The sequence below is a fragment of the Actinacidiphila sp. DG2A-62 genome, from assembly GCF_035825295.1.
GTDB lineage: Bacteria > Actinomycetota > Actinomycetes > Streptomycetales > Streptomycetaceae > Actinacidiphila.
The window spans coordinates 4,822,501-4,879,451 of record NZ_JAYMGI010000002.1; the positions used below are offsets into that span (position 1 = coordinate 4,822,501).

51 protein-coding genes, 2 rRNA genes and 4 pseudogenes (1 of these 57 running past the window's edge) are annotated in these 56,951 nt (G+C 72.9%); 26 read left to right on the forward strand and 31 right to left on the reverse strand.

The annotated features are described in order from the left end of the window. The 3 genes from VSR01_RS21550 to VSR01_RS21560 all read left to right on the forward strand — a co-directional run. A 23S ribosomal RNA gene (locus tag VSR01_RS21550) occupies positions 1 to 1,758 on the forward strand; it begins 1,369 nt to the left of the window's first position. Positions 1,759 to 1,839: 81 nt separating this feature from the next. Further along, positions 1,840 to 1,956: ribosomal RNA gene (rrf, locus tag VSR01_RS21555) — 5S ribosomal RNA — on the forward strand. 70 nt (positions 1,957 to 2,026) lie between these two features. Continuing rightward, entirely contained in the window at positions 2,027 to 2,527 is a 501-nt protein-coding gene (locus VSR01_RS21560) for a GNAT family N-acetyltransferase (RefSeq protein WP_326450815.1), read from the forward strand. 28 nt (positions 2,528 to 2,555) lie between these two features. Here the strand turns inward: VSR01_RS21560 and VSR01_RS21565 are convergent, their stop codons facing one another. From VSR01_RS21565 to VSR01_RS21600, 8 genes and pseudogenes are all read right to left on the reverse strand, one after another. Next, entirely contained in the window at positions 2,556 to 3,395 is an 840-nt protein-coding gene (locus tag VSR01_RS21565; RefSeq protein WP_326450816.1) for a hypothetical protein, read from the reverse strand. A 137-nt stretch (positions 3,396 to 3,532) separates the two neighbouring features. Beyond that, positions 3,533 to 4,552, reverse strand: a complete 1,020-nt coding sequence (locus VSR01_RS21570) for a hydroxyacid dehydrogenase (RefSeq protein WP_326450817.1) — start codon at positions 4,550 to 4,552, stop codon at positions 3,533 to 3,535. 163 nt (positions 4,553 to 4,715) lie between these two features. Then, on the reverse strand, positions 4,716 to 6,428 hold the full coding sequence (locus tag VSR01_RS21575; RefSeq protein ID WP_326450818.1) for a type IV secretory system conjugative DNA transfer family protein: 1,713 nt from the start codon (positions 6,426 to 6,428) through the stop codon (positions 4,716 to 4,718). A gap of 3 nt (positions 6,429 to 6,431) precedes the next feature. Next, positions 6,432 to 7,898: an ATP-binding protein gene (locus VSR01_RS21580; RefSeq protein ID WP_326453751.1), complete on the reverse strand. Its 1,467-nt coding sequence runs from the start codon at positions 7,896 to 7,898 to the stop codon at positions 6,432 to 6,434. Between the two features lie 36 nt (positions 7,899 to 7,934). Continuing rightward, positions 7,935 to 9,478 (reverse strand): annotated as a pseudogene (locus VSR01_RS21585) (SCO6880 family protein). Further along, entirely contained in the window at positions 9,475 to 10,899 is a 1,425-nt protein-coding gene (locus VSR01_RS21590) for a hypothetical protein (RefSeq protein ID WP_326450819.1), read from the reverse strand. Before VSR01_RS21590 ends, VSR01_RS21585 begins: the two are co-directional and overlap by 4 nt. Beyond that, a complete protein-coding gene (locus tag VSR01_RS21595) occupies positions 10,889 to 11,716 on the reverse strand; it encodes a hypothetical protein (protein WP_326450820.1) in 828 nt (275 codons plus the stop codon). The genes VSR01_RS21590 and VSR01_RS21595 overlap by 11 nt, the downstream gene beginning before the upstream one ends. Before the next feature lie 280 nt (positions 11,717 to 11,996). Beyond that, on the reverse strand, positions 11,997 to 12,305 hold the full coding sequence (locus VSR01_RS21600) for a hypothetical protein (protein WP_326450821.1): 309 nt from the start codon (positions 12,303 to 12,305) through the stop codon (positions 11,997 to 11,999). Between the two features lie 345 nt (positions 12,306 to 12,650). Here VSR01_RS21600 and VSR01_RS21605 point away from each other — a divergent pair, with 345 nt between their 5' ends. Further along, positions 12,651 to 13,658 (forward strand): C40 family peptidase, encoded by a 1,008-nt coding sequence (locus VSR01_RS21605; RefSeq protein ID WP_326450822.1) that lies wholly within the window; start codon positions 12,651 to 12,653, stop codon positions 13,656 to 13,658. A gap of 443 nt (positions 13,659 to 14,101) precedes the next feature. Beyond that, positions 14,102 to 14,854, forward strand: a complete 753-nt coding sequence (locus VSR01_RS21610; protein WP_326450823.1) for a phosphatase PAP2 family protein — start codon at positions 14,102 to 14,104, stop codon at positions 14,852 to 14,854. A 46-nt stretch (positions 14,855 to 14,900) separates the two neighbouring features. Here VSR01_RS21610 and VSR01_RS21615 read toward each other — a convergent pair whose 3' ends face one another. The 4 genes from VSR01_RS21615 to VSR01_RS21630 are packed head-to-tail and all read right to left on the reverse strand — an operon-like array spanning position 14,901 to position 17,786. Beyond that, entirely contained in the window at positions 14,901 to 15,536 is a 636-nt protein-coding gene (locus tag VSR01_RS21615) for a hypothetical protein (RefSeq protein WP_326450824.1), read from the reverse strand. Continuing rightward, positions 15,533 to 16,138, reverse strand: coding sequence for a hypothetical protein (locus tag VSR01_RS21620; RefSeq protein WP_326450825.1), 606 nt, complete (start codon positions 16,136 to 16,138; stop codon positions 15,533 to 15,535). Before VSR01_RS21620 ends, VSR01_RS21615 begins: the two co-directional genes overlap by 4 nt. Further along, complete coding sequence (locus VSR01_RS21625) at positions 16,135 to 17,484, reverse strand: hypothetical protein (RefSeq protein WP_326450826.1); 1,350 nt, start codon at positions 17,482 to 17,484, stop codon at positions 16,135 to 16,137. The genes VSR01_RS21620 and VSR01_RS21625 overlap by 4 nt, the downstream gene beginning before the upstream one ends. Continuing rightward, the gene (locus VSR01_RS21630) at positions 17,481 to 17,786 is read right to left on the reverse strand and encodes a hypothetical protein (protein WP_326450827.1); all 306 of its coding nucleotides are present in this window, start codon (positions 17,784 to 17,786) and stop codon (positions 17,481 to 17,483) included. The genes VSR01_RS21625 and VSR01_RS21630 overlap by 4 nt, the downstream gene beginning before the upstream one ends. Positions 17,787 to 18,134: 348 nt before the next feature. Here VSR01_RS21630 and VSR01_RS21635 point away from each other — a divergent pair, with 348 nt between their 5' ends. The 5 genes from VSR01_RS21635 to VSR01_RS21655 all read left to right on the forward strand — a co-directional run bounded on the left by VSR01_RS21635 (position 18,135) and on the right by VSR01_RS21655 (position 22,466). Then, entirely contained in the window at positions 18,135 to 18,725 is a 591-nt protein-coding gene (locus VSR01_RS21635) for a hypothetical protein (RefSeq protein WP_326450828.1), read from the forward strand. Beyond that, entirely contained in the window at positions 18,713 to 19,717 is a 1,005-nt protein-coding gene (locus tag VSR01_RS21640) for a hypothetical protein (protein WP_326450829.1), read from the forward strand. Before VSR01_RS21635 ends, VSR01_RS21640 begins: the two co-directional genes overlap by 13 nt. Before the next feature lie 220 nt (positions 19,718 to 19,937). Beyond that, positions 19,938 to 20,534: a hypothetical protein gene (locus tag VSR01_RS21645; protein WP_326450830.1), complete on the forward strand. Its 597-nt coding sequence runs from the start codon at positions 19,938 to 19,940 to the stop codon at positions 20,532 to 20,534. Positions 20,535 to 20,793: 259 nt separating this feature from the next. Continuing rightward, positions 20,794 to 21,459, forward strand: a complete 666-nt coding sequence (locus VSR01_RS21650; protein WP_326450831.1) for a hypothetical protein — start codon at positions 20,794 to 20,796, stop codon at positions 21,457 to 21,459. Then, positions 21,447 to 22,466 (forward strand): hypothetical protein, encoded by a 1,020-nt coding sequence (locus tag VSR01_RS21655; RefSeq protein ID WP_326450832.1) that lies wholly within the window; start codon positions 21,447 to 21,449, stop codon positions 22,464 to 22,466. Before VSR01_RS21650 ends, VSR01_RS21655 begins: the two co-directional genes overlap by 13 nt. A gap of 46 nt (positions 22,467 to 22,512) precedes the next feature. On the opposite strand, the gene VSR01_RS21660 is transcribed toward VSR01_RS21655, so the two are convergent. Together VSR01_RS21660 and VSR01_RS21665 are read right to left on the reverse strand one after the other, a co-directional pair. Continuing rightward, on the reverse strand, positions 22,513 to 24,078 hold the full coding sequence (locus tag VSR01_RS21660; protein WP_442785695.1) for an FAD-binding oxidoreductase: 1,566 nt from the start codon (positions 24,076 to 24,078) through the stop codon (positions 22,513 to 22,515). A 450-nt stretch (positions 24,079 to 24,528) separates the two neighbouring features. Then, the gene (locus tag VSR01_RS21665; protein WP_326454018.1) at positions 24,529 to 24,819 is read right to left on the reverse strand and encodes a hypothetical protein; all 291 of its coding nucleotides are present in this window, start codon (positions 24,817 to 24,819) and stop codon (positions 24,529 to 24,531) included. Positions 24,820 to 24,947: 128 nt separating this feature from the next. Between VSR01_RS21665 and VSR01_RS21670 the strand changes: the two genes are divergently transcribed. Continuing rightward, a complete protein-coding gene (locus tag VSR01_RS21670) occupies positions 24,948 to 26,009 on the forward strand; it encodes a hypothetical protein (protein ID WP_326450834.1) in 1,062 nt (353 codons plus the stop codon). 109 nt (positions 26,010 to 26,118) lie between these two features. Beyond that, positions 26,119 to 26,295: a hypothetical protein gene (locus VSR01_RS21675; RefSeq protein WP_326450835.1), complete on the forward strand. Its 177-nt coding sequence runs from the start codon at positions 26,119 to 26,121 to the stop codon at positions 26,293 to 26,295. An 88-nt stretch (positions 26,296 to 26,383) separates the two neighbouring features. Here VSR01_RS21675 and VSR01_RS21680 read toward each other — a convergent pair whose 3' ends face one another. Then, positions 26,384 to 26,734, reverse strand: coding sequence for a metal-sensitive transcriptional regulator (locus VSR01_RS21680; protein ID WP_326450836.1), 351 nt, complete (start codon positions 26,732 to 26,734; stop codon positions 26,384 to 26,386). Positions 26,735 to 26,923: 189 nt separating this feature from the next. Between VSR01_RS21680 and VSR01_RS21685 the strand changes: the two genes are divergently transcribed. Next, positions 26,924 to 27,544 carry a DUF47 domain-containing protein gene (locus tag VSR01_RS21685; protein WP_326450837.1) on the forward strand — a complete coding sequence of 207 codons (621 nt, stop codon included), beginning with the start codon at positions 26,924 to 26,926 and terminating at the stop codon, positions 27,542 to 27,544. Between the two features lie 5 nt (positions 27,545 to 27,549). Continuing rightward, positions 27,550 to 28,545: an inorganic phosphate transporter gene (locus VSR01_RS21690; RefSeq protein ID WP_326450838.1), complete on the forward strand. Its 996-nt coding sequence runs from the start codon at positions 27,550 to 27,552 to the stop codon at positions 28,543 to 28,545. A gap of 147 nt (positions 28,546 to 28,692) precedes the next feature. Here VSR01_RS21690 and pstB read toward each other — a convergent pair whose 3' ends face one another. The 14 genes and pseudogenes from pstB to VSR01_RS21760 all read right to left on the reverse strand — a co-directional run bounded on the left by pstB (position 28,693) and on the right by VSR01_RS21760 (position 45,524). Next, entirely contained in the window at positions 28,693 to 29,469 is a 777-nt protein-coding gene (pstB, locus tag VSR01_RS21695; protein ID WP_326450839.1) for a phosphate ABC transporter ATP-binding protein PstB, read from the reverse strand. Between the two features lie 102 nt (positions 29,470 to 29,571). Further along, entirely contained in the window at positions 29,572 to 30,648 is a 1,077-nt protein-coding gene (pstA, locus tag VSR01_RS21700) for a phosphate ABC transporter permease PstA (protein WP_326450840.1), read from the reverse strand. After that, positions 30,645 to 31,631, reverse strand: coding sequence for a phosphate ABC transporter permease subunit PstC (gene pstC, locus VSR01_RS21705; RefSeq protein WP_326450841.1), 987 nt, complete (start codon positions 31,629 to 31,631; stop codon positions 30,645 to 30,647). The genes pstA and pstC overlap by 4 nt, the downstream gene beginning before the upstream one ends. A gap of 112 nt (positions 31,632 to 31,743) precedes the next feature. Further along, positions 31,744 to 32,904, reverse strand: a complete 1,161-nt coding sequence (pstS, locus tag VSR01_RS21710; protein ID WP_326450842.1) for a phosphate ABC transporter substrate-binding protein PstS — start codon at positions 32,902 to 32,904, stop codon at positions 31,744 to 31,746. Between the two features lie 322 nt (positions 32,905 to 33,226). Then, the gene (locus VSR01_RS21715) at positions 33,227 to 33,679 is read right to left on the reverse strand and encodes an NUDIX hydrolase (RefSeq protein WP_326450843.1); all 453 of its coding nucleotides are present in this window, start codon (positions 33,677 to 33,679) and stop codon (positions 33,227 to 33,229) included. Further along, complete coding sequence (locus tag VSR01_RS21720) at positions 33,676 to 34,935, reverse strand: CHAD domain-containing protein (protein ID WP_442785696.1); 1,260 nt, start codon at positions 34,933 to 34,935, stop codon at positions 33,676 to 33,678. Before VSR01_RS21720 ends, VSR01_RS21715 begins: the two co-directional genes overlap by 4 nt. 148 nt (positions 34,936 to 35,083) lie before the next feature. Continuing rightward, positions 35,084 to 37,335 (reverse strand): annotated as a pseudogene (locus VSR01_RS21725) (RNA degradosome polyphosphate kinase). 239 nt (positions 37,336 to 37,574) lie between these two features. Continuing rightward, entirely contained in the window at positions 37,575 to 38,510 is a 936-nt protein-coding gene (gene mshD, locus VSR01_RS21730) for a mycothiol synthase (protein ID WP_326450845.1), read from the reverse strand. Next, positions 38,507 to 39,715: an MFS transporter gene (locus tag VSR01_RS21735; protein ID WP_326450846.1), complete on the reverse strand. Its 1,209-nt coding sequence runs from the start codon at positions 39,713 to 39,715 to the stop codon at positions 38,507 to 38,509. Before VSR01_RS21735 ends, mshD begins: the two co-directional genes overlap by 4 nt. 259 nt (positions 39,716 to 39,974) lie before the next feature. Then, entirely contained in the window at positions 39,975 to 41,390 is a 1,416-nt protein-coding gene (locus tag VSR01_RS21740; protein WP_326450847.1) for a sensor histidine kinase, read from the reverse strand. Then, a complete protein-coding gene (locus tag VSR01_RS21745; protein WP_326450848.1) occupies positions 41,387 to 42,130 on the reverse strand; it encodes a response regulator transcription factor in 744 nt (247 codons plus the stop codon). Before VSR01_RS21745 ends, VSR01_RS21740 begins: the two co-directional genes overlap by 4 nt. Positions 42,131 to 42,251: 121 nt before the next feature. Beyond that, positions 42,252 to 43,460: a S1C family serine protease gene (locus VSR01_RS21750; RefSeq protein ID WP_326450849.1), complete on the reverse strand. Its 1,209-nt coding sequence runs from the start codon at positions 43,458 to 43,460 to the stop codon at positions 42,252 to 42,254. A gap of 192 nt (positions 43,461 to 43,652) precedes the next feature. Further along, on the reverse strand, positions 43,653 to 44,675 hold the full coding sequence (locus VSR01_RS21755; RefSeq protein ID WP_326450850.1) for a LacI family DNA-binding transcriptional regulator: 1,023 nt from the start codon (positions 44,673 to 44,675) through the stop codon (positions 43,653 to 43,655). Positions 44,676 to 44,726: 51 nt separating this feature from the next. After that, positions 44,727 to 45,524, reverse strand: coding sequence for a response regulator transcription factor (locus VSR01_RS21760; RefSeq protein ID WP_326450851.1), 798 nt, complete (start codon positions 45,522 to 45,524; stop codon positions 44,727 to 44,729). 229 nt (positions 45,525 to 45,753) lie between these two features. Between VSR01_RS21760 and VSR01_RS21765 the strand changes: the two genes are divergently transcribed. The 8 genes and pseudogenes from VSR01_RS21765 (at position 45,754) to VSR01_RS21795 (ending at position 52,229) form a co-directional block, all read left to right on the forward strand. Continuing rightward, positions 45,754 to 46,740, forward strand: coding sequence for an alpha/beta hydrolase (locus VSR01_RS21765; RefSeq protein ID WP_442785513.1), 987 nt, complete (start codon positions 45,754 to 45,756; stop codon positions 46,738 to 46,740). Positions 46,741 to 46,901: 161 nt separating this feature from the next. Next, a pseudogene (locus tag VSR01_RS21770) lies at positions 46,902 to 47,181 on the forward strand (MoaD/ThiS family protein). 976 nt (positions 47,182 to 48,157) lie between these two features. Next, positions 48,158 to 49,018, forward strand: a complete 861-nt coding sequence (locus VSR01_RS21775) for a hypothetical protein (protein WP_326450852.1) — start codon at positions 48,158 to 48,160, stop codon at positions 49,016 to 49,018. Between the two features lie 175 nt (positions 49,019 to 49,193). Further along, positions 49,194 to 49,958 carry an LmeA family phospholipid-binding protein gene (locus VSR01_RS21780; protein WP_326450853.1) on the forward strand — a complete coding sequence of 255 codons (765 nt, stop codon included), beginning with the start codon at positions 49,194 to 49,196 and terminating at the stop codon, positions 49,956 to 49,958. 260 nt (positions 49,959 to 50,218) lie between these two features. Further along, entirely contained in the window at positions 50,219 to 50,299 is an 81-nt protein-coding gene (locus VSR01_RS37875) for a putative leader peptide (protein ID WP_442785697.1), read from the forward strand. Between the two features lie 187 nt (positions 50,300 to 50,486). Further along, complete coding sequence (locus VSR01_RS21785; protein ID WP_326450854.1) at positions 50,487 to 51,323, forward strand: sulfurtransferase; 837 nt, start codon at positions 50,487 to 50,489, stop codon at positions 51,321 to 51,323. Between the two features lie 43 nt (positions 51,324 to 51,366). Further along, complete coding sequence (locus VSR01_RS21790; RefSeq protein WP_326450855.1) at positions 51,367 to 51,657, forward strand: DUF1416 domain-containing protein; 291 nt, start codon at positions 51,367 to 51,369, stop codon at positions 51,655 to 51,657. Positions 51,658 to 51,911: 254 nt separating this feature from the next. Continuing rightward, the gene (locus tag VSR01_RS21795; protein WP_326450856.1) at positions 51,912 to 52,229 is read left to right on the forward strand and encodes a DUF3099 domain-containing protein; all 318 of its coding nucleotides are present in this window, start codon (positions 51,912 to 51,914) and stop codon (positions 52,227 to 52,229) included. A gap of 95 nt (positions 52,230 to 52,324) precedes the next feature. Here the strand turns inward: VSR01_RS21795 and VSR01_RS21800 are convergent, their stop codons facing one another. Then, positions 52,325 to 52,687, reverse strand: coding sequence for a DsrE family protein (locus tag VSR01_RS21800; protein ID WP_326450857.1), 363 nt, complete (start codon positions 52,685 to 52,687; stop codon positions 52,325 to 52,327). 249 nt (positions 52,688 to 52,936) lie between these two features. On the opposite strand from VSR01_RS21800, the gene VSR01_RS21805 reads away from it, so the two are divergent. The 3 genes from VSR01_RS21805 (at position 52,937) to ygfZ (ending at position 55,024) form a co-directional block, all read left to right on the forward strand. Then, positions 52,937 to 53,500, forward strand: coding sequence for an FABP family protein (locus VSR01_RS21805; RefSeq protein WP_326450858.1), 564 nt, complete (start codon positions 52,937 to 52,939; stop codon positions 53,498 to 53,500). A 40-nt stretch (positions 53,501 to 53,540) separates the two neighbouring features. After that, positions 53,541 to 53,978: a Fur family transcriptional regulator gene (locus VSR01_RS21810; RefSeq protein ID WP_326450859.1), complete on the forward strand. Its 438-nt coding sequence runs from the start codon at positions 53,541 to 53,543 to the stop codon at positions 53,976 to 53,978. A gap of 77 nt (positions 53,979 to 54,055) precedes the next feature. Beyond that, the gene (gene ygfZ, locus VSR01_RS21815) at positions 54,056 to 55,024 is read left to right on the forward strand and encodes a CAF17-like 4Fe-4S cluster assembly/insertion protein YgfZ (protein ID WP_326450860.1); all 969 of its coding nucleotides are present in this window, start codon (positions 54,056 to 54,058) and stop codon (positions 55,022 to 55,024) included. 97 nt (positions 55,025 to 55,121) lie between these two features. Here ygfZ and dtd read toward each other — a convergent pair whose 3' ends face one another. Next, positions 55,122 to 55,547, reverse strand: a complete 426-nt coding sequence (gene dtd, locus VSR01_RS21820; protein WP_326450861.1) for a D-aminoacyl-tRNA deacylase — start codon at positions 55,545 to 55,547, stop codon at positions 55,122 to 55,124. Between the two features lie 433 nt (positions 55,548 to 55,980). Between dtd and VSR01_RS21825 the strand changes: the two are divergent. After that, positions 55,981 to 56,591, forward strand: a pseudogene (locus VSR01_RS21825) (RsiG family protein). Positions 56,592 to 56,951 lie beyond the last annotated feature (360 nt).

Genomic DNA, 56,951 nt, shown 5'->3' on the forward strand with positions numbered 1-56,951 from the left:
GAATGCAGGCATGAGTAGCGATACACACGTGGGAAACGTGTGCGCCGATTGACCAAGGGTTCCTGGGTCAAGCTGATCTGCCCAGGGTAAGTCGGGACCTAAGGCGAGGCCGACAGGCGTAGTCGATGGACAACCGGTTGATATTCCGGTACCCGCTTTGAAGCGCCCAGTATCGAATCCTCTGATGCTAAGCCCGTGAAGCCGCCCCTGATCTCTTCGGAGTGAGGGGGAGTGGTGGAGCCGGTGACCCGAGGTGGTAGTAGGTAAGTGATGGGGTGACGCAGGAAGGTAGTCCAGCCCGGGCGGTGGTTGTCCCGGGGTAAGGGTGTAGGACGCCAGGTAGGTAAATCCGTCTGGCACGTAGTCTGAGACCTGATGCCGAGCCGATTGTGGTGAAGTGGATGATCCTATGCTGTCGAGAAAAGCCTCTAGCGAGTTTCATGGCGGCCCGTACCCTAAACCGACTCAGGTGGTCTGGTAGAGAATACCGAGGCGTTCGGGTGAACTATGGTTAAGGAACTCGGCAAAATGCCCCCGTAACTTCGGGAGAAGGGGGGCCACACCTGGTGATCACTCTTGCAGTGTGAGCTGGGGGTGGCCGCAGAGACCAGCGAGAAGCGACTGTTTACTAAAAACACAGGTCCGTGCGAAGCCGTAAGGCGATGTATACGGACTGACGCCTGCCCGGTGCTGGAACGTTAAGGGGACCGGTTAGTCCTGCTTCGGTGGGGCGAAGCTGAGAACTTAAGCGCCAGTAAACGGCGGTGGTAACTATAACCATCCTAAGGTAGCGAAATTCCTTGTCGGGTAAGTTCCGACCTGCACGAATGGCGTAACGACTTCTCGACTGTCTCAACCATAGGCCCGGTGAAATTGCACTACGAGTAAAGATGCTCGTTTCGCGCAGCAGGACGGAAAGACCCCGGGACCTTTACTATAGCTTGATATTGGTGTTCGGTTCGGCTTGTGTAGGATAGGTGGGAGACTGTGATCATCGGGCGCCAGCCTGGTGGGAGTCGTCGTTGAAATACCACTCTGGTCGTGCTGGATGTCTAACCTCGGTCCGTGATCCGGATCAGGGACAGTGTCTGGTGGGTAGTTTAACTGGGGCGGTTGCCTCCTAAAGGGTAACGGAGGCGCCCAAAGGTTCCCTCAGCCTGGTTGGCAATCAGGTGGTGAGTGTAAGTGCACAAGGGAGCTTGACTGTGAGACTGACGGGTCGAGCAGGTACGAAAGTAGGGACTAGTGATCCGGCGGTGGCTTGTGGAAGCGCCGTCGCTCAACGGATAAAAGGTACCCCGGGGATAACAGGCTGATCTTCCCCAAGAGTCCATATCGACGGGATGGTTTGGCACCTCGATGTCGGCTCGTCGCATCCTGGGGCTGGAGTCGGTCCCAAGGGTTGGGCTGTTCGCCCATTAAAGCGGTACGCGAGCTGGGTTTAGAACGTCGTGAGACAGTTCGGTCCCTATCCGCTGTGCGCGTTGGAGTCTTGAGAAGGGCTGTCCCTAGTACGAGAGGACCGGGACGGACGAACCTCTGGTGTGCCAGTTGTCCTGCCAAGGGCATGGCTGGTTGGCTACGTTCGGGAGGGATAACCGCTGAAAGCATCTAAGCGGGAAGCCTGCTTCGAGATGAGGGCTCCCACCCCCGTTGAGGGGTTAAGGCTCCCAGGAGACGACTGGGTTGATAGGCCGGATGTGGAAGCCTTGTGAGGGGTGGAGCTGACCGGTACTAATAAGCCGAGGGCTTGTCTACAAGACTGTGTGTTCGCGTCCACTGTGCGGTTCTGAAACAACCAGCCCCACCCGTTGGCGGGGTGGGTGTGTTTCATGGTGTTTCGGTGGTCATAGCGTGAGGGAAACGCCCGGTTACATTCCGAACCCGGAAGCTAAGCCTTTCAGCGCCGATGGTACTGCAGGGGGGACCCTGTGGGAGAGTAGGACACCGCCGAACAATCATTCAAAGCCCGGGTCCCCCGAGAAAGTCGGGGGACCCGGGCTTTTTTGCGTTGTACCGTCGGCTCATGCGGTACGAGATACGGCCGGTCGCGCCGGCGGAGTGGAAGCAGAGCCGGGCCCTGCGACTGGAGGCGCTGCTCGATCCCGTCGCGTCCGTGGCCTTTGCCCGGACGTACGACGAAGAGTCGGCGATGAGCGACGACCAGTGGCGGCGGCGTGCTTCCGGGGAGGGGGCGCAGCAGGTCGTCGCGGTGCGGGTCGGCGGTGACGGCGACGAGTGGGTCGGGCTGGCCGTCGTCGTGGCCGAACGGGCCGACTACTACAGCATCAACTCCGTGTATCTGAAGCCGGAGGTACGCGGGTCGGGCGTCGCCGAGAAGCTGTTCGCCGCGGCCATCGCCTGGACGTGGGACCGGGCCGACCGGGTGCACCTGTGGGTGCACGAGAAGAATCCGCGGGCGCAGGCGTTCTACCGGCGGTTGGGATTCCGGCCGACCGGGCGGACCATGGCCTCACCGCTGGACGCCGGATACACCGAGTACGAGTACGCGCTGGAGCGGGCCTGAGCGGGGCAGGGCGGACGTCACGAGGACGTCACGAGGCCAGGTTGGCCAGGACGTTGCGGGCCGCGGCGATGAGCGGCTTGCGGTAGGCGCCGGTGACGTCGGGAGGTGTGCCGGTGGTGGTCGACTCGCCGATGGTGGTGCCGTCGGCGGGACTGACCGCGATCAGCGCGCTCTCGGCGGTGCCCTCGCGGTTGACGGTGTAGGCGAGCTGGAGGACCAGGCCGCCGTGCAGGACCTTGAGGTCGATCTGGTCCGGGTCGGTGACGAGGAAGTACGCCTCGTCACCGAGGCCGGGGACCCGGATCACCCGGCTCGCGGGCACCAGCGTGGGCAGGATCAGGGCGCGTTGGTCGTCGAACTCCGCGCGGGGGTCGGTCTTCTTGTGCAGCTCCACGGTGACGGTGACCATGGAGGACTGGGGCTCGCTGGTCGTGGTGCGGTTCGCGACGGTGCCGGCGGAGCACTCCGCGCGGTCCAGGGCAGGCCCGTGAGAGAAGACCGCCGGGTTGGTGTAGGCGTGGCTCGGGGAGGTGCCCACCAGCGGGGCCAGGGAGCTGCGGGCGCAGGGGCTGCCGGCGAGTTGGTAGCCGTGCAGGTCGGGGCCGTCCGGCTGCGCGTGCTGCCAGACGGTGAGGCCGGCGGCCCACAGGGCGCAGGTGGCGGCGGTGGCGGTCAGCGCCCAGGTCCAGTGCCGGGGGAGTCTGCGGCGGGCGGGCGCCTCGGCGGGGCCCGCGCCTTCGACGAGGTCGAGGGCGGCGGCGTCTGCGGGGTCGGGATCGGTGAGGCGGGGCGCTTCCGGGCCGCGGGGCGCGGGCAGCCGTGCCGGGGCGGTCTGCGAGCCGCCGGTCATCTCGGGTTCTGATATCACGGGTGTTCTCCCCCTGCCGCGCGGTGCCGGGCCGCGCCCCCGAGCCCAGTATGCGCAGCGGGGGCGTTCGCGCCAGGGTGCGCGGCCGGGTGGTGCGGCCGGACGGTGCGGCCGGGCGGTGCGGCCGGGCGGTGCGGTCAGGCGATGCGGGCGAGGTCGTCCGCGCGTACCGCGCCGAGCAGGGGCTCGCCGAGGGTCCAGCGCTCCAGCTCGTCGACGGCGTATCCGCCCAGGCGCTGGACCTCGGTGCCCTGGCAGCCGGCGATGTGCGGGGTGAGGAGTACGTTGCGCAGGCGGTGCAGGGCGTGGTCGGGGGGCAGCGGCTCGGGGTCGGTCACGTCGAGGTAGGCGTCGAGGCGGCCGGTGGCGCATTCGGCGGTGAGGGCGGCGGTGTCGACCAGGCGGCCGCGAGCGGTGTTGATCACGGCGGCGCCGTCGGGGAGCAGGGCGAGGCGGCGGGCGTCGAGCAGGTGGTGCGTCTCGGGGAGGTCAGGGGCGTGGACGGTGACGATGTCGCTGCGCCGGCACAGCTCGTCCGGGTCGACGTGTTCGGCGCCGAGGGCTGCTGCTTCGGCCGCGGTGACGTAGGGGTCGGCGAGCAGGATGCGGAAGCCGGTGGGGGCGGCGCGCAGGCGGTCGATGACGCCGCGGCCGATGCGGGACGCGCCGATGACGCCGATGGTCGCGCCGTCGGCGCCGCGGCGGCTGCGGTAGGTGGGCAGCTCGCCTCGGGCATAGGCGGCGGAGGCGCCGAGGGCGCCGCGGGCGGCGAGCCAGACGGTGGCGAGGGTGAACTCGACGACGGGCGCGGCGTTGGCGTCCGCGGCGGAGGAGACGGCGATGCCGCGCTGCCAGACCTCGGGGCGTACATGGCCCTTGACGGTGCCGGCGGCGTGCAGCACGGCGGCCAGGCGGGGCGCGCGGTCCAGCGCCGCGGCGTCCAGCGGGGGGCAGCCCCAGCCGGTGAGCAGGACGTCGGCGGCGGCCAGCGGCGCGGCGGCGTCCGGGGCGGCCCAGTCGGTGACGGGGGCGGGGTGGACGTCGGCGAGGGCGTCGAGCCGGGCGCGTACGGGCGCCGGGAGGACCAGGTCGAGGATGTCCGGGCGCATCGCCAGCACCAGCCGGGGCCGCCGTGGCGACGGGTCCGGTTCCGCCATGTCCCGCTCCTCGTCCGCGTGTCGGGTCAGCACTTGGGCCAAGTGCGTGGAGTAAGCGCTTACATCCTTGCCGTTGGGACCCTAGGCCGGTGATCGGCGTGCGTCAACGCGCGGGCGGGGGTGAGGTGCGGGCGGCGCTCGGGGCCGGGGCCGGGGCGGGCGGTCAGCGCAGTCGGACCGCGTCCGGCACCGCGGGGTGCTCGTCGCCCAGCGCCAGGCGCAGGTCGGCGTGCTGCCACACCGGCGCTCCCCAGCGGGCCAGCGCCTGTTCGGGGGAGCGCAGGACGGCCAGGGCGGGCAGGCCGGCAGCGTGGCCCTCGGCGAGGAGGCCGGGCAGCTCGGGCAGCGGGGCGAGTGCCGCGATGTCGTCCAGGACGAAGGTCATTGGTGGGTCGAGCCGACCGGAGGATGACCCTGCGGCCATGCCCCGGCCGTGCTCGACCACGCTTGAGACGAGTGCGGTGAGCAGCGGCATCGCACCCGGGTGGGTCCTGGGTTCCTCGACCCGTTGTCCCACCACATAAAGAGTGCCCCGTTCCGCGGTGAACGATTCCAGATCCAGGCCGCCGGTCCTGCCCGGGCTGCACGCGTCGCGGATGTGGACCGAGCCGAGCGGTTCGGTGATGCGGCGGATCACCGCGTGGGCGGCGTCGCGGCGTTCGGGGTGGGCGTGCAGCACCGACTCCAGTTCGCCGCTCCACCCCGAGGCGGCGTCGACGTCGGTGCGCAGGATGCGTACGGCCTCGCCGGCCGCGGCGCCGCCCGCCGCCCAGCGCTGGATCTGCCGGAACGGCAGCCCGCCGATCGCGGCGGCGTGCAGCCAGCAGCGCAGCAGTGTCGCGGCGGTGTCGTGGACGATCGCCTCGTCGGCGCGTTCGGTGCGCAGCGGTGCGAGCAGGGCGGCGGCCCGGGTGCGGGCGGTGGCGGGGCGTTCGCAGCCGCTGTGCGGCGCCCAGCGCAGCCGTCCGGGCACGTCGAGCAGGTGGGTGGGGTCGAAGACGTGGACGGGGCCGAGCTTGGCGCGGTTGCCGGCGGTCTGGTGGTACGTCTCGGGGTCCGCGGTGGTGACCACGACCGGTCCCGCGGCGGCGAGCACGGCGGGCTGCACGATCTGCTTGCCCTTGTCGCCGCGCGGGTCGGCGAAGAGCGCGTAGGTGCGGGAGACCTCGCCGTCGGCGAGGGCGGCGGACGCCGAGGAGGCGGCGGTCAGGAAGCCCGGGGCGGCGCCGGTGCTCGCGGGGGCCGGGTCGGCGCCGGGGCCCGCGCCGCCGGCGAGGGCCGCTGCGGGCAGGTGCGCGGTCGGCGGGTCCTGGGCGTAGCCGCCGCCGGGGGCGCCCGGCACGCCGGCGGCCCCTGTGGCGGCCGGCGCGGTCGCCGCCGGCGGTGTGGCCCGCGGCACGGTTCGGAACCAGGCGTCCAGGCTCTCGTCGTCCTTGGCGACCGCGGGACCGCGGGCCCTGCGCTGGCGTGGCAGCGGCGCCGGCTGTTCCTGCTCCGGGGCGGGCGCGGGCGGGGCGTGCCGCCGCAGACCGCGGGTGCGCCAGCGGTTCAGGGCGTTGAAGAACCACACCGCGAGCACGAACAGCACCATGAACTGGGCGATGAACACGCCCCAGAACAGCCCGGAGTCGGAGAGGTCGGCGGGGTCGGTCTGCGGCCAGGCGGCCGGCATGTCGTGCGGTTCGGCGATCAGCGACCGCATGGCCTGCGGGGTGCGGGTGAAGTGCAGGCCGGACGGCCAGGAGCCGTGCGCGAGCAGCCCGGAGATGCCGGTGGCCGTCCACACCAGCAGTGTGACGCCCAGCAGCAGGGCGATGACCGAGACGACCAGGCCGTCCGGCAGTCCGCCCTGCTGCTGTTTCTTCCGCCCGGCCACGCGTCAGGCCACCGCGTCGCCGGCCATGCGTGGGGCGTGGTCGGGGCGGTCCGGATGGTCGGGGTGCTCGCCGTGCTGGGCCATGGCGACCTGGGCAGCGGCGTGCGCCTCGGCGCGGGCCTCGGCCTCCGCGTCGGCCTCCGCCTGGACGTCGGCGGCCCGATCCAGCGAGGACTCGGTCATCGCGCGGTCGGTGAAGACCAGGGGGCGTTCGGTCTCGGTGATCAGGTGCTTGACCACCTGGACGTTGCCGTTGACGTCCCACACCGCGATGCCGGGGGTGAGCGTCGGGATGATCTCCACCGCCCAGCGGGGCAGGCCGAGCACCCGGCCGGTGGCGCGGGCCTCGTCGGCCTTCTGGGCGTAGATGGTGCGGGTGGAGGCCATCTTCAGGATCGCGGCGGCCTCCTTGGCCGCGGCGCCGTCGACCACGTCGGACAGGTGGTGGACGACGGCGACGAAGGACAGGCCGAGGCGGCGGCCGAACTTCAGCAGCCGCTGGAACAGCTGCGCGACGAACGGCGAGTTGATGATGTGCCAGGCCTCTTCCACCAGGAAGATCCGCTTCTTGCGGTCCGGCCTGATCCAGGTGTGCTCCAGCCACACGCCGACGATCGCCATCAGGATGGGCATGGCGATCGAGTTGCGGTCGATGTGCGAGAGGTCGAAGACGATCAGCGGGGAGTCCAGGTCGATGCCGACGGTGGTCGGCCCGTCGAACATGCCGCGCAGGTCGCCGTCGACCAGCCGGTCCAGCACCAGGGCCACGTCGAGGCCCCAGGCGCGGACGTCGTCCACTTCGACGTTCATGCCCTCGGTGGACTCCGCCAGCGGGTGCCGCAGCCGGTCCACGATGTCGGTGAGGATCGGCTGGCGGTCCGTCACCGTCTCGGCGACGTGGGCGTGCGCGACCTTCAGGGCGAAGCCGGAGCGCTCGTCCAGGCCGTGGCCCATCGCGACCTCGATGATGGTGCGCAGCAGCGCCAGCTGTCCGGTCACGGTGATCGCCGGGTCCAGCGGGTTGAGCTTGATGCCGCCGTCCAGCGCGGCCATCGGGTCCAGCCGGATCGGGGTCAGGCCCATCGCGCGGGCGATGAGGTTCCACTCGCCGACGCCGTCCTCGCCCTGCGCGTCGAGCACCACGACCTGCCGGTCGCGGAACCGCAGCTGCCGCAGCACATACGTCTTCTCCAGCGCCGACTTGCCGTTGCCGGACTCGCCGAGCACCAGCCAGTGCGGGGCCGGCAGCTGCTGGCCGTAGAGCTGGAAGGGGTCGTAGATGTAGCCCTTGCCCGAGTAGACCTCGCGGCCGATGATCACCCCGGAGTCGCCCAGGCCGGGCGCGGCGGTCGGCAGGTAGACCGCCTGCGCCTGGCCGGTCGAGGTGCGCACCGGCAGCCGGGTGGTCTCCACGCGCCCGAACAGGAAGCTCGTGAAGGCGTCCGTGATCGCGGCGAGAGGGTCCAGCATCGGCATGGCAGCGGCCTCCTTGGGTCGGTCCGAGCGTCAGCGGCGGATGCCGGTCGCGAACGGCAGCGTGTTCACGAAAGCCCTGTGGTGTTCACGATCGCACCATTCGAGCTTCAGATACGACTTACCCGCGGAGGCGCGAATGGTTCGCTTGTCGCGCGCCAGCGCTTCGGGGAGCGCGAGGAGACGGTGATGTACCCCACCAGGTTCACCCCCGCCGCGCCGCTGGCCAGGTCCTCGCCGCGCTGGTCGATCCGGCCGTGGTGGGCGATGTCGCGGGGGTCGACCACCCGGTTCATCTTCGCGGCCCGGCTGGCCTCGGCGTCGTCGTTGGTCTTCTCGGTCAGCATCCGCTCGATCGCCACGTCCGTCGGCTCCAGGTCCATGGTGACGGCCACCGTGCGGATCACGTCCGGGGTATGCACCAGCAGCGGGGCCAGGAAGTTCACGCCGACCGGCGTCATCGGCCACTCCTTGATCCAGGCGGTGGCGTGGTTCCAGGGCGCCCGGGTCATCGACTCGCGGGTCTTGGCCTGCAGGTACGTCGGCTCGGTGGCGTCGAGTTCGGCCTGCGAGGCGTTGCGGCGGCTCATCGCCTGGATGTGGTCGATCGGGTGGTCCGGGTCGTACATCGAGTGGACCAGGGAGGCCAGCCGGGCCTGGCCGAGCGGCTGCCGGACCCGGATGTCGGCCTCGGCGAGCCGGGCGCAGATGTCGTTCAGCTCGCGGGCCATCACCGCGGCCAGGCCCGCGTCCTTGTCGACCTTCACCCCGCGGCCGGCGGTCGCGCGGGCCATCGCGTTGCCCTCGGCGGCCAGTTCGCGGGTGAAGTGCATGCAGGCCACGAGGTAGGCGCGGTGCTGCTCGGAGGAGGTGGAGACCATGGACTGCAGCTGCTCGTAGGAGTCCTTGAGCCAGCGTTCGGCGTCCGGGTCGCCGCGCTGGGCGACGTCCTTGGCGTGCGCGTCGGGGTCGGCGGGCAGCGTACGGGCCAGCATCTGCAGCCGGGTGACGAAACCGTCCCCGTTGGCGACGTGCTTGAGCAGGGTGCCGAACCGTTCCACCAGGGCTTCCTGGTCCTCGCTGTCGCGCAGTCCGACGCCCGGGCCCTCGATCTCGATGGCCGCGGTCACCGTCCGCCGGTCGACGTGCAGCAGCACGGCCATCTCGTCGGGGCCGAACGGCGCGGCCAGCCAGGTGATCCGGCCGATCCCCGGGGGCGGCCCGACCTCGACCTCGCGGCCGTCCAGCCGGGTGCCGGCCTCCTGCACGCCGGACCGGTAGACCGGCGTGGTGCGCAGGGTGCGGCGGAAGGTGCGGTTGATCTCGAACCAGCGGTAGAACGTCCGCCGCCGGTACGGCATGTACACCGCGGCCAGGGCCAGCGTCGGCCAGCCGACCAGGCCGACGATGCGCAGCAGCAGCACCGGGATCAGCAGCCCGGAGAGCATGCCGAGGCCGGCGCCGAGGACGATCAGCGCGATCTCCCCGGTCTCGCGGTTCTTGCCGACGATCGCGTTCGGCCGCGCCTTGCCGATCAGATACGTGCGCCGAGGCTGGGTGAAGGGCTGGGTCGTCACCGGCGATCACCTCCCTGTCCCGGTGTGGTGCCGTTGTTGCCCGGTCCCGGGCCGCGCCCGGGGCCGCTCCTGAACGGTGAGCCGCTCATCGGTCCGCCCGAGCCGCCGCCGCGGCCGGTGGAGCCGCTGCCGCCCGAGCTGCCCGTACGGGAGCTGTGCGCGGCCATGCCGCCGGCCATCGGGTTGGCGGGCTGGGCGCCGCCGCCCTGGGCCTGCTCCTGCGGGCCGCCGCGGGCGCTGTGGGTCTTGATGCCCTGCTTGACCAGGGCGGCGGGCGAGGAGATCACGGCGGCGGCCTGTGCGGGGCTGCCGCCGCCCGCCGCCTTGCGGCCGTTGCGCAGGTTCACCACGTCGTCGCCGAAGCCCGGGACGAAGCGGTAGATCATGAAGCTCGCGAAGATCGCCAGCAGGATGATGGCCAGGCCCGAGACGACCGCGGAGAAGGCGTCCGGCCCGTCGTCGGAGGACGACAGCGCGCCGGCCAGGCCCAGCACGATCACGATCACCGGCTTGACCAGGATCACCGCGATCATGATGCCCGCCCAGCGCCTGACGTGGTGCCACATGTTCTTGTCCACCAGGCCGGCGTACACCGCGGTGCCCAGCAGCGCGCCGACGTACAGCAGCGCGGCGCGGATCACCAGCTCCAGCCAGAGCACGCCGGCGGCGAGCACCGACACCATGGAGACCACGATCAGCATGATCGGTCCGCCGCCGATGTCGTCGCCCTTCTTCAGCGCGGCCGAGAACGACCCGAAGAACACGTCCGTGTCGGACTTGGTGCCCGAGGACACCACGGTGGTCACCGCGTCGGTGGCCGACACCACGGTGTACAGCACCAGCGGGGTGAACGCGGAGGCGAGCACGGTCAGCCACAGGAATCCGACGGCCTCGGTCAGCGCCTCGGTCAGCGGCACGCCGCGCACCGCGCGCTTGGCGACGGCGAGCAGCCACAGGATCAGCGTCAGGATCGTGGACGCGGCGAACACCACGGCGTACTGCCGCAGGAACGCGGTGTTCGTGAAGTCCACCTGCGTCGTCTTGGTCACCGCGGCGGCGAGCTTGTCGATCGTCCACGAGGCGGCTTCGGCGCAGCCCTTGCCGAGGGAGGTGAGGGGGTCGAGGGAGTCGGTGGGGTTGGTGCCCTTCGCCGGCGAGGAGGTGTCGCCCTTGGTGCAGTAGTCCTTGGCCGCGCCGATCAGTCCGTCGCACGGGTTGGACGTGACCACCGGGCCGCCGCCGACCTTGCCCGACGGGGTCGGGGTGGGGGTCGGGGTGTCGGCGAGGGCCGTGCCGGAGGCCAGCGCGACCAGCGCCCCCGCCAGCACACCGGTCAGCGCGGCGCGCAGCGGCAGACGGGACGGCGCCCGGTGCGGGACCGGGGCAGCCGCCCGTGTCGGGACACGCCTGCTACCTGGCATAGGTGAACCCTCCGTACTGCTGTACGGCACCCGAGATCTCGTCCGCCGTGGCGGCCTGGTCGTCGCCGTTGACCGGCGCGGGCCCCTGCTTCTGGGTGGAGGACTGGATCTTCCAGTCCCCCGCGGTCCACACCAGCTTCTCGCTGACGGTGAACCAGGATGACGACACCGGCTTGGTGGAGCCCTGGCCGGCCAGTCCGGACAGCGCCGTGCACCACACGTCGACGCTCACCGCGTCGGGGGCCGAGGCGGTCACCTTGGCGCCGACCGGGACCGTACGGGAGACGAACGTCAGTCCGGCGGGCGCCGTGCCGTCGGAGGTGAGGCCGAGAGCCTTCTCCGCGTCGGCGGAGTACGCCCGGTCCAGGGTGCTCTGCAGGGCGGCGCTGACGGAGGGCGCGTAGACGGTGGCCACGATCTCGTGCCGCCGCCCCGCGTTGAACATGTCCACCCCGCCCAGCGCCACCGCGTAGTTCGCCGCCGCCGACTGCGCCCCCTGGACGCTGTGCGCGAACCCCGCCGGGATGCCCGCGGTCTTCGACGTCACCGGCCGCTGCCCGGTCGGCGCGGTCGCGGAGGCCGCCGAGGAGCCCTTGGCGCCGCCGGCCTTGGTCCCTGACGTGCCGTCCGCCGCGGCGGAGCCGTCGCTCTTGCCGCCGCGGTTGGCGAACGCCAGCGCCGCGATCAGCAGCACCACCACGCCGACCACCGTCACCAGCGCGCGCCGCGGCTGCGGCTGGGTCCTGCGCCCGGTGCCGCCGGCGTGCTGCTCGGGCATCCGCGTCCTGGTGCCGGGCCCGTCCTCGCCGAGGCTCATCGCTCCTCCACTCCGCGCGCCGCGGACGCCGCGGGCACGCGGCGGGCCCCCGGCACGCCGGGCGTCCCGGGTGCCGCGGGCATGCCGGGGCCGCCGCCGGGCATGCCGGGCATGCCGGGCCGGCGCGTGGCGCGGACGGCGCCGCTGCTTGGTTGAGTGGGCATCAGCACGCAGCCTCGATCGGAGCGATGGAGCCTGGGACGGGCTCCTGGACGTGGTCGGAGGCGCTGTACGGCCGCTGCGCGGGCCGCCGTACGGGCCCCCGGGTGGGCCGGGGCGGCTACACGGCCATCCCGTACACGATGGTGAACAGCGTGCCGAGCGATCCGATGATGAACACGCCGGTCAGTCCGGCGATGATCAGGCCCTTGCCCTGCTCCGCGCTGAAGGTGTCGCGCAGCGCCGTGGCGCCGATCCGCTGTTTCGCGGCACCCCAGATCGCGATGGCCAGGCACAGCAGGATCGCGGCGGCCATGACCACCTCGATCATCACACGTGCTTCGTTGCCGAGGGAACCGAAGGGTCCCCAGTCGGGGGCGATGCCACCGATGATGGTGTTGATGTCGCCCTTCGCGGCTGCCAGGAACATGTAACTCACCACCCCGCTCGACCAGTTGGCTCCCTCGCCGGGGCGCAAGGGGCCAGGTTCCAGTTTGACGGAGGATTCCGCTGTTGCATGTCGACTGAGTGACTTTCTCGGCGGATCGTCCGTGTGATCCGGCCCGCAACCCCCAGACTGGGGTGTGGACCGGTGTTCGAAGGACAGAGACGACTACTCTGTGTATCACGAGCATCACCCCAGGGCAACGATGAGAACGTGTGAGCGGGACATCCGGAAAGTCCGGGGTCGGCGCGGCCGCGGCGGCGGCCGCGCCGTCCGGCACGGGCGGCGGCGTCGGCACGTCCGACGCGGACGGGAAGCGGGAGGGGCGTCGTGGCGCGCAAGGTCTGGCTGGCCGTCATCATCGGCGTGGGCCTGAGCTTTTCGTTCCTCGCGCTGCTCGTCGTGGGCACCTACTCCGCCGCGGCCGGGCTCGCCAAGGGCGGCGGCGGCCGGGTCACGCTCGCCAAGGGCACGGTGCCGGCCGTGTACCAGCCGCTGGTCCAGCAGTGGGGGAATCTGTGCCCCGCGCTGAACCCGGCGCTGCTGGCCGCCCAGCTGTATCAGGAGAGCGGCTGGGACGCCCGGGCGCAGAGTCCCGCGCAGGCGCAGGGGATAGCGCAGTTCATCCCCGGCACCTGGGCCACCCACGGCATCGACGCCAACGGCGACGGCAAGGCCGACGTGTGGGACCCCGAGGACGCGATCCCCTCCGCCGCCTCCTACGACTGCGAACTCGCCTCGTACGTCAAGGACGTGCCGGGGAACATCACCGACAACATGCTCGCGTCGTACAACGCCGGCGCGTACGCGGTGATCAGGGCCGGCGGGGTGCCGCCGTTCGCCGAGACGCAGAACTACGTCAAGCGCATCCGCACCCTGGCCGGCAGCTTCGCCGCGCCGGCCGGCACCGTCGCGCCCTCGCAGCAGGCGGCCGCGGCGATCTACTACGCGCAGCAGCAGCTGGGCAAGAAGTACCTGTGGGGCGGCGAGGGCACGGCCGCGCAGGGCGGCAGGTTCGACTGCTCGGGCCTGACCCAGGCGTCGTACCGCTCGGTCGGGATCACGCTGCCGCGGGTGGCGAACGACCAGTGGAACGCCGGCCCGCACCCGGCGCGCAACCAACTGCTCCCCGGGGACCTGGTCTTCTTCGCCTACGATCTGAACGACCCGCGGTCCATCCACCACGTCGGCATCTACGTCGGCGGCGGGTACATGATCGACGCGCCGCACACCGGCGCGGTGATCCGGTTCGACCCGATCGACTCGCCCGACTACATCGGCGCGACGCGGGTCACCCAGGCGGGCGCGCAGGCGCTGCCGACGGCCACGGGCGTGTGACGCCCGCGCGGTCCTGCGCCGCCCCGCTACCCGGCTACCCCGCTACTCCGTCATCCCGCCGCTGTGACGCGTGTGACGGGTGCGCACGGTGAGGTCTTGGCCTAAGCGTTGACCATCCGGGCGGATTTGTCCGTTCGGCCTGGTCACCCTTGCATAACGGCCTGGTGATCTTCTGGCGAAGACAGGAACGCTACATACCGTATCGGCCGTTGTACGGGGGAGAATGACGCGGGACGCAAGCGACGGAGGTTGCAGACGAGTCGACGCACACCGGCTGTGCCGTCCGGGGGTCGTGAACCCGCGGACGCCGCGATCCGGCGGCTCGGCCCGTACGGCCCGTCAGGCACGCACGCGGGTGCGTACGCCGTGAGCGCGGCGTGCAGGACAGGGCAGGGCACGCAAGTGCATGTAGGTCATACATGTGGGTAAGGGGCACCACCGCCATGGCAGAGGTCGCTAACGACAGCGTGAACCCCGACATCAGCCTGCTCCGCGACATCAACGGACTGGCCCGGCAGGCGCCGCACGGCGTGGACCGCGGCGTCGAGATCCTCGGCGAGTACGGCCTGGTCGCCCTGTGTCTGCTGCTGGCCGGCTGGTGCTGGTGGCGGGTGGCCCGCCGGGCGCCGCGCGCCGAGGCTCCGGTGGCCGTCGCCGGGGTGGCCTGGGCGGTGGCCGCGGGCGCGGTCGCCCTGCTGCTCGCCGTGCCGGTGCGCGCGCTGGTCCAGCGCCCCCGCCCGTACACCGAGCACGACGGCCTCGACGTGCTGATCCGTCCCGGCCACCACTTCTCGTTCGTCAGCGACCACGCGGCCCTCACCGCGGCCGTGGCGGTGGGCCTGTTCATGGTCAGCCGCGGCTGGGGCACGGTCGTTATAGTGCTCGCGCTCGCGGAGGGCTTCACCCGGGTCTACCTCGGCGTGCAGTACCCCACCGACGTGATCGGCGGGTTCGCGCTCGGCGCGGCGACGGCGCTGCTGCTCGCGCCGCTGGGGCTGGCGCTGTTCACGGCGCTCGCGCGGAGGGTCGCGGGGACGCGGGCGGCGCCCCTGGTCCACGCGGCGCGCGCGGGCGCGGGCGGCGGCGGGGGCACGGCCGCCGCGTCGGGGTCTGCGGCGTCCGCGTCGGCGTCGGCGGCGACTCCGCCGGGCGCGGCGGCGCGGCCGAGCGCGGCGGACAACGACTTGGCGGCGTGAAGCGCCCGGCGGGAGGGCGGGCTGCGGCGCGGGCGCCGGCGGCCGGTCAGCTCTTGCCGATCGTGCTGGGGATGCAACGGATGCCGTGCATGAACCGGTCGAGGTCAGGGAGTGCTTCGACGAACCGGTCGTGGTCGTTGGCCATCAGGAACGCGTGCACGTCGGTGGCGAAGGCCTCGTTGCGGAAGATGTAGTTGACCTGGTCGTAGGGGCCTTCGAGCTCGCCGTGCCAGGATGCCCGGACGCCGGTGCCCAGGTTCTCCGTGGTGATCCAGTCCGCGACGGGCGTCGTCGTCGCCGTCTTGGTGCCGCCGTACGCGTAGTACTGGATGGCCTCCTCCCAGGTGCCCATGGTTTTCCACAGGCCCACGGCGAGCAGCAGCGGAACTTTGGTGTAATCGGGGCAGTGCAGATAGAGCATGTGTCCGGCGATGTGTCCGGCGGCTTCGTGGTGGGCCCGCACCAGCCGCTCGGCGAAGGGGAGGACTTCTTTCTTGACGACCTTTTTGGTGAGCGTCCGCCCGCCGCGCAGGAAGCGGTCGCAGGCGTTTTCGTAAGCCCACTCCGCGGCGTCCGGCCATTTGATGCCCTTGAAGGCCAGCGGCATGAGAAACCACCGGTCCCGGTCGTAGTCGATCTCGGCCCAGTTGTCGGTCGTCGTGCGGTGGTCGAAGTCCGTCATGCCGTCTCCTCCTGCCTGACCCACCGGAAGGTGCCCATGATCGCGTCGAACAACGCGCACAGCAGCTTGGCCGTACGGTCGTCCGGATCGCCCTCGCCCACGGTGGAGAAGGACGAGACGAGCCAGCTGTCGGGCGTGGCCGGCACCGGGAGGATGTACTCCACCCGCCGCGACGGGTGGTCGACGTCGCGGGCCGGATCGGCGTCGTACGTCCGCTCGGTGCGCAGGCCGGAGGTGCCGTCCAGCTCCACCGGCTCGCCCGCGCCGGCGCTGGTGGCCAGGACCTCGGCGAGGACGTGCCGCGGATCGGGGGCGTCGGGCTTGCCGAACTCGGCGTACGACACGAGGAAGGAGGCCGGCAGGTTGCGTTCCGGCCGCCCGAAGGGGAGGTACAGATCCACTCCGGCGTTCTGCCGCGCCTGAGCCACGAGTGACTGCAGCCGGTTCGCCAGCTCCCGGCGGTACTGCGCGACCTGGTCACGGCTGTGCTTGGCGAAGGCCTCGTCCAGCAGGGCCGCGATCGCGCGGTCGGCGCCGCGCCGCACCGGGATCTTGCGCCATTCCCTCGGTACCACGAGCCGGTAGCCGCTCACGGGGATCATGAGCCGATCTCCCGGGTGGTCAGTTGCTTCAGCCGGCCGAAAGTGTCCCAGTGCGGGGAGGTGTCGCCCTCCAGTTGCGGGTGGCTCACACCGCCTTCGAAGTCGTTGCCGATCCAGTTGATGAGGTCGCTGCCGCCCGCCCAGTGGCCGAACTCGTCGGCGACGTTGGCGGCCCCGTTGGCGAACCGCACCGCGTGGAGCACGCTGGCGCTGCGGGCGAGGGCGTTGGGGAAGAGCCGGGTGTCGGGGAACTCCTCGGCGAGCGCGCGGAGTTTGGCGAGGTGCTCGACGACTTCCTTCTCGCCGCCGGCGAGGAACTTCTGCCCGACGGCGCGGCCGTAGTCGGAGAGGGCGGAGGCGGCGCGCTGTCCGATGGTCTGGCTGACGTCGAGCGGCAGCTCCAACCTCTCCGTCAGTGTCCTGGCGACGTCTTCACCGATGTCCTCCACCGGCGTCCGCACCGTCTTCGCGACGGACTCGGCGAACTCGGTGGAGTTCTTGAGCAGCCCCTTGGCCCAGGTCGCGGTGCCCAGGGTCGCGAGCGCGACGATGTCGAGGCCGACGTCGATCCAGGAACCGTCGCCGGCCAGGGCGAGCGAGGTGTGGCCGAGGAGGGCGGTCAGCATCAGGCCGGCGAGCAGACCGGTGGCGATGTCGAGGCCGGGGATGAAGAGGGAGGCGATCACCAGGGCGGTGACGATCCAGGTGCAGACATCGGCGAGCAGCTTGATGAGCTCGGCGTGTTCGTGGACGAAGTCCTTGAACTTGTCCCAGCGGCTGTCCTTGAGCCCGTCGTGCTCGGTGTCCTCGATCTTCTGCTTCCAGTGGCTTGCGCGTTCGTCCCGCTGTTCCTTGATGCGGGCCAACTGGTGTTTGGCGGCGTCGAGTTCGCCCTGCGCGGCGTGACGGGCGCGGTCGGCGGCGTCCTGCTGCTGCTTCTCCTCGGTGGTGAGGTGCGGTGCGGGTGAGCCGGGTGCGGGCTCGGCCTCCGGTGCGGTGGCGGTGGTCGCGACGGCCTGGGCACGGGCGAGCGCCTTGAGGGAGTCCGCCTGGCACTGGTCGAGGTCGTCGGCCCAGCTGCCGAGGTAGCCGGAGACGTGCTCGTAGCGGGCGGCGACCTTGTCCAGGCCGTCGCGCAGGTCGGTCGCGGTCTCCCGCATCGTGTCGGCGAACTTCCCGATGTTCTCGTCGCCGGCGATCGCCTTGAGCAGGGTGATCTGGTCACGGATGGTTCCGGCCATCCGGCCCAGCCGGTTCGCCTCCTCGCGTATCTCCTGCGGATCGCCCGGCACCGGGTCCGCGCTCTCGCCGAGGACGGCCCACTCCGCGTCGGACGGCCTGCTCATTCCCCGTGCCGCGCCTTCGCAGGCCGGTCGAGCCCGTCCTTCAGCTTCTTGTCGACGTCCTTGAAGGCTTCCAGGGTCTTCTCCGTCATCTCGCCCATGGCCTGGATCTTGTCCAGCAGCTTGTGCCGGTGGTAGTCCCAGTTGCTCGCGAAGTCGTGCATCGCGTGCGCCATGTCGCCGGAGCCGAGCGAGTCCTTGATGTCCGCCTGGTGGTGCTTCGTGTCGTCCAACTCGCGTTGTATGGCTTTCAGGTGGCGCGAGGACTCCTCGAGCGTTTCGTACGAGACCCTGAGATCCGTCATATGAACCAGGCTTTCAATCCTACGGAACTCGAACAAGCGCTTCCGGGGAAAGGGCGGGCAAAGAAGCAGCCGTCCCGGCCCGCCGCTCGGCGCGCACGGCGCGGCCTCCCGGCGCGCCGGCCCGTGAAGGCGTTGTGAATCGTGCTGCAAACCCGTACCGATCGTGGGACGGCACTACAGCCGCGTGCGGGCCGCCGGTACTGTCGGTGTCCAGGCGTACGGCATCGTCGGCGACGATCCGCGCGCCGACTCGACACACCGGACACTCACGGGGGACCGCAACGTGACTCGCTCTTCCCTGCCCGTCGCCGTCGCACTCGCGGCCGCGGGGGGCCTGCTGCTGACCGCTTGCGGCGGGGGCGGTTCGGACAGCTCCGACAAGATCGCGACCTCCGCCCCGCCGGCCACCTCGGCGGCACCGACGACCACCGCCCCGCCCACCCAGCCCGCCGGCCGAAGGCCCCGACGTTCGCCCTGCCGCCGGACGCCAAGGTGGAGTTCGAGGGTTTCGAAGACCCCGACGCCGCCAAGCAGTCGGTGCTGCGTGACGTGAAGAACGTGATCATGACCATGCAGGAGGCCGAGGGAGAAGGCAAGGGGAGCACGCCCAACATCAAGCGGTACTTCACCCAGCTTCAGGGTGCCAAGTTCTCCGACGACGTCATCGCCTATCGCAAGCAGGGCCTGACCATCACCGGCACCGTGAAGGACTACCGGCCGATCGTGTCATTCGACGCCAAGGACCGTGCGCAGGTCAGCTACTGCGAGGACGAGAGCAAGGCGTTCGACAAGGTGATCGCCACCGGGCAGGTGCGCCGCACCAGTCCGTCCCTCAAGGACTTCAGCCTGTGGCACATGGGTCTGTCCAAGAACGCCGCCGGGGACTGGCAGTTGGTGGATTACTCCCAGCAGAAGGGTGTGGGCAAATGCGCAGTGTGATGCGCCGTCGCGCTCCGTTCGCCGCGCTGCTGGCGGGGGTGCTGCTCGGAGTGCTGGCCGGCCCGGCGTGGGCAGACCGGGGCAGTGCGCCGACCCAACCGCCCACGCGCACGCCGGAGATACACAACGGGGAACTGTCCTCGCGAGTGTCCGTGACGGGCACCGGGACCCAGAGCGACGACAGCACGCAGCCCATCACCTCGGTGAACGCGAGCTTCACGCCGCCCGACTGCTGGTACGAGGCCCTGACCCCGGCCGAATTCGAGGCGTACCTGAACCAGCGTTACGACGACGCCGGCAACGCGATGGAAGACACCGTGTACGACTACCTGTACCAAATCAGGTCGGACATGAACGCCATCCACTACCACCAGGACGACAAGGGCGCCTGGTGGGTCCTCGCGTACAACCCTGATCTGCCCGAGTACAGTGCGGGCACCTGCACCCTCAGCAATCCGTGGGAGTGGGTCAAGGCGGGCGATCCACCGCCTCCCGCGAGCGTGACCCCCGAAATGCTTTCCAAGGTGGCCTATGGTGCGACGCATCTGCGCAAGGGAAAGGTCGAGCTGAGCCCGGCGGCAGGCAATCAGAAGGTCAACCTCGCCACGTACTTGAAGTTCGAGGCGGCCCTGCCGGAGGTGTACGTCACCGCTCAGGTGCCGAACCCGCCGGTGGCGGCGACGGTGGTCGCCGATCCGTACTCCCTGCACGTCGAAGCGGGTACGAAGTGGGCCGACCCCTCGTCCTGCGACTACAAGTTCGTGAAGAACGGCGACACCTACAACATCGACACCTCGGGTGCGGGGTGCAACATCACCTATCGCAAGTCCAGTAACGGCGGAACGTATCAACTCACGGCACAGATCACCTGGCACGTCCACTGGACGGCGACCGCCGATCCGCACGGACCGGCGGCCGGGACCATGGACGACGGTTACACGACCGCTGTCCAGAACGTCACCGTCCGCGAGATCCAGTCCGTGAACCGCTGATCGGACCTCCGAACAGAGGCGGCAGGGGAGCGGGCCACGGAGGCACGTCCTCCGCCGGTAGTGTCGATGCCGGGGCGTGACGACGCGGTCACGACCGCTGACTCGACACACCGGACACTCACGGGGGACCGCAACGTGACTCGCTCTTCCTTGCCCGTCGCCGTCGCCGTCGCCGTCGCACTCGCGGCCGCGGGGGGGGGGGGGGGTTGCTGCTGACCGCTTGCGGCGGGGGCGGTTCGGACAGCTCCGACAAGATCGCGACCTCCGCCCCGCCGGCCACCTCGGCGGCGCCGACGACCACCGCCCCGCCCACCCAGCCCGCCGGCCGAAGGCCCCGACGTTCGCCCTGCCGCCGGACATCACGACGGATTTCCGCGGATTCACCAGCAGTGATCCGAAGCAGCAGGCGATCCTGACCGACGCCCGGTACGCGGCCACCGCGGTCCTGGAGTTCGAGGCGAAGATCTACACGAAGGAAACGCCGAACTTCAAGCGGTTCTGGACCGGTGAGCACGGTGCGGAGTTCGCCGACTCGATCATCGCGCAGGGCAAGGACGGCAGCGTGATCACCGGCTCGTACCCGTACTACAACCCCGTGGTGAAGCCCTTCTCCAACGGGAACGTGTCGGTGCGGTACTGCGAGGACCAGCGGAAGGCGTACGCCAAGGACTCCAAGACCGGCACGGTGACGGTCACCACGCCCTCGCTCTCCGACTTCCGGTTGTGGACGCTGCTCATGATGAAGAGTCCTTCCGGGGATTGGACGGTTTACCACCACAGTTGGGTCCAGGGGGCGAAGCAATGCCAGGTCGCGTGAGCATACGGAGCATGACCAGAGCGGCGACGGCCGCGGCGCTTTCCACCGACGCGTCGTCGCCGGCGGCGGCGTGACTGGACGCCGGCGCGTCTGCTCCGCCGCGTCCGGGGACTGGCTGAGACCGTCTGGCCGCGGTGTGGCGCATCGCAAGCCGAGCGGGCTACGGAGGCTCGTGTTCCGCCGGTAGTGTCGATGTCGGGGCGTAGCCGTACGGCTACGCTCGCCGGCCTGATATCGGACACCCACGGGGGACTTCGACGTGACCCGCTCTTCCCTGCCCCTTGCCGTCGCTCTCGCCGCGTCGGCGGGCCTGCTGTTGTCCGCTTGCGGCGGGGGCGGTTCGGACAGCTCCGACAAGATCGCGACGTCGTCGACCGGACCGGCCGCCACGGCGGCTGCCACGACGACGGCGAGCGCCACCGCGTCGGATGAGGTCAAGCGGCCGTCCACGGCGCTGCCGAAGGATCTCACGATGACCTTCGACTGGCCGCGTACGGGTGACGCGACGAAGGACGCGGTGCTCAGGGATGGTGAGCAGTACGTCAGGGCCCTCAAGCGAGCCAGCGCCGAAGGCGACATCAAGGACCCCGCGTACCTGTTCTACTCGCGCGACGACGCCCTGTCGTACGCGCACGACCAGATCAAGGCGAACATCGATGGCGGCTGGGCCCCGACGGGGCACGATCACTACTACGCCGCCAAGGTCGGTGTCGTGAACAGCGGCTCCGCGACGCTGAGCTTCTGCCGGGACCAGAGCAAGGTGTTCAGCAAGAACGTCAAGACCGGCAAGGTCGTGCGCGGCACGCCGAACGCCGACAGTTTCATCCTCTACAACCTGCTGCTCGTTCACGACAGCGCGTCGAACGGCGTCTGGCAGTCCTCTCGGATCACGGTCATCGAGGGGGCCAAGCAGTGCCGGATCTGAGCAGGCCCCGCGCGTTGGTCTTCGCTGCGGCTGCCGGCCTCGTCGTGGCGCTCGTGCCGGCAGCCGACGCGGCGGCCAACGAGATTCCCAGCCAGGGGCACAACGCGGGCAGCCACGATCACACCCTCGACGCCTCCGCCTATGCCGTCACGTATGAGCCGGCGGAGCCGCCCGCGGGGCATCCGATCGGGGCGGTCAGCGGGTGGACGCCGCCGGCGTGTTGGGTGGCTCCGGTGGCGAAGCCGGAGGAGTTGAAGGCGGAGCGCGAGGCGGTGTGGGCCGAGGGGTCGCCGGGGCCGGACTGGGTCGCGGGGCAGAAGGACTATTACGTCAACGGGCACCCGCACAAGGACTTCGAGATCGCGAACTCCGGCAAGGGCTTCTGGTGGGACGGTCAGGTCAATCCCAACAGGCGTGGTGACCCCGCGTCGTTGACGTGCTTCAAGGAGCGCGACGACTGGGTGCCGACCGGGGACAGGCCGCCGGCCGGGCCGGTGGTCACGCCGGAGATCCTCGCGGAGTCGGCGTACGACCGGGTGCGCATCCCGGACAAGGTGGTGAACCTGTCGCCGGACGCCCTGCACACGCAGACCGTGAACGTGAACATCTGGGCCTGGCTGGACAGCGCGGACATCCCCCCGGTGTCGGTCACCGCCCGGCTGAACTCACTCGGCATCTGGGCCACCACCACGGCCACGCCGGTCGGCCTGCACCTGGACGCGGGCACGCCGTACGCCGAACGCTTCCCGGCCTCGGGCGACTGCCCGATCGCCGAGGACGGCTCGGTGGGCGAGAGGTACCAGCCGCGCGACGGCAATACGGTGCTGCCGCCATGCGGCCTGGTCTACCGCAAGTCCTCCGACGGCGGGACGTACACCCTGACGGCCACGATCAGGTGGCGGGTCACGTGGAAGGGCAGCGGCGGCACCGGCGGGAGGCTGGACGACGGTGTCTTCGACCTTCCGCAGCAGGTCACGGTGAAGGAGTACCAGGCCGTCAACCGGTGACCCGCCCCCGACCCGGGCGTTCGGGCGGCGCCCGGGGGCGGGGGGCTTACAGGGACTGGGGGTAGACGAACAGGCGGGTCGGGTCCAGGGTGGACTTCAGGGCGGCCAGGCGCGGGGCGTTCGGCCCGTAGTAGGCGGTGCGCCAGTCGGTCAGGGTGGGGTCGGTGTAGTTCGCGTAGGCGCCGCCGGACGCGTGGCGGCGCATCGCGGCGTGCAGGGTGTCCAGCCAGGACGTCGACGACAGGCCGTCCGAGGCGATGTACTGCGCGAGCACCCGCGAACGCCGGTGCGGGAACGCGGTGTCCGTGGGCGCCGGGCGGTTGACCGCGCCGCCGAGCGCGGTCAGCGCGACCGAGCCCGTACCGCTGCCCGACCGCGAGGACAGCCGCGCGACCTGGGAGAGCAGGGTGTCGACGCCGGCCGCGGACAGGTCCGCGTCGTAGAAGTCCGAGCGCGCGGTGTACGTCTCGCGGCCCAGGTCGCCCGCCGGCGGCAGGTGGCACTGCGCGACCGAGCGGCTCTCGCAGCCCGCGTAGGAGAACATCGCCTCCACGAAGCCGTGCGTGTGCACCGAGACCGACGAGGCGGGGGAGCCCGAGGCGTCGGCGAGCGCGTCGGCCGCCGCGGACAGGCCGGAGCGCGACCCGGTGGACAGCATCGGCACCGAGACGGTCGGCGCGCCGCCCGCGTCGCAGTCCAGGTGCAGCGCGGACCACAGGTGGTCCGGCTGGTCCGGCCCCCAGGACTGCCACGCCCTGACCACCGCGGCGGCCCGTGACCACGGCCAGGTGAGGTAGCCGGTGACGACCGAGGACGGCGCCGGGTGCGTGGTGAACCGCAGCGAGGTGACGACGCCGAAGTTGCCGTTGCCCGCGCCGCGCAGCGCCCAGAACAGGTCGGGCTCGGCGTCCGCGGAGACCGCACGGGTCCGGCCGTCAGCCGTCACGATCGTCGCGCCGATCAGGTTGTCGCAGGTCAGGCCCATGGACCGGCTGAGCACGCCGTGCCCGCCGCCCAGTGTCAGACCGGAGATCGCCACGGACGGGCAGGAGCCGCCGGGGACGGTGCGGCCGCGGGCGCCCAGCGTGCTGTAGACGTCGATCAGCCGCGCGCCGGCGCCGATCGTGGCGACCGTGCCGTCCAGGCGGATCGAGTCGAGCTTGGAGACGTCGACGATCAGCTTCTTGTCGCCGCTGGACCAGCCCGCGTACGAGTGGCCGCCGCTGCGGATCGCCAGCGGCGTGGCGGTGCGCCGCGCGAAGTCCAGGCAGGCGCGGACGTCGTCCTCGCCGGTGACGTACGCGATCGCGGCCGGGCGCAGTCCGTCGAAGCGGGTGTTGTACAGCCGGCGGTCGGTCGGGTACGCCTGGTCCTGGGGGCGGACCAGCGTGCCGTGCAGGGACGAACCCAGCGCGGACCAGTCGGCCTTGGCCGGCGGCGCGGTCGTGGTACGGGTGGCGGTCGCGCCGGCGCCCGTGCCGGTGGTCGCGGAGGCGCTCGGGCCGCGCGGGGCGTCGTCGGTGCTGCCGCCGTCGTCGGTGCACGCGGTCAGCAGCGCGCCGGCGAGCACCGCGCCGCCGGCCAGCAGCGCGCCGCGGCGGTCGGCCCGCAGCGAGGTGACGCCCCTTCGGTCCGCGCGGGGCGGCGCGCCGGGGCCGGGCGTCGCGGTCGCGCCGGGAGCGGCGGCCGGGACCGTGCCCGGGAACAGGTCCGTGCCGGAGGCGGCGTCCGCCCCCGGGAGGGCGCCCGGGACCGCGTCCTCGCTCGGGTTCGTCCCGGTCTTCACTCGCACCACCGCCGCATCAGGTTCCACCGGAATCGTCGGTATCCCAAGACGCCGAAGCAAGGGTTCCGGTTGCCGGTGGGCTGTGACGCCCGACACGTGCGGCGGGGAGGCGTACGGATACGGATACGGGTGTGGATACGGCGCACCCGCGCGCGGTACGGAACGCCGGCGGCCGGTGCGCGGCGCCGGCCGCCCCGTCACGCGTCCTGCCCGGCCAATGCGTCCTGCCCGGTCACGCGTCCTGCCCGGCCGCGCGCCGCCCCCGCGGCGACCCGCTCAGCCCGCCGCGTGGTCCGTCGCGTCCCGCCGCGCGCGGTCGCGGGCGCGCCGCGCCGGGCCCTTCCAGCCGCAGGAGCACCGGGCCACCGCGAACGAGCCGCGCTCCACGACCGAGATGGCGTGCGCGGAACCCCCGCCCCCGCCGGCCGTGCCGCCCGCCGCGCCGCCGCCCCCGCCCGCCGCGCCGGCCCCGCCGCCCCCGCCTCCGCCGTCCGCCGGACCGGCTCCGCCCGCGTCCGTACCCGCCACGTCCGCCCAGCTGGTCCCGCGGGCTCGTACCTCACGCACGGCTCCACGGTAACGGGCGCGGGTGACGGGCGTGACGGCCTGCTCGGGACCGTCGTTATCCGGCTGAGGCCCCGACGAGGCCGCGGCCGGTGCGGGGGCCGGGGCGGGCCGACAGGGATGGATGAGTGATGGCACCGGTCTCCAGCAGGACACGGCGGGCGCACGAGCACGACGCCCCGCCGACCCACCCGCCGCGCCCCGCGCCCGTCGCGGCAGCCGCGTCCCCGGCCCACCCGCCGCGTCCCGCGCCCGTCGCGGCGGCCGCGTCCCCGACCCACCCGCCGCGTCCCGCGCCCGCCACCGCCACCGCCGTCGCGGCGCTCGGCGCGCTCGCCGCCCTCGCCGCGCTGACCGGGTGCGGCGGCCGGGGCGCCGCGGCCACCGTGCCCGCGGACGGCGCCGCGGTCGCCGCCGAGGGCAGGACGCCGGCGTCCGCGGTGGCCGGCGCGGCGGACACGCTGGTGCGCGAGGGCAGTTCGCGGGTGTCGACGTCGATGCGGATGGCCAGCGGCGGCACCTGGGTGACCATCTCCGGCACCGGCGACTTCGACTACGCCGGCGGGCGCGGCCGACTGCGCCTGGTGCTGCCGCGGGACGCGGTCGGCGCGCAGGAGCACAAGCCGATCACCGAACTGCTCATGCCGGGCGCGCTGTACATGAAGGACCGCGGCGAGGGCGTGCCGGACGGCAAGTGGGTGCGGGTGGACACCACCCGCGTCGCCGACGGCAATCTGGTCACCGGCGGCGCCACCGAGCCGCTGGCCGCCGCCGAACTCCTGCGCGGCGCGGCGGACGTGGCGTACGCGGGCGAGGAGACCGAGCAGGGGCTGACGCTGCGGCACTACCGCGGCGTCGCCGACATCGCCAGGGCCGCGGCGGCCGCGCCCTCCGCCCGGCGCGGCCCGCTGGCCGCCGCGGCGAAGGGCTTCACGGTGACGACCGTGCCGTTCGACGTCTGGCTCGACGCGCAGGGCCGGCCGCGGCGGCTCACCGAGAGCTTCACCTACGGCCCGCCCGCCGAGCCGTCCGGGCAGCGCGCCGCCGAGCCGTCCGGAGGGCGGGCCCCCGCCCGCGGGCTCACTGTGGTCTGTACCACGTCCTACGACGGCTTCGGCGCGGCCGTCCCGGTGACCCTGCCGCGAGCTGCGGACATCTGGACCGGCAAGATCGTTTCTCCTCGGGTGTCGTAACGGGTCGCCTGATCGGGCCTCATCGAAATGGTCCATCCGTGCCATGCGCCGGGGCACACATGGTCCCTACGCTTGAGGCGGCCGTTCGGGATGAGGAGGTGGTGCACGCATGGTGCCGTCGCCCTTGGCTTCGGTCCAGGACGATCCGGTCGCCCTCGCCGAGATCGAGTGGTGCGGCGAGCTGATGATCGCCGCGTCCGCCGCCGACGAGGAGCGGCTCAGCGCCGCGCGGATCGACGAGGTCCTGGAGGTCGCGCGCGCCGCCCGCGTCCCGGCCGCCGGCTGAACCGGGCCGAGCCCGCCCGCCGCGCCGGCCGCTGACCGCCGGCCGGATCGACCGACCGCCGGATCGCGCCGCCGGCCGGGCCCGCCCCTCAGGTCCGCAGCAGCCGCGCTATCGCCGCCGTCGCCTCCGCGACCTTCTCGTCGATCTCCGGGCCGCCGCCGACCGCCGCCGCGGCCACGCAGTGCCGCAGGTGCTCCTCCAGCAGCTGCAGGGCGAACGACTGCAGCCCCTTGGTGCTCGCGGAGACCTGGGTGAGGATGTCGATGCAGTAGACGTCCTCCTCGACCATCCGCTGCAGGCCGCGCAGCTGTCCCTCGATCCGGCGCAGCCGCTTCAGATGGGACTCTTTGTCATGGCTGTAGCCATGAGGACCGTGCGGCTCCACAATCTCCCCGGAGACGCTTTCCGCGACGCTTCCCCCAGCGCTCTCGGTGGTCATCCGCGTTGCCGCCCTTCTGTCCCGTTATACCCCCGGCGGGTATATCTTACCGAATCGATACGATGTGCGAGGCATCCCCGCTGCGGGGGACTTCGCCCCATGGGCGACACTGGTGACGCCGGTTAGCCGTGGCCGGATGATGCGCCTAGCATCATCGAGACCGAATCCCATGCACCCCGAGGACCAAACGTGCGCTTTCGTCTGACCCCCAGGGAGACGAGCTTCTACGACATGTTCGCCGCATCCGCGGACAACATCGTCACCGGTTCAAAGCTCCTCATGGAACTCCTCGGAGCCGATTCGGCCACCAGGACGGAGATCGCCGAGCGGATGCGGGCGGCCGAGCACGCCGGCGACGACGCGACGCACGCGATCTTCCACCAGCTCAACTCCTCCTTCATCACGCCCTTCGACCGCGAGGACATCTACTCCCTCGCCGGCTCGCTCGACGACATCATGGACTTCATGGAGGAGGCCGTCGACCTGGTCGTCCTGTACAACATCGAGGAGCTGCCCAAGGGCGTCGAGCAGCAGATCGAGGTGCTGGCCAGGGCCGCGGAGCTGACCGCGGAGGCGATGCCCAACCTGCGCACGATGGCGAACCTCACCGAGTACTGGATCGAGGTCAACCGGCTGGAGAACCAGGCCGACCAGATCCACCGCAAGCTCCTCGCGCACCTGTTCAACGGCAAGTACGACGCCATCGAGGTGCTCAAGCTCAAGCAGATCGTGGACGTCCTGGAAGAGGCCGCCGACGCGTTCGAGCACGTCGCCAACACGGTGGAGACCATCGCGGTCAAGGAGTCCTGACCCACGTGGACACCTTCGCCCTGGTGGTGACCGTCGCGGTCGCCCTCTTCTTCACCTACACCAACGGATTCCACGACTCCGCGAACGCCATCGCCACCTCGGTGTCCACCCGGGCGCTCACGCCCAGGGCGGCGCTGGCCATGGCCGCGGTGATGAACCTGCTCGGCGCGTTCCTCGGCAGCGGCGTCGCCAAGACCGTCAGCAAGGGGCTGATCGCCACCCCGCACGGCCGGCAGGGCATGGGCATCCTCTTCGCGGGGCTGGCCGGCGCGGTGGTCTGGAACCTGATCACCTGGTACTTCGGGCTGCCCTCCAGCTCCACCCACGCGCTGTTCGGCGGGCTGGTCGGCGCGGCGCTGGCCGGCGGCACGACGGTGCACTGGAACGGCGTGGTGGACAAGGTCATCGTGCCGATGTTCCTGTCGCCGGTGGTCGGCATCGTGGTCGGCTATCTGATCATGCTGGCGATCCTGTGGTTCTTCCGCCGCTCCAACCCGCACAAGGCCAAGCGCGGCTTCCGGATCGCGCAGACCATCTCGGCCGCCGCGATGGCCCTCGGGCACGGCCTGCAGGACGCGCAGAAGACCATGGGCGTGGTGGTGCTCGCGCTGGTCATCCACGACCCGTCGCGCGGCTTCGGCATCCCGGTGTGGGTCAAGATCGTCTGCGCGGTGATGATGTCGCTGGGCACCTACGCGGGCGGCTGGCGGATCATGCGCACCCTGGGCCGGCGGATCATCGAGCTGGACCCGCCGCAGGGCTTCGCCGCCGAGACGACCTCGGCGGGCATCCTCTACGCCACCTCGTACCTGTTCAAGGTGCCGGTCTCCACCACCCATGTGATCACCTCCGCGATCATGGGCGTCGGCGCGACCAAGCGGGTCAAGGCGGTGCGCTGGGGCGTCGCCAAGAACATCGTGGCCGGCTGGTTCATCACGATGCCGGCGGCCGGCGTGGTCGGCGCCGTCTGCTACTGGATCGTCAAGCTCTGCTTCGGCTGATCCGGGCCCCGGCAGGCGCGGCGCAAAGGCCCGCGGCGGCGCGCCCGGTGCGGCCCCGCGGAGGTGCGCCGGGCCCCGCCCCCGTCAGGGGAGCGGGGCCCACGCCGTACGGTGGCACCGCCATGCAGCACCGCACGGCGGTCCTTGTCACCCGAAGCGGCCGGAGATGTAGTCCTCGGTGGCCTGCACGGACGGGTTGGCGAAGATCCGCTCGGTGTCGTCGATCTCGATCAGCTTGCCGGGCTGGCCCACGCCCGCCAGGTTGAAGAAGGCGGTGCGGTCCGACACGCGGGCCGCCTGCTGCATGTTGTGCGTCACGATGACGATGGTGAAGCGGGTCTTCAGCTCGCCGATCAGGTCCTCGATGGCGAGGGTGGAGATCGGGTCGAGCGCCGAGCAGGGCTCGTCCATCAGCAGCACCTGCGGCTCGACCGCGATCGCGCGGGCGATGCACAGCCGCTGCTGCTGGCCGCCGGACAGGCCGGAACCGGGCTTGTTCAGCCGGTCCTTGACCTCGTTCCAGAGGTTGGCGCCCTTGAGCGACTTCTCCACGATGGCGTCCAGCTCGCTCTTCTTGCGGGTGCCGTTCAGCCGCAGCCCGGCCGCCACGTTGTCGTAGATCGACATGGTGGGGAACGGGTTGGGGCGCTGGAACACCATGCCGACGGTGCGGCGCACGGTGACCGGGTCGACGCCGGCGCCGTAGAGGTTCTCGTCGTCCAGCATCACCTTGCCCTCGACACGGCCGCCGGGGGTGACCTCGTGCATGCGGTTCAGGGTGCGCAGGAAGGTGGACTTGCCGCAGCCGGACGGGCCGATGAAGGCGGTCACGGAGCGGGGCTCGACGGTCATCGAGATGTCGTCGATGGCACGGTGGTTGCCGTAGAAGGCGGAGAGGCCGCTGACGTCGATGCGCTTGGCCATGGGATCACTTCTTTTCTGCGGGTCTGCCAGGTCTGCCGACTGCTGACGGGGGTTGCCGGGATGCCGGGCGGCCGGGATGCGGCCGGGCCGGCCGGGGTCGCGTCAGCGACCTGTCTTGGGCGCCTTCCAGCGGGCGATGCCGCGGGCGATCAGGTTCAGGATCATCACGAACGCGATCAGCACCAGCGCCGCACCCCACGCGCGGGAGTACGAGGCGTCGTTGCCGTTGCCGTACTGCTCGTAGATGAAGTACGGCAGCGAGGACTGCGGGTGCTGGAACGGGTTGGTGTTGATCATGTTGCTGCCGAAGACCAGCAGGGCGATCGGCGCGCTCTCGCCGGCGATGCGGGCGATGGCCAGCATGACGCCGGTGGTGATGCCGCCGATCGCGGTCGGCACGACGACCCGGGTGATCGTGCGCCACTTGGGCACGCCCAGCGCCAGCGACGCCTCGCGCAGCTCGTTCGGCACCAGCTTGAGCATCTCCTCGGTGGAGCGCACCACGACCGGCACCATCAGGATGGCCAGCGCCAGCGAGCCGGCGAAGCCGGAGGCCGGGGCCTTGCCGAGGAACTCGAACCAGACCGACAGGATGAACAGACCGGCCACGATCGAGGGGATGCCGGTCATCACGTCGACGAAGAAGGTGACCCACTTCGCCAGCGCGCCCTTGCCGTACTCCACGAGGTAGATCGCGGTGAAGATGCCGATCGGGGCGGCGATGACGGTGGCGATGCCGACCTGCTCCAGCGTGCCGATGATGGCGTGGTAGACGCCGCCGCCCTTCTCCAGGGTCAGCACGTTGTTCATGGAGTGGGTCAGGAAGGTGCCGTCGATGACGCCGGCGCCCTTGCTGATGGTGGTCTCCACCAGCGAGTACAGCGGCACCACGGCGAGGATGAAGCTGGCCCACACCAGGCTGGTGGCGACCCGGTCCTTGGCCTGCCGGCGGCCCTCGACGCGGGCGGTGATCACGTACGACCCGGCGACGAAGAGGATCAGCGCGATCAGGCCCCACTGGATGTGGCTGGACAGGCCGGCGCCGGCGCCGATGCCGCAGCCGACCGCGATCGCGCCGACGGCTATGGCCGCGGGGCTCCAGCGGGGCAGCCGGCGGCTGGCCAGCTTCGGGGACGCGGGGGCGTCGGAGGGGACGGTGTCCATCACGGTGTCGGTCATGCGTTGGCCCCCGAGTACTCCTTGCGGCGGGCGATGATCATCCGGGCCGCGCCGTTCACCAGCAGGGTGATGACGAACAGCACCAGGCCGGAGGCGATCAGCGCGTCCCGGCCGAACTCGTCGGCCTCGCCGAACTTGGCGACGATGTTCTGCGAGAAGGTGCCGCCCTGCGGGTCCAGGATGTGCGCGGACAGCTGCGGCGAGGCGGACAGCACGGTGGCCACCGCCATCGTCTCGCCGAGCGCGCGGCCCAGGCCCAGCATGGAGGCGCTGATGATGCCGGAGCGGGCGAAGGGCAGCACCGACAGCCGGATGACCTCCCAGCGGGTGGCGCCGAGCGCCAGCGCCGCCTCCTGGTGCATCTTCGGCACCTGGCTGATGACCTCGCGGCTGACGTTGGTGATGATCGGCAGGATCATGATCGCCAGCAGGATGCCCACGGTGAACAGCGAGCGGGCCGCGGAGTTGGGGTCGGCCTTGTGGAAGACGACGGTCCAGCCGAGGTACTTCGTCAGCCACAGGTTGAGCCCGCGCAGGTGCGGGACCAGGAAGAGCGCGCCCCACAGGCCGTAGATGATGCTGGGGACGGCGGCGAGCAGGTCGATCACGTACGCGATCGGGCCGCCGAGCCGGCGCGGCGCGTAGTGGGTGATGAACAGCGCGATGCCTATCGCGATCGGGACCGCGATGATCATCGCGATGATCGCGCTGACCACGGTGCCGTAGGCCAGGACCGCGATGCCGAAGGTCGGCGGGTTCAGGCTCGGCGTCCACTCGAAGGTGGTCAGGAAGTTGGTGTGGTCCTTGGAGATCGCTTGGACCGCGCGGACGGTGAGGAAGACCGCGATGGCGGCCATCACCACGAGCAGCAGGATGCCCGAGCCGCGGGACAGGCCGGAGAAGATCCGGTCGCCGGGGCGGGTCACGGTGCCGGCCTTGCGCGACGGCACCCGGGTGTCGGGGGGCGGAGCGGTGGTTGTCATGGGGGTGTCTCCGGTCTGGATGGGGGAGTGTGCGGTTCCCCCGGCGGCGGTGCACCGGATGTACGGCGGGCCCCGCGGTCGCCCTGTGCGGCCGCGGGGCCCGCCGTCGGGGTCAGGACAGCGTGCTGATGGTGCTGCGGACCTTGGTGGCGATCTCGGTCGGCAGCGGCGCGTAGCCCGCGGTGGACAGCTTCGCCTGGCCGGCGTCGCTGGCGATGTAGTTCAGGAAGGACTTGGTCAGCGGCAGGGTGCCGGCCTTGTTGCCCTTGTCGCAGGCGATCTCGTACGTCACCAGGACGATCGGGTAGGCGTTGTCCGCCTTGGTGGTGTACGCGGCGCTGAGGTCCAGCGCCAGGTCGGAGCCGGTGCCGACGACCTTGGCCTGCGCGATGCCCGCGGAGGCGTTGGCGGTGGTGGCCTCGACCGGCTGGGAGGCGCCGGTGTTGATCTTGACGGTCGGGATGTTCTCCGAGGTCGCGTAGGACAGCTCGAAGTAGCCGATGGAGCCCTCGGTCTGCTTGACCAGCGCGGCCACGCCGGAGGACTTCGCGGCGGCCTGGCCGCCCTTGCCCGCCCACGCCTTGGCGTGCGGGTACGGCCAGTCGGCCTTGGCCGCGCCGCCCAGGTACTTGGTGAGGTTGTCGGTGGTGCCGGAGTCGTCCTGGCGGTGCACCGACTGGATCTTGGTGCTCGGCAGGTTCACACCCGAGTTCAGGGCCTTGATCGCCGGGTCGTTCCAGGTGGTGATCTTGTTGTTGAAGATCTTCGCCAGGGTCGGGGCGTCCAGCACCAGGTTGTTCACGCCGGGCAGGTTGTAGCCGATGGCGATCGGGCCGCCGACCATCGGGATGTTGATGCCCTCGCCGCCCGCGCAGACCTTCTTGGAGGAGGCGACCTCCTCCGGCTTCAGCGGGGAGTCGGAGCCGGCGAAGGCGTCCGTGCCCTGGTTGAAGTCGACGATGCCCTCACCGGAGGACGACGGCTTGTAGTTGATCGTCGCGCCGGGGCAGGCCTGCTGGTAGTCCTTGACCCACTGCTCGATCGCGTTCTGCTGTGCGGTGGAGCCGGACGAGAGGATCTGGCCCTTCTCGCAGGAGATGCCGGACGCGTTGGCGCTGCTGCTGCTCGACTGGCCGCCGGCGCTCGGGCTGGAAGAGCTGTTGTCGCTGCCGCTGTTGTCGTCCGAACCGCAGGCGGTCAGGACCAGCGCCCCGGTAATCGCGACCGCGCCGACGGTCAGGGCCCGCAGCCCGCTCTTACGCTGAAGCTTCACCTTCGTGTGTTCCTTCCGAGAGCCCGCCGGTGGACGGCGAAGCAGAGGGTCGTGTGTTTCTGCATCCACCCGGCGGCATGATGCGCACCGGTACGGCCGAAATTAGGCAGATCAGGTGAAGCGCCCGGCCGGTGGGAATGAACACGAGGTGAACCTCGTGCGTCGGTGCGGTAGCACGTCGTGCGCCGCCCGGGAAAACGCACGTCGCGCACCACGGGTCACACCCGTCGCGCAGCCGGCCCGGCGCTACGCGCGTCGACGCGCCCGCCGTACGGAGCCCGGACGCCCTCCGTGGCCGCGCGCCCGGCCCGCCCGGCCCGCCTTACGCGGCCGGGCCCTCGGGCCCGAGCGGCGGCGCCGCGTCCAGCACCGGGCGGTCCCGGTCGTGGGTCAGGCGCAGGCGCGCGGTGGCGAGCGGCAGCCAGGCTATCCGGTCCACCTCGCGCGAGGGCGTGAAGTCGCCGCCGACCGCCTCGGCGGCCCAGTAGCGGACGACCTTGGGACGGCCCTCGACGCGGTAGCGGATCGTGGTCAGCTCCTGGCCGAGCACGCACTCCATGCCGGTCTCCTCCCAGGTCTCGCGCCGCGCCGCCGCGGCGAAGTCCTCGCCACGCTTCAGCTTGCCCTTGGGAAGGCTCCAGTCGTCGTAGCGCGGCCGGTGCACCAGGGCGATCTCGACGCCGCGGCCGGCCGCGGAGCGGCGCCACAGCACGGTGCCGGCCGCGCGCACCAGGTCGTGCGGCTCCGGTCCGGGGCCCGGGTGCGCGGAGGTCACCGGGCCCTGGCCCCCGGCACGGCGGGCTGCGGCGCGGGTCCGGCCGCGCTCCCTCGGCGGACGGCCGCCTGGGCCCGGTCGCCCGCCTCGGGCCGGCCGCCCTCGGCGGGGTCGTCCTCGGCGCGGTCGTCCTCGGCACGCTCGCCGGCCTCCGGGAGCGGCTGCCACAGCCGGGAGAAGGCGAAGCGCGCGGCCTCCACCTCGTGCCGCTGGTCGGCGTGGAGCACCCCCAGCGCGTACGCGGTCGCCGGGGCGATCCGCGGGGTGCGCGCCGCGGCGGCCACCGCCGAGGCGCACTCGGCCGCCTCGTAGTGCCGCGACAGCAGCGCCGACGCCTCGGCCAGGCGCGACGCGTCACCAGTTGCCGCGCCCGGCACCTCGGCGGCGTAGCGGGCCAGCCGCAGCAGCACCCGCACCTGGTGCCAGGGCGCGTCCTGGAGGTCGGCGGCCAGGTCCGCGCCGAGCGCGGCCTGCACCGCCTCGGCGTTGTACGGGTGCCCGGCGCGGTGCAGCGGCAGCGCGGCGGCGGCGTCGGCGAGCCGGGCGTGCGCCGCGGCGGCCAGCGGCGGCAGCGCGTCGGCGGCGGGCCGCGCGGCGGCCGGCGCCAGCGGCACCTCGGAGGCGAGCACCGCGACGGCGTCGGCCAGCGCGTGGAAGCGGGAGGAGCCCATCGCCTGCAGCGTCGCGGAGTGCGCGCGGGTCCGGGCCAAGGTGAGCTGCCGCTCCAGCAGCGCGGCGGCCCGCGCCGCGCCCAGCGCCGGCGGCTCGTCGGCCGCGGACAGCCGGCGCAGCGCCTCCAGCAGCCGGTCGAGCCGGCCGGTGTACTCCGGCTCGCGGCCCAGCGTCGCGGCCAGCCAGCCCAGCTCGGTGCGCAGCGGCTCGGCCCACGCCTCGTCCACCAGCGGCGCGTACGTGCGCAGCGCCCCGGACAGCCGCCGGGCGCTCCGGGCCAGCTGCGGCTCCGCCTGGCCGTCGGCCTCGGCGCGCAGGCCCAGGGCCCGCAGGAAGGCGGTGGCCTGGCCGCGCAGGTACGCGCCGAGCACGTCGCCGGCCGCCCCGGAGCCCGGGTCCGCGCCGCCGGGGGCGCGGCCCGCGTCGCCCGCGCCACCGCTCCTGTCGCCCGTAGCCCCCGTGTCGCCCGTAGCCCCGGTGCCGCCCGTAGCCCCGGTGCCGCCCGTGCCGTGGGCGCCCGGGGCCGCGCCCGGGTCGGGGTGCGGCGGGCGGAGGAGGCCCGGCGGCGGGCCGTCGTCGGCCATGTCGCGGTTCACCACTGCTGCGCTCCCCGTGTCCCCGTCGTCCGCGGGGCGACGGCCGCCGCGGGTGCTCGTCGTGCCCGGCCGGCCGGGACGGCCGCTCCGGTCGCGGATCTGCGGTGCGGGGACCGCGGTCCCCGCACCGGCCGTGTCATGTCGCTGCTGACGGGCCACGCCGGCGCCTCCGGGCGTCGATCAGCATCTCCTGCACGTTGCGCAGCGGCCGCCCGTCGGCGTCCGTGCTGTGCCGGGTCCAGTCCCCGTCGGCCGCCAGGTGCCAGGAGGACGTGGTGTCCGACATCCCGGTCTCCAGCAGGCGGTTGAGGGTCGAGCGGTGCGCCGGGTCGGCGACCCGGACCAGCGCCTCGATCCGGCGGTCGAGGTTGCGGTGCATCATGTCGGCGCTGCCCAGCCACACCTCGGGCTCGCCGCCGTTGCCGAACACGAACACCCGCGAGTGCTCCAGGAACCTGCCGAGGACGCTGCGCACCCTGATGTGCTCCGACAGGCCCGGCACGCCCGGGCGCACCGCGCAGATGCCGCGCACCCAGATGTCCACCGGCACCCCGGCCTGCGAGGCGCGGTAGAGGGCGTCCACCACCGCCTCGTCGACGATCGAGTTGACCTTGATCCGCACGTACGCGGGCCGGCCCGGTGGTGCTGGATCTCGGCCATGATCCGCGAGATCAGCCCGTCGCGCAGGCTGCGCGGCGCGACCAGCAGCCGGTTGTACGCCTCGCGCCGGGAGTAGCCGGACAGCCGGTTGAACAGGTGCGAGAGGTCGGCGCCGACCTGCTGGTCGGCGGTGAGCAGGCCCAGGTCCTCGTACAGCCGCGCGGTCTTCGGGTGGTAGTTGCCGGTGCCCACGTGGCTGTAGCGGCGCAGCGTGTCGCCCTCCTGGCGGACCACCAGCGACAGCTTGCAGTGCGTCTTCAGGCCCACCAGGCCGTAGACGACGTGGCAGCCGGCCTCCTCCAGCTTGCGGGCCCACTTGATGTTGGCCTGCTCGTCGAAGCGCGCCTTGATCTCGACCAGCACCAGCACCTGCTTGCCGGCCTCGGCGGCGTCGATCAGCGCGTCGACGATCGGCGAGTCGCCGGAGGTGCGGTACAGCGTCTGCTTGATCGCCAGCACGTCCGGGTCCGCGGCCGCCTGGTCCAGGAACGCCTGCACGGAGGTGGAGAAGGAGTCGTACGGGTGGTGCAGCAGGATGTCCCGCTCGCGCATCGCGGCGAAGATGTCCGGCGCGGTCGCGGACTCCACCTCGGCCAGGTCGCGGTGGGTGCCGGCGATGAACGCGGGGAACTTCAGCTCCGGGCGGTCCAGGCGGGCGATGGCGAACAGCCCGGTCAGGTCCAGCGGGCCGGGCAGCGGGTAGACCTCGTCCGCCTTCATCTTCAGCTCGCGCACCAGCAGGTCCAGCACCCGCGGCGCGATGGACTCCTCGACCTCCAGCCGCACCGGCGGGCCGAAGCGGCGGCGCATCAGCTCGCGCTCCAGCGCCTGCAGCAGGTTCTCCGCGTCGTCCTCCTCGACCTCCAGGTCCTCGTTCCGGGTGACGCGGAACATGTGGTGGTCGAGCACCTCCATGCCGGGGAACAGCTCGTCCAGGTGCGCGGCGATCACGTCCTCCAGCGGGACGTAGCGCTGCGGGCCGGCCTCCAGGAAGCGCGACAGGATCGGCGGGACCTTCACCCGGGCGAAGTGCTCGTGCCCGGAGACGGGGTTGCGCACCACGACCGCGAGGTTCAGCGACAGGCCGGAGATGTACGGGAAGGGATGTGCCGGGTCCACCGCCAAAGGAGTGAGGACCGGGAAGATCTGCTGGCGGAACAGCGTCGCCAGCCGTGCCTGCTCCTTGCCGGTCAGCTCGCCCCAGCGGATGACGTGGATGCCCTCGTCGGCCAGCTGCGGCGCGACCTCGCCCTGGAAGCAGGCGGCGTGCCGGGCCATGAGCTCGCGCGAGCGGGTCAGGATGCCGTCCAGCACGTCCCGCGGCTGCAGGCCGGAGGCGGACCGGGTGGCCACGCCGGTGGCCATGCGGCGCTTGAGGCCCGCGACCCGGACCATGAAGAACTCGTCCAGGTTGCTGGCGAATATCGCCAGGAAGTTGGCGCGCTCCAGCAGCGGCGTGCTGGGGTCCTCGGCCAGTTCCAGCACGCGCTCGTTGAACGCCAGCCAGCTGCGCTCGCGGTCCAGGAAGCGGCCCTGCGGCAGTTCCTCGCCGAACTCCTCGCCGGCCTGGTCCAGCGCCGGCGGCTCGGGCTCCAGGTCGGGCACGACCCGCGGCCGGAAGGCGCCCTCGGGCTCCTCGCCCGCGTCGCCGCGCGCGAGGGCCCGGCCTGCTTCGGGCGCGGGGTGCGGGGGCTGGACGGGCACGCCCGGGTGGTTCGTCTGGGCCATGGTCTACGCGCCCTCCTCCGGCTCCGACACACACAGCATCCGGCCGGCGGCCGCGCGACGGCGTCCGGCCGTGCGTCCATTGTCCCGTCTCACGGGAGGTTTCGGCAGGTCGGGCGGGTGCGTGGGGGTAGGGGCGGCGGGCTGCATCCTGCGATGGTCGCAAGGTCGGTTGAACCGTTGGTAACGACGGCATGGACGTACGGCGTCCAGCACGCCCCCGGGGGGCTCGACGCCCGGCGTCAGGTCTCCGTGCGGTACATGAGGTCGGTCTCGTGGGTGGTGAAGCCGAGCCGCTCGTAGACGGTGACCGCCGGGACGTTGTCGGCGTCGACGTAGAGCATCGCCGTGCGCAGCCCGCGGTCGCGCGCGAGGTGGCGCAGCCCGATGGCGGTGAGCGCGCCGCCCAGGCCGCCGCCCTGCTCCGCCGGCGCCACGCCGACCACGTAGACCTCGCCCAGCCCCTGCGGCTGGTGCACCTTCGTCCAATGGAAGCCGACCAGCGCCCCGCCGCGCTCGGCGAGGAAGAAGCCCGCCGGGTCGAACCACGGCTCGCCCTCGCGGTCCAGCAGGTCCCGCAGCGTCATCGAGCCCTGCTCGGGGTGGTGCGCGAACGCCGCCGCGTTGAGCGCGAGCCACGCCTGCTCGTCCTGCCCGGGGACGAAGGTCCGCACCGTCACCCCCTCGGGCAGCCGCGGCTCGGACAGCCCGGTGAGTCCGGCGTCCAGCGGGCGGCGCAGCTGCCGCAGCTCGCGGAAGAGCTCCAGGCCGAGCCGTACGGCCAGGTGGCGGGCCGCCGGGTGGCCGCCGTGCGCCCACACCCGCAGCCGCTTGCCGGTGGCCGCGAGCAGTTCCCGGCCGAGCGCCCGCCCGTGCCCGCGCAGCCGGTGCCCGGGGTGCACCACGAACTCCGCGGCGGGCGCCTCGACCGGGTCGGTGCCGTCGATCTGCCCGTACCCGGCCAGCTCGCCGCGGCCTCCCGCGTCCCCGGCCGCGCCGGGGGCGAAGAGCAGCACGTGCCGCACGCCCTCGCGGCTGCCCGGGCGCAGCCGCAGCCGGCCCTGCTCGGAGATGGCGGGCTGGCCGTCGGCCGCGGCGGCGGCCTGGATCAGGTCGGTCACCGCGGCGGCGTCGGCCGCGGTCAGTTCGGTCAGTTCCTCGATCCGCCGGTCGCTCATGCCGAGATCGTACGGCCCGGCCCCGCGCCCGCGGCGGCGGCCTGAGCCGGGGCCGCGGGCGGTGTCACCGGGATGAGCGCGGCCGACACGCACGCCGTCGCCGCGGCCAGGGCGAAGCCCGGCCAGTATGCGGTCGCCGAGATCACCGCGGCCATCGCCGGCGGCACCAGCGCGGCGGTGAGGTTCTGCCCGGTGTTGTGGACGCCGAGCGCCCGGCCGGACCAGGCGGGCCCGGCGTGCTCGGCGGTGGAGGTGAAGGACAGGCCGTTGGTGCTGGAGGTCAGCGCGATCGCGGCGACCAGGAAGACCGCCGTCAACGGCGAGGGGAACGCGGTGGTCAGCGCCGTCGCCGCGACCAGGACGGCGGTGGCGGCGGCGAGCTGCCGCATCGGCCGCAGCCGGTGGCCGACCCGGTCCGACCAGCGGCCGACCGCGATCCGCGACAGCGCGCCGAGTCCCTGCGCGACCGCGATGAGCTGCCCGGCGTGCACCGGCGACCAGTGCCGTACGTCGGTCAGCAGCACCAGCGCGAAGGCCCCCGCGGTGAACTGCGGGACCACCAGCAGCGCGGCCGAGCCGTGGATGCGCCACAGCACCGTCGACCCGCGGTACGGGTTCGGGGCCGGCTCCGCGCCGCGGGCCGGCGGCCTGGCGGGATCGGCGGCGAACAGCGCGATCAGCGCGGCGATCACCGCGCACACCACGGCCAGGAAGCCGAACGCGCCGCCCAGGCCGTGGTGCGCGGCCAGCGGCGGCATGGCCAGCGCGGCCACGCCCATGCCCAGCGGCGTCGACGTCTGCCGGATGCCCATCGCCAGGCCGCGCTCGCGGGCGGAGAACCAGCCCATTACCAGCCGTCCGCTGGCCGAGTACACCGACGCGCCCGCGGCCCCGGCGAGCACCAGCAGCAGGCCGAGCGCGGCCATGCCGTGCGCCCACCAGGCCGCCGCGGCCAGCGCCGCCGCCGCGGCGCCCAGGCCCAGCGCGATGACCACCCGCTCGCCCCACCGGTCGGCGGCGGCCCCCCACAGGTAGAGCGCGAGCACCAGACCGGTGGTCGGGCAGGCCACCAGCAGGCCCACCTGCGTGAGCGACAGCGCCTCCCTGCCGCGCAGCTCGTCGGCGAGGTACGGCACCCCGTAGACGAACGCGCACGCCGCGGTCTGCGCCGCGGTCCCCAACGCCAGCATCACCCAACGCAGCACCGGCTCCGCACCTCCCGATCCCCAGGGCCACGTGCGCGCGGCCCGGTCCATGGTGGTGCCAAGTATCCGCCGAATCCGATGGATGAGACGCAGTGTTCCGTATCATGAGACACTGTACGGCCCGGCCGCACGGGTGCGGGCCTTGGGGGAGCGCCGCGGGAGAGGGGGTCAGCGCGGCCCGATGAGGCGGATCAGCAGCAGCACGGCCACCAGGACGACCGCGACGAGGATGTTGGGGAGCATGCCGGGCCGTCCGCGCTCAGGGGAGGTCGGGCGGCGCGGTCGGCGCGCCGGGCAGGGTGAGCGTGGCCAGGGTGCCGCCGCCGGCCGCGCGGGTCAGCGAGACCTCGCCGCCGGACTGCTGCACGGTGCGCGCGACGATCGACAGGCCCAGCCCGCTGCCGGGCAGGCTGCGCGCCGAGGGCGAGCGCCAGAACCGCTCGAAGACGTGCGGCAGTTCCTCGGCGGCGATGCCCGGGCCGTGGTCGCGCACGGTCAGCGTGCCGCCGTGCAGCCGCACCTCGATCGCGCCGCCGGCCGGGCTGAACTTCACCGCGTTGTCCATCAGATTGACGATGGCCCGCTCCAGCGCGGCGCCCTCGCCGCGCACGAACCACGGCGCCACGTCCGCGACGATCTTCAGGTCGGGGCCGCGCAGCCGGGCCCGGCGCAGCGCCGTCTCCGTCACCTCGTGCAGCGGCACCACCTCCAGCGCGGGCGACGCCGCGTCCGGCCGGGACAGCTCCTGGAGGTCGCCGATCAGCAGCGCCAGCTCGGTCACCTGCGCCTTCACCGACGCCAGCAGCGCCCGGCGGTCCTCCGGCGGCAGCGCCCGCCCGGTCGCCTCGCTGCGCTCCAGCAGCTCGATGTTGGTCCGCAGCGAGGTCAGCGGGGTGCGCAGCTCGTGCCCGGCGTCGGCGATCAGCTGCTGCTGGCGCTCGCGGGAGGACGCCAGCGCGCCGGTCATCGCGTTGAACGACTCGCTCAGCCGGGCGATCTCGTCCTGTCCCTCGACCGGGATGCGCACGCTCAGGTCCTCGGTGCGGGCGATGTGCTCGACCGTCCCGGTCAGCCGGTCCACCGGCCGCAGCCCGGCCCGGGCGACGAGCGTGCCCACGGTCGCCGCGCCCAGGACGCCCGCGCCGGCGACCGCCAGCAGCAGCCAGGCCAGCTTCGTCAGCGGCCCGGTCACGTCGCTGGTCGGGCGGGCGACCGAGAGCGCCGAGGTCTGTCCGCCGACGATGTACGGGATGGAGGTGGTGCGCACCCGCAGGCCGCGGTCGCCCTGCCGGACCGTGTGGGTCACCGAGATCTGCGGTCCGCCGGGCGCGGTGCCGGCGACCTCCTTGTCCTCGTCGGTCGTGCGGAAGGTCCCCGAGCCGCTGAGCCAGCAGGTGGTGCCGTCGGCGAGGACGATCTGCGCGGTGACGTTCGACGGATTGACGCCGTACTGCCCCCGGTCGGCAGGCGGGCCCTGGTCGCAGCGGATGTTCCCGACCGGGTGCGGCAGCTGCTTGACGGCGTCCGCCTGTGCTTGGCTCAGCGAGGCGTCGAGCTGGGAGTTCAGCTGGTCGCGGGTGATCAGCCAGCACGCCAGTGCCGCCGCGGCGACCGCGACCGCCACCGCGGCCGCGGTGAGGATCGCCAGACGCGAGCGCAGCGGCAGGCGGTTCACGCGTGACCGCCGTCGGGGGCGCGCAGCACGTACCCCACCCCCCGCACCGTGTGCACGACCCGCGGCAGGCCGCCGCCCTCGGTCTTGCGGCGCAGGTACATCACGTACACGTCGAGGGAGTTGGAGGACGGCTCGAAGTCGAAGCCCCACACGGCCTTGAGGATCTGCTCGCGGGTGAGCACCTGCCGCGGGTGGGTCAGGAACAGCTCCAGCAGGGTGTACTCGGTGCGGGTCAGCTCCACCGGGCGGCCGGCCCGGGTCACCTCGCGCGTGCTGGTGTCCATCCGCAGGTCGGCGAAGGCCAGGATGTGGCTGTCCTCCGCGCCCGCCCGGCCGGCGCCGGAGGCGTAGGAGCTGCGCCGCAGCAGCGCGCGCAGCCGGGCCAGCAGCTCGTCCAGTTCGAACGGCTTGACCAGGTAGTCGTCCGCCCCCGCGTCGAGCCCGGTGACGCGGTCGCCGACGGTGTCGCGCGCGGTGAGCATCAGGATCGGCGTGGTCACGCCCGACTGCCGCAGCCGCCGGGCGGTGGTCAGGCCGTCCATCCGCGGCATCAGCACGTCGAGCACGATCGCGTCCGGCCGGTAGGCGTCCGTCTGCTCCAGCGCGGCGAGGCCGTCGGCGGCCAGCGCGGTGTCGTAGCCCTCGAAGACCAGGGTGCGGCGCAGCGCCTCGCGCACCGCGGGCTCGTCGTCCACGATCAGGATGCGGGCGGGCGCCTCGCCGCTGTCGCCGGGACTCATGGTCGGTCTGCCTCGTCTGTCGCTCGTGTCGTCGGTGGATCGGCCGGGGCCGGCCCGGGGTCGGCCGCGGTGGGCCGGGGCCGGCCGGGGGTCTTGCGGGGTGGTCCCAGCGTCTCACGCGTCAGCTGTTCGAGCCGCCGGCCCGCAGGTTCGCCAGGTCCGCCTTCACGGTGTTGATCGGGATCGCGAAGCCGAGGCCCACGCTGCCGGCGCTGGAGGAGTCGCTGCTGGTGTCGGAGGACGAGGAGTACATCGCCGCGTTGATGCCGACGATCTGGCCGCTCATGTTGATCAGCGCGCCGCCGGAGTTGCCGGGGTTGAGCGAGGCGTCGGTCTGGATCGCCTTGTAGGTGGTGGTGGAGCTGCCGGTGGAGCCGTTGTACTGGTTGCCGCCGAAGGAGAACGGCCAGCGGCCGTCGCTGCCGCCGCTCCCGAAGCCGCCGAAGCCGCCGCTCTGGTCCTGCGGGCTCTGGCCGTCCTCGACCGGCACGGTCACGTCGCGGTCCAGCGCCGAGACGATGCCGCTGGTGACGGTGTTGCTCAGGCCCTCGGGGGAGCCGATGGCCACGACCTGGTCGCCGACCGCGACCGTGCTGGAGTCGCCGAGCGTCGCCGCGGCCAGCCCACTGGCGCCCCGCACCTTGATCAGCGCGAGGTCCTTCTGCGGGTCCGCGCCGACCAGGCTCGCGGTCGCGGTCTTGCCGTTGGTGTACGTCACGGAGATCTGCGAGGCGCCCGCGATCACGTGGTTGTTGGTGACGATCTGGCCGTCGCCGGTGATGATGACGCCGGAGCCGGTGGACTTGCCGTCGGCGGAGGTCGCGTTGATCTCCACCACGCTCGGGTCGACGGCCTTGACCACGCTCGCGACCGTGCCGTCCAGCTTGGCGGAGGCGTTGACGGCGCTGTTGGCGCCGCTCGTCGCGGCGGCGCTGGTCGAGTGGTCGGTGGCGTTGCCGATCAGGGCGCCCGCGCCGCCGCCGATGACGCCGGCCGCCACGGCCACCGCGGCGAACACCGCGACCGGCCGGCGGGCCCTGCGCCGCGCGTGCGGGGTGGGGGCGGGCACCGGCCCGGCGCCGAACCCGGCGGGCCGCGGCTGCGCCGGGTCGTACGGGGGCGGCGGCGGGGCGGCGGCGCCGTAGGGCGCGGGCGGGTAGGCGAGCGGGGGCTGCTGCGAGGACTCCGGGGCCTGCCCCGGGTGCGTGCCGTGCCCCGGGTGCGTGCCGTGCGCCGGGTGCGGGCTCTGCGCGGACGGCCCGGCGGTCCGGGGGTCCTGGGGGTCCTGCGGGTCCTGGGGGTCCTGGGGAAGGTGGCTGCTCTCGGTCATGTCTATGACTGTGCGGCCGTTTCATGAGAGCTTCCTGAGCGCACACTGAGAAGCCCGACAGAAGGAGGTATGCCCGATATAAGGAAGATCCCTGGTCAGCGGGGCCGTTCCTTACGCGGCCCCAACGCCCGCGCACGGGACCGCCGTTCGGGTGAACGCCAGGGGCGGTCGGCCGCGGGCGCAAGCCGCTGGTCAGCCGCAGCCGCAGGACGCCCTGACCACCAGCCGGGACGGGAACTGCCGCAGCCGCTCGCGGCGCGCACCGGGCACCCGCAGCGAGTCGTCCAGCACCGCGTCGACCGCGGCCCGGGCCATCGCCTGCCGGTCCGAGGCGACCGTGGTCAGCGGCGGATCGGCGAGCGCCGCCTCCTTCACGTCGTCGAACCCGGCCACCGCCAGCTCGCCGGGCACGTCGATGCGCAGCTCGCGGGCCGCCCGCAGCACCCCGATCGCCTGGTCGTCGGTGGCGCAGAAGATGGCCGGCGGCCGGTCCGGGCCGGCCAGCAGCTCCAGCGCGACCCGGTAGGCGTCGTAGCGGTTGTACGGGGCCTGGAAGAGGCGGCCCTCGGTGGACCGCCCGGCCTCCTGCATGGCCCGCTGCCAGCCGACCACGTGGTCGGTCACCGGGTCGCCGACCACCGGCGTCTTCTCGATGCCGCCGAGGCAGGCCACGTACGGGTGGCCGTGCTCCAGCAGGTGCCGGGTGGCCAACTGGGCGCCGCCGATGTCGTCGGTGACCACGGCGATGTCGTCGATGGCCTCGGGCCGCTCGTGCAGCAGCACCACCCGGGCGTCCCACGCCTCGATCTCGGTGGCCGCGTTCTCGCTCGGCCCCTGGCTGATCAGGATCAGCCCGGACACCCGCATGCCGAGGAACGCCCGCAGGTAGTGCACCTCGCGCTCGTCGAGGTAGTCGGAGTTGCCGACCAGCACCATCTTGCCGCGCTCGGACGCGGCCTGCTCCACGGCGTGCGCCATCTCCGCGAAGAACGGCTGCCGCGCGTCCGGCACGATCAGGCCGATCAGGTCGGTCCGCCGGCTGGCCATCGCCTGGGCCACGCGGTCCGGGCGGTAGCCGAGCTGCTTGATGGCCGCGAGGACACGCTCGCGGGTGGCCGGGGCGACCGGCCGGGGTCCGTTGTTGATGACGTAGCTGACGACCGCGGTCGAGGTCCCCGCAAGCCTGGCCACGTCGTCGCGCGTCACCTTGGGCACGTCGCGCAGTCTACGCGGGTGTACCGCCCCGTCACATGGATCGTGGGATCGTCATACGGTCTGTTCCGCCTGCTCCGCGGGGTCGGGTGCGGCGCCGGCGGCGGGGCTCGCGGCGGCGCCCTGGGCACGGCCCTGCGCGGCCTCGCTCCTGGCGGCCTCCTCGGCGGCCCGCTCGACCTTCTCCGGCGTCACGAACCGGTAGCCGACGTTGCGCACGGTGCCGATCAGCGACTCGTGCTCCACGCCGAGCTTGGCCCGCAGCCGCCGCACGTGGACGTCCACGGTGCGGGTGCCGCCGAAGTAGTCGTAGCCCCACACCTCCTGGAGCAGCTGGGCCCGGGTGAACACCCGGCCGGGGTGCTGCGCCAGGTACTTCAGCAGCTCGAACTCCTTGAAGGTCAGGTCGAGCACCCGGCCCTTGAGCTTGGCGCTGTAGGTGGCCTCGTCCACCGACAGGTCGCCGTTGCGGATCTCCATCGGGCTGTCGTCCGCGGTGATCTGCTGGCGGCCCATCGCCAGCCGCAGCCGGGCCTCGACCTCGGCCGGGCCCGCGGTGTCCAGCAGGACGTCGTCGATGCCCCAGTCCGCGGTGACCGCGGCCAGGCCGCCCTCGGTGACCACCAGCACCAGCGGGCAGCCGGGGCCGGTGGAGCGCAGCAGCTGGCACAGGCTTCGCACCTGCGGCAGGTCGCGGCGGCCGTCGATCAGTATGACGTCGGCGCCCGGGGTGTCGACCAGGGCGGGGCCCTCGGCGGGCGCCACCCGGACGTTGTGCAGCAGCAGCCCGAGCGCGGGCAGCACCTCGGTGGACGGCTGGAGGGCGTTGGTCAGAAGAAGGAGTGAACTCACCGGGCGCTCCCGTCGGTCGTCGTCCGGCCAGGACGCGGTGCCGGCGCCGCGGGCGTCGTCGTCGACGCTGGCGCCGGGCTCGTTTCGGTCGTCGTGGTCGTAGCGGTCTCGAACTGGCTCAAAGTGAACCCCTTGTCGGTCCGTGCGAGGCGACGCGCCTGTGCCGGAAAGCACGAAAGGACCCGGGGGCGACATTGCCCAGGTCCTCTTGAAGGGAACAATAGCCCACATGGACAGCCATGCCGAGACCGCGGACGATCGTATACGTGTCCCTGTGATCACATCGGGTGGCGACCGGGCGATTCTGTTGACGGCGGACGGCGTGGCGGTCGAAGCCGAACACCTGCCGGGGACCGCGGGAATCAGCCGTACGGGTGGGCCCGGTGAATCCGGTGGGTCCGCTGAATCCGGTGAAGCCGGTGGGCCCGGTGAATCCGGTGAATCCGGTGAAGCCGGTGGGCCCGGCGGGTCGGGCGCGGACGGGCTCGCGATCGTCATCGCGCACGGCTTCAGCGGCGCGCTGGCCCGGCCCGCGGTGCGCCGCGCGGCCCGCGACCTGAGCCGGTACGGCGGGGTGGTCACCTTCTCCTTCCGCGGCCACGGCCGCTCCGGCGGCCGCTCGACGGTCGGCGACCTGGAGGTCCTGGACCTGGACGCGGCGGTGCGCTGGGCGCGGTCGCTGGGGTACGCGCGGGTGGCCGCGCTCGGCTTCTCGATGGGCGGGTCGGTGGTGCTGCGGCACGCGGGCGCGGCCAACGCGGCGGCGCGCGCGCAGCACCCCGGCGCGGGCGGACTGCTGCCGGTGGACGCCGTGGTCGCGGTCAGCTCGCCCGCGCGCTGGTACTACCGCGGCACCGCGCCCATGCGCCGGCTGCACTGGGCGGTGACCCGGCCGTCCGGCCGGCTGGTGACCCGGCTCGGCCTGCGGACCCGCATCCACCCCCGCGACTGGGACCCGGTGCCGGCCTCGCCGGTCGAGTCGGTCCCGGCCGTGCCGCCCACCCCGCTGCTGATCGTGCACGGCGACCGGGACGCCTACTTCCCGCTGGACCACCCGCTGTCGCTGGCCGAGGCGGCCGGCCCGGGCGGCGCCGAGCTGTGGATCGAGCCCGGCTTCGGCCACGCGGAGAACGCCGCGGACGCCGCGCTGCTCGCCCGGATCGGGGACTGGCTGGCCGCCCGCGTTTGCCATGATGGACGCCGGCACGACGCATGAGCCCCGCCGGCCCGCCGCACGGGCCCGCCCCGCGCACCGGCGGACGGCGCCGCGCACGGCCCCACCCGCGGCACGACGCGGTACGCAGTAACAGGCACGACGTCAGCACGTACGACGCACGCAGCACGCCAGCACGACGCAGCACGAGGGACGGAGCCGCGATGGCCGCACCACGGACGGCCGTGGGCACGATCCGCTACTGGGCGGCGGCGAAGGCCGCGGCGGGCACGGCGGAGGAGCCGTACCGCGCCGCCACGCTCGCCGAGGCGCTCGACGCGGCGCGCGAACGCCACGCCGGGCGGCCGGAGTTCACCCGGGTGCTGCTGCGCTGCTCCTTCCTGGTCGACGGCGACCCCGTCGGCACCCGCGACCACACCGCCGTGCCGCTCCGCGAGGGCGGCACGGTCGAGGTCCTTCCCCTTCGCCGGAGGCGCCCGATGACCACTCCCGACGGCGCCGCGAACGGCCCGCACGACCCCGACGCCCCCCGCGAGTCCGGCTACGGCCCCGGCGCCAGCCGGCGCCCGGGACACGCCGGGGGACAGCCGTACGACCCGCAGCAGGGCTACCCCGCCGACGCCGGCCAGGCGTACGGCGCGGGCGCGGGCTCCAGCTACGGCGACGGCTACGGCGACGGCTCCGGCGACGGCTCCGGCTACGACGACGGCTACGGCGACGGCTCCGGCTACGGCGACGCGGGCGGCTACAGCCCGCACCAGGCGCAGCCGTACCCCGGCGTCGAGCACGGCGCCGCGCCCTCGTACGGGCAGCAGCAGGGCGCGGACCACCCGCAGGGCTGGGCCTACGTCCCCGAGCCGCTCAGCGGACAGCTCCCCCGCAGGCGGAGTCCGGCGCGGCCTACGGCGTCCCGGCCTCCGGCGACGCGTGGCAGCCCGGCGCGTACCACGACCGGCCCGGCGCCCCCGGCCACGACGGCCGGTACGGCGCGCAGCCCGGCGGGTACGGCCAGGAGCACGGCCGCCCCTACGGCGCCGCCGCGCCCGGCGCCCAGCCCCACGCGGCCCCCCAGCCCTACGCCCCCGGCAGCGCCGCCCCCCACGCCGGCAACCCGTACGGCTCCGGAGGCCCCGGACACGCGGGCGGCTCCCCGGCAGCGGGCGGCGGCTACGCCTCGGGCGCGCCCGCCGGCCCCGGGTACGCCGGCGGCCCCGGCGCGGCGGGCGACGCCTACGCCCCCGGCGGCGCGGACCGGGCCGGCGCCCAGCCGTACGGCGGCGCCGCGCAGTACGGCAGCGGCGGCTACGGGGGCGACGGTTACGCCGGCGGTCGCGGCGGCGACGGACACGGCGCCGGCTACGACCCGTACGACCCCGCGGGCCGCGCCGGCGGCGGCGCGCAGCCCTACCCGCACGCCTATGCCGAGCCGCAGGCGCCCCGCGGGGCCGAGCACACCGCGGTGCTGCCCGCCTACGCGGGGGACGCGGAGGAGCTGCCGCAGCAGCCCGGGCCGTGGGACGAGGCGTCCGCGCGGGCCGCGGCGCAGGGCACACCCGCGCCGCCGGCCAGGACCGGCTCGCCGATCATCCCGCCGGGCGTCCAGCCCGCCGCGCTGACCGCCGTCCTCGGCCTGCTGCTGGCCGGCGCCGCCGCGCTCGGCGACCCGGTCCTGGCGGTCGCCCTGCTCCCGCTGGAGGCACTGACCGCGGCCGGCTGGTTCCGGCTGAACGGCATGTGGCCGGCCCGCCAGGGCATCATGCTGGCCTTCCTCGGCGGCGTCACCGCCGACGTCGCGCTGCTCGCCGCCGACGGCGGCCATGCCACCGAGGTGCTGCTCGGCACCCTGGGCGTGTGGCTGCTGCTGGTCCTGGTGCTGCAACTGCGCCACCACGGCTCCGCCGACGAGCGGCTGTCCTCGCTCACCGCGACCTCGGTGTCCACGCTGCTGACCGTGGTCGCCGCGAGCCTGCTCGCGACCGCGGTGTCCGGGCCGGGCAGCGACCCGGTGGTGGTCGGCACGGTCGCGGCGGCCGCCGCGACGCTGGTGCGCGCGGTCCGGCTGCCCGGCGGCGAGCCGGTCTCGCTGGTGCTGTCGCTCGCGGTCGGCGCGGCCACCGCGTGGCTCACCGCGCCGGCCACCGGCTACGGCTCCGGGGACGCCGCCGTGCTCGCGCTCGCCTGCGCCGCCGCCGCGCTGATCGGCCTGCGGGTGGCCAGCTACGACTTCCCGTCGCGCTTCGTCCACTTCACCGCGGGCGTCGCCCTCCCGCTGACCGCCGCCGCGCCGGTCGTCTACGCGCTCGGCACCGCGCTGAGCTGAGCCCCGCCCGGGGCGCCGCCCGAGCCTGCGCGCCCCGCGTGACGCGTGGGACGGGAGGCGGCTCGCGGGAACCGCCCGCGTAACGGATCGGTACCCGCGGGAACCACCGGGCACGCGGGCCCGTCAGCCGTATGCGGACGAGTGAACGATCAACCGGCGCGTCGGCGGCCGGGCGGTGGACCAGGGACCATCGCCGCGGACCGGGACCGGCGCGGACGACATGCGGGGAGCGGTACGGATGCGGGTGGCGCGGATCGTGCTGATCGTGGTGGTGGTCCTCGGCGGGCTGTTCGTCGCCGCGGACCGCGTGGGGGTGCACCTGGCCGAGTCGAAGGCCGCCAAGCAGGCCCAGGTCACCGAGGACCTCGACGCGCGCCCGAAGGTGTCCATCGAGGGCTTCCCGTTCCTGACCCAGGTGGCCGGCGGCAAGCTCGACGACGTGAAGGTCTCCGCGCAGGACATCAACGCCGGCGGCGGCGCCGACTCGCTGCGCATCGACAGCTTCCACGCCGACCTGCACGGCGTGAAGCTCTCCAACGGCTTCAGCCGCGCGGTCGCCGACAGCGCCGACGGCCTGGCCTTCATCACCTTCGACGACCTGACGAAGGCCGCGCCGCAGGGCATCACCGTCTCGTACGGCGGCGCGACCCAGGACGGGAAGACCTTCGTCAAGCTGTCCGGCGCGGTCCCCGGCATCGGCGGCAGCATCAGCGTGCTCAGCCAGATCACCGTGCGCGGCGCCGACTCGATCGGGCTGCACGCGAACCCGCTGCCGAAGGCGTTCACCGCGCTGGGCCTGGAGGACGACATCCGGCAGCGCATCGACTTCACCCGGCAGCTCACCCACCTGCCCGCGGGCATCGCGCTGACCTCGGTCACCTCGACCCCGGAGGGCATATCCGTGGCGGCGGGCGGGAAGCATGTGGTTCTCGCCAACTGAGACGGCGGTGTCCGTAACCGCGGACCCGGTCCGCCGCGGCACACCGCCGGCCGGCCGTCCGCGCGGCCGGGCGGATCGGCTCGAACGCGCGGACGAGGCGTTTTGCGGGGATCGTCGCCCCACGGCGGTCCACGGCCGGGCGCGCCGTGCCGCCGCCGGTGCGCCGCACCTGAGCCCTGTGACCGGGATACGGACAATCTTGTCTCACTATGCGACACGGCGGTGACACCGGTCGGGTCGCTTCCCTACGATCGGTACCCATGAGGCGACAGGCGGATCTCACGAAGCGGCGGGCAGTCGACCTGTGCCGCGTCGCCGCCATGCTCTGTCGCATGCCCTAGGGGCGACAGCCCTCCCGCGCCGACGCGGGGCCCCGGCCCCGGCGCGGCCCTGTCCGCCCCGCTCTCCCCGTGCCCCGGCACCACCCGCGCGCCGACGCGCACCGCGCCCGCAGCGCGGCCCGCGAGCCCCGCGCGCCCGCCCCGCACCACCGCACCGCACATCCGTACTGCCCCGGAGGAGAACAGCATGAGCCGCAGTGACGTCCTGGTGGACGCCGACTGGGTCGAGGCCCACATCGACGACCCCAAGGTGGTCATCGTCGAGGTGGACGAGGATACGTCCGCCTACGACAAGAACCACATCAAGAACGCGGTCAGGATCGACTGGAAGAAGGACCTGCAGGACCCGGTCCGCCGCGACTTCGTCGACAAGGCCGGCTTCGAGGCGCTGCTGTCCGCCAAGGGCATCGCCAACGACGACACGGTCGTGCTCTACGGCGGCAACAACAACTGGTTCGCGTCCTACGCCTACTGGTACTTCAAGCTCTACGGCCACGAGGACGTCAAGCTCCTCGACGGCGGCCGCAAGAAGTGGGAGCTGGACTCGCGCGACCTGGTCGCCGCGGTGCCCGAGCGCCCCGCCACCACGTACACCGCCAAGGAGCAGAACGCCGAGATCCGCGCGTTCCGCGACGACGTGGTCGCCGCGATCGGCTCGCTGAACCTGGTCGACGTGCGCTCGCCCGACGAGTTCTCCGGCAAGCTGCTCGCCCCGGCGCACCTGCCGCAGGAGCAGTCGCAGCGCCCCGGCCACGTGCCGACCGCGCGCAACATCCCGTGGTCGAAGTCGGCCAACGACGACGGCACCTTCAAGTCCGACGAGGAGCTCAAGGAGCTCTACGAGGGCGAGGGCGTGGACCTGTCCAAGGACACCATCGCCTACTGCAGGATCGGGGAGCGCTCCGCGCACACCTGGTTCGTGCTGCACGAGCTGCTCGGGCAGCCGAACGTGAAGAACTACGACGGATCGTGGACCGAGTACGGCTCGCTGGTCGGCGTGCCGATCGAGCTCGGCGCCAACTGACGGCCACCAGACACACACTGCTGACGCGGAGGACGGAACCCATATGTGTGGAGCGAAGGCCGGCGGCCCCGACCTGGCCGGAGTCGACGTGGCGGGCGAGACGATCATCCAGGGGTCGGTGACCCGTGACGGCGAGCCGGTCAGCGGCTACGTGCGGCTGCTGGACGGCGGCGGCGAGTTCACCGCCGAGGTGCCGACCTCGGCGACCGGGCAGTTCCGCTTCTTCGCGGCGCCCGGCACCTGGACGCTGCGGGCGCTCGTCCCGGGCGCCACGGTGGACCGCACCGTCGTGGCCCAGCAGGGCGCGGCGGCCGAGGTCGCCATCGCGGTCTGAGCACCCGGACCGCGGGCGCGCCGGTCGCGCGCCGGCCGCCGTACGACCCGAGGGCCGCACCCCGCGCAAGGGGGTGCGGCCCTCGTACGTCGCAGCCCGCCCGCAGTCGCCCACCGTCCGCCCGCCGTCCGCCCGCCGTCCGCCCGCCGTGCGCCTGCCGTCTGTCCGCCTGCCGTCCGTCCGCCCGCCGCGGCGACCGGTTTCCGCGGGCCCGGCGTGTTCCGGTACGCGGCGGCGCGACGTACCGTGGAAGTGTGTACGCGCGCCGCAGGCACTGGTACTTCGCCATGATGGGCACCTGCGTGGTGCTCTTCGTCCTGGCGTGGGCGGTCGTGCGCATCTGGTCCGTCCCCGCGGCCATCGCGATGTGCGTGGTGGCGATGGTCATCCCGCCGGCCGCGGCGATCGTGGCGAACCGGCGCGGCCCCGACGACCACTGGTGGGACGAGGAGACCGGGGACCCCGAGTCCGACCGATGGTGGGCCGAGCTGGACGGCAAGACCCCCACGGACGGCACCCGCGATCCGCGCGACCAGCACGGCCACCACCGGCAGCCGCCGCCCGGCCCCTGAGCGCGGGCTCTGAGCGCGGGCTCTGAGCGCGGCCCCAGCGAGGGTCGGCGCGGGCCGAGGCGCGGCCCGCGGACCGAGTCCGCGGCCTCGCGACCTCAGTAGACGAGCGCCCGCACGCCCTCCGGCATGATCTCGCTCACGAAGACCTGGGCGCCCGCGATCCGCACGCCCTCCAGCACGTCCTGCTCGCCGATGCCGCGGCGGGCCGCGCACTGCGTGCACAAGGTCACCTGCCCGGCCCCGAGCACCGATTCCAGCAGGTCCGGCAGCGGCGCGGCGTGCGGCAGCTCGAACTCCGCGGCCCGCCCCGGCAGCGCGAACCACGCCGACTCGCCGGTCAGCCACAGCGAGACCTGCACCCCGCTGGCCACGGCCACCGCCGCCACCGTGAACGCTTGCGAGCAGCGCTCGGGCGCGTCCGCCCCCGCCGTCACCTTGATCACCAGCTTGTTCGCCATGCCCACAGCCTAGGACCGGGGACGGCGGACCCGGCCGGGGCCCGGGGCCGCCGGGCCCGCGGCCGGGCCGCGCACTAGACTCGGGTGCGGCCGAGGCAGCCGGCCGCCCGGCCACCACCGATCGTCCGAGGAGCACCGCTTCCGTGGAAATCCAGTACTACTTCGACGCCCTGCTCGTCCTCGTCTGCGTGGGCGTGGCCGCGTTCGCGTTCTACGCGGTGAAGAAGCTCTACCAGGGCCAGCGCTGACATGATCGAGATCCCCTCCGAGCTGCAGCCCGGCCTGGTCCCGCTGGCGTTCCTGCTGGGCCGCTGGACGGGCGCGGGCGTGCACGACTTCCCCGGCGCCGAGAAGTGCAACTTCGGGCAGGAGGTCGAGTTCACGCACGACGGCCGGCCGTTCCTGGAGTACGCCTCGCACACCTGGGTGCTGGACGCGGAGGGCAGGAAGGTCAGGCCGCTGGAGAGCGAGCACGGCTACTGGCGGATCGACGCCGACCGCAAGGTCGACGTGACCGTCACCCGCGACGAGGGCGTGGTGGAGATCTGGACCGGCGAGCTGGCCGACGGCAAGCCGCAGATCGACCTGGTCACCGACGCCGTCGCCCGGCTCGCCGCCGCCCCCGAGTACAGCGGCGGCAAGCGGCTGTACGGCTACGTGGGCGGCGACCTGATGTGGGTCGGCGAGAAGTCCACGCCCTCGGTGCCGATGCGCGCCTACATGTCCGCGCACCTGAAGAAGGTGGTGGACCCGCGCGAGTGGGCCGCCGACGTCAAGGACCTGCCGGACGACGGGATCGCCTTCTTCAGGTAGCGCCGCCGGGTCCGCGCCGGGGCCGTCCTACACTGGCGGTGTGGCGGGCACCGACTGGAAGAGCGATCTGAGGCAGCGCGGCTACCGGCTGACGCCCCAGCGCGAGCTTGTCCTGGAGGCGGTCGACCACCTCGAGCACGCGACGCCCGACGGCATCCTGTGCGAGGTGCGCAAGACCGCGTCCGGCATCAACATCTCCACCGTCTACCGCACGCTGGAGCTGCTGGAGGAGCTGGGCCTGGTCAGCCACGCCCACCTCGGGCACGGTGCCCCGACGTACCACCTGGCCGACCGGCACCACCACATGCACCTGGTGTGCCGGGACTGCGACGTGGTGACCGAGGCCGACATCGAGCTGGCCGCGCCGCTGCGCGACAGCCTCCAGGCCGCCTTCGGCTTCGAGACCGACATGAAGCACTTCGCGATCTTCGGCCGCTGCCGGGACTGCGCGCTCAAGGCGGCCGGCGCCCAGGGCTGACCGCCGAGGTGCCCGCGCGGCCCGGGCACGAGGGCTGGCCGCCCGCCGCCGGCCCGCCCGGTCGTACGCTGGACGGCATGACGAAGAGCCCTTTGCTGTCGCTGCCCGGCGCCGTCCCCGCAGAAGGCCCTGACGAGGGGGTCGCCGCCCACTACGGCGACCTGTTCCGCGAGCAGCGCTCGCTCGCGGACGGCACCGGATTCGTGGACCTGTCCCACCGCGGCGTCGTGACGGTCAGCGGCCCCGACCGCCTGCCCTGGCTGCACCTGCTGCTCACGCAAGCCGTCGAGCAACTGCCGCCGCACCAGGCCACCGAGGCGCTGATCCTGTCCGCGCACGGACACATCGAGCACGCCCTCTACCTCGTCGACGACGGTGAGACGACGTGGATGCACGTCGAGCCGGGGACCCAGGGCGCGCTGCTCGCCTACCTGGAGAGCATGAGGTTCTTCTACCGCGTGGAGACCGCCGACGTCACCGACCGGTACGCGGTGGTGCACCTGCCCGCCGGCTCGATCACCCGGCTCGACCCGGCCTGGACGGTACGGGAGACGGCGTACGGCCGCGACGTGTTCGTGCCGCGCGACCGGCTGGAGTCCTGGGCGGCCGGGGCGGGCCCGGCGATCGGCGTGCTCGCGTACGAAGCACTGCGGATCGAGGCGCACCGGCCGCGGCTCGGCCTGGAGACCGACCACCGGACCATCCCGCACGAGGTCGGCTGGCTGGACACCGCGGTGCACCTGAGCAAGGGCTGCTACCGCGGCCAGGAGACCGTGGCCCGGGTGCACAACCTCGGCCGGCCGCCGCGCCGCCTGGTCTTCCTGCACCTGGACGGCAGCGAGGTGCGGCTGCCCGGGCACGGCGCTGCGGTGCGGGTGGCCGAGGAGGGCGAGGAGGGCCGCGCGGTCGGCTTCATCACCTCCTCGGCGCGGCACTGGGAGCTGGGGCCGATCGCGCTGGCGCTGGTGAAGCGGAACACGCCGGAGCGGGCGACGCTGCTCGCGGAGGAGACGGCGGCGGCGCAGGAGACGGTGGTCGCGCCGTAGCCCGAGGCCGGGCCGGTGGGCCCGGGGTCCTGGCGGCCGGGCCGGGGGAGTCGGGCGGGCCGGGAGTCCCGGCGGCCGGGCCGGCCCGGCGGTCCGGCTACAGCTCCAGGACGACGGTGAAGGGGCCGTCGTTGGTGAGCGTGACCTTCATGTCCGCGCCGAACACGCCGGTCTCGACGGTCGCGCCGAGCGCCCGCAGCTGGGAGACGACCTCCTGGGCCAGCGGCTCGGCGAGGTGGCCGGGCGCGGCGGCGTTCCAGGTGGGGCGGCGACCCTTGCGGGCGTCACCGTAAAGCGTGAACTGGCTGACCACCAGCAGCGGTCCGTCGACGTCGGAGCACGACTGCTCGTCGGGCAGGATGCGCAGCGTCCACAGCTTGCGGGCCAGCGCCGCCGCCTTCTCCTTGGTGTCGTCGTGCGTGACGCCGACCAGGACGCACAACCCCGGTCCCGTCACCGCGCCGACCGTCTCGCCGTCGACGACGACCTTCGCCTCGCTCACCCGTTGGGCCACCGCTCGCATGCGGCCATTGTGGCGCGTCCCGGGCGGCGTCACTCACACGGGTGAGCGGAGGCGCGCGTTCGCCGCCGTACGCCCGGTCGGCGGCCTCGCACACCAGTTGCGACGGCCGTTCGGGTGCAGAGTCGCTGTGCCGTGTCAGCGGCAAGTGGCAGCATCGAAGCGCGGCTCGGGCGCCGCGGCGGAGGGGACGGCAGGCATGATCACCACAGGCGCGGGAGAGAATTCGGGCGCGGACGCGAGTCCGCGGCCGGCGGCGACCGCTTCCGCGACCGGTTCCGTGACCGGTTCCGTGACCGGCGCGGCGGCCGAGCGGGCGACCGGCGCGGCGGCCGAGTCGGCGGCCGCGTCCGGTCCCGCGTCCGCGACCGAACCCACGGCCGCGCCCGTGTCCGCGACCGCATTCACGGCGGCACCCACCAGGAAGGCCCCGCACATGCTGAAGGCCGACGCTCTGGGCCCGCTGCGCCCGCCCGCGCCGCGCAGCCCGCTCGCCGACACCTCCGAGCCCGACTTCGGCGGCCTCGACCTGGCGGCGCTGCGCACCCTGCGGCGCGAGGCGCAGCAGGAGGAGGCGGACCTGTCGTACCTGCGGCGCATGCTGCACGGCAGGATCGACATCCTGCGCGCGGAGGTGGAGCGGCGCGGCTCCGGCGAGCCGGGGCCGCAGGGGCCGGCGCGGCGGCCGCGCCGGCGGTCGCGGTGGCCGCGGTGGACGGGCCGGTGGTCGACCGGCTCTCCGAGATCCTGCGCGACGGGCCCTCCCGGGTGCGGTCCTCCGCGCGCCACGTCACGCTCGGCACGCCGCTGACCGAGCGGGTGCGGGCGCTGGCCGAGGAGATGCTGTCCGAGGTCGAGCTGTCCGACCTGGGCGCGCGCACGGACGCGGAGCTGCGCGAGGCGATGGGGCGGCTGGCGCGGCACGAGCAGCAGGTCTCGCGGCGCCGCCTCGCGCTCCAGCGCACGGTCGACTGCTGTTCCGCGGAGATCACCCGGCGCTATCGCGACGGCGAGGCCCACGTCGACGACCTCCTCGCGGAGGGTTGAGCCCATCCAGCGCATCACGGCGCGCCCCCGTCGTGCCTCCCGCCCCGACACCCGGGCATGCGTCCCGCGCGCGCTCGGGTGCCGCGACCTGCGGGTCGCCACCGCCCCGAAGGGGGTTGTCGCTGCCGTGCCCGGCCCACCGGCCGGCGGCCCGCTGAGCGCGCAGTTCCCCGCGCCCCCCTACGACGTGACGTCGACCGTCGGCGCGGAGCCGTGGCAGCCGGGCGTGCGTCCCGCCGACGACGAGCCTGTACGCCGGGGGCGCCGGGAGCTGCTACCCCCAAGCCCACCACCGGCTGGGGGTACCTCCCAGGCGAAGCTCTGGGGGAGGTCCGTGAGCGACGGCAACAGCCCCTTCGG

Coding starts and splice junctions, on each gene's coding strand:
- VSR01_RS21765 (WP_442785513.1), top strand. CDS start 45,754: ATGGACAGCCATGCCGAGACCGCGGACGATCGTATACGTGTCCCTGTG.
- VSR01_RS21720 (WP_442785696.1), bottom strand. CDS start 34,935: ATGGCCGACGACGGCCCGCCGCCGGGCCTCCTCCGCCCGCCGCACCCC.
- VSR01_RS21750 (WP_326450849.1), bottom strand. CDS start 43,460: ATGACCGAGAGCAGCCACCTTCCCCAGGACCCCCAGGACCCGCAGGAC.
- VSR01_RS21610 (WP_326450823.1), top strand. CDS start 14,102: ATGGCAGAGGTCGCTAACGACAGCGTGAACCCCGACATCAGCCTGCTC.
- VSR01_RS21670 (WP_326450834.1), top strand. CDS start 24,948: ATGGCACCGGTCTCCAGCAGGACACGGCGGGCGCACGAGCACGACGCC.
- VSR01_RS21790 (WP_326450855.1), top strand. CDS start 51,367: ATGTGTGGAGCGAAGGCCGGCGGCCCCGACCTGGCCGGAGTCGACGTG.
- VSR01_RS21785 (WP_326450854.1), top strand. CDS start 50,487: ATGAGCCGCAGTGACGTCCTGGTGGACGCCGACTGGGTCGAGGCCCAC.
- VSR01_RS37875 (WP_442785697.1), top strand. CDS start 50,219: ATGAGGCGACAGGCGGATCTCACGAAGCGGCGGGCAGTCGACCTGTGC.
- VSR01_RS21580 (WP_326453751.1), bottom strand. CDS start 7,898: ATGCTGGACCCTCTCGCCGCGATCACGGACGCCTTCACGAGCTTCCTG.
- VSR01_RS21560 (WP_326450815.1), top strand. CDS start 2,027: ATGCGGTACGAGATACGGCCGGTCGCGCCGGCGGAGTGGAAGCAGAGC.
- VSR01_RS21625 (WP_326450826.1), bottom strand. CDS start 17,484: ATGAGCAGGCCGTCCGACGCGGAGTGGGCCGTCCTCGGCGAGAGCGCG.
- VSR01_RS21615 (WP_326450824.1), bottom strand. CDS start 15,536: ATGACGGACTTCGACCACCGCACGACGACCGACAACTGGGCCGAGATC.
- mshD (WP_326450845.1), bottom strand. CDS start 38,510: ATGAGCGACCGGCGGATCGAGGAACTGACCGAACTGACCGCGGCCGAC.
- pstC (WP_326450841.1), bottom strand. CDS start 31,631: ATGACAACCACCGCTCCGCCCCCCGACACCCGGGTGCCGTCGCGCAAG.
- ygfZ (WP_326450860.1), top strand. CDS start 54,056: ATGACGAAGAGCCCTTTGCTGTCGCTGCCCGGCGCCGTCCCCGCAGAA.
- VSR01_RS21600 (WP_326450821.1), bottom strand. CDS start 12,305: ATGTTCCTGGCAGCCGCGAAGGGCGACATCAACACCATCATCGGTGGC.
- VSR01_RS21620 (WP_326450825.1), bottom strand. CDS start 16,138: ATGATCCCCGTGAGCGGCTACCGGCTCGTGGTACCGAGGGAATGGCGC.
- VSR01_RS21570 (WP_326450817.1), bottom strand. CDS start 4,552: ATGGCGGAACCGGACCCGTCGCCACGGCGGCCCCGGCTGGTGCTGGCG.
- VSR01_RS21800 (WP_326450857.1), bottom strand. CDS start 52,687: ATGGCGAACAAGCTGGTGATCAAGGTGACGGCGGGGGCGGACGCGCCC.
- VSR01_RS21630 (WP_326450827.1), bottom strand. CDS start 17,786: ATGACGGATCTCAGGGTCTCGTACGAAACGCTCGAGGAGTCCTCGCGC.
- VSR01_RS21640 (WP_326450829.1), top strand. CDS start 18,713: ATGCGCAGTGTGATGCGCCGTCGCGCTCCGTTCGCCGCGCTGCTGGCG.
- VSR01_RS21680 (WP_326450836.1), bottom strand. CDS start 26,734: ATGACCACCGAGAGCGCTGGGGGAAGCGTCGCGGAAAGCGTCTCCGGG.
- VSR01_RS21595 (WP_326450820.1), bottom strand. CDS start 11,716: ATGAGCCTCGGCGAGGACGGGCCCGGCACCAGGACGCGGATGCCCGAG.
- VSR01_RS21745 (WP_326450848.1), bottom strand. CDS start 42,130: ATGAGTCCCGGCGACAGCGGCGAGGCGCCCGCCCGCATCCTGATCGTG.
- pstA (WP_326450840.1), bottom strand. CDS start 30,648: ATGACCGACACCGTGATGGACACCGTCCCCTCCGACGCCCCCGCGTCC.
- dtd (WP_326450861.1), bottom strand. CDS start 55,547: ATGCGAGCGGTGGCCCAACGGGTGAGCGAGGCGAAGGTCGTCGTCGAC.
- pstB (WP_326450839.1), bottom strand. CDS start 29,469: ATGGCCAAGCGCATCGACGTCAGCGGCCTCTCCGCCTTCTACGGCAAC.
- VSR01_RS21590 (WP_326450819.1), bottom strand. CDS start 10,899: ATGCCAGGTAGCAGGCGTGTCCCGACACGGGCGGCTGCCCCGGTCCCG.
- VSR01_RS21675 (WP_326450835.1), top strand. CDS start 26,119: ATGGTGCCGTCGCCCTTGGCTTCGGTCCAGGACGATCCGGTCGCCCTC.
- VSR01_RS21805 (WP_326450858.1), top strand. CDS start 52,937: ATGATCGAGATCCCCTCCGAGCTGCAGCCCGGCCTGGTCCCGCTGGCG.